Raw genomic sequence first — 56,378 nt, 5'->3', positions numbered from 1 at the left:
ATTTCTACACCCAGGTCATGGGCATGACGCTGCTGCGGCAGTCCGAGAACCCGTCGCAGAACTACTCGCTCGCGTTCGTCGGCTATGGCCGCAACCCCGAGCACGCCGAGCTCGAGCTGACCTACAACCACGGCGTGTCGCAATACGAGCTCGGCAGCGCCTACGGCCACATCGCGATCGGCGTGCCCGATGTCGCGGCGGCCTGCGAAAAGATCCGCCACGGCGGCGGCAACGTGACGCGCGAGCCCGGCCCGGTCAAGGGCGGCACGACCGTGATCGCCTTCATCACCGACCCCGACGGCTACAAGATCGAGCTGATCGAACGCCCCGGCCAATAAGAACCCACGGACCCCATCGACATGTTTGCCCAACTCGTCTCCGGTTCATTGAACCGCCGCGGCTTCCACTATGCGTGGGTGATCGCCGCGGTCACCTTTCTCGCGATGCTGACGACCTCGGCCGCGCTCGGCCTGCCGGGTGCGATGCTGCAGCCGCTGTCCAAGGAGTTCGGCTGGACGACCGACGAGCTCTCGTCGGTCTTCGCGGTGCGCTTCGCGCTGTTCGGCGTGCTCGGGCCGTTCGCGGCGGTGTTCATCGGGCGCTTCGGGTTGCGCCGCATCATGGTGACCGCCGCGGTGTTCATCGCAGTCGCGATGGCGCTCGCGACCACCGTGACGCAGCTGTGGCAGCTGTTCCTGCTGTGGGGGCTGGTGCTCGGCTGCGGTACCGGCCTCACGGCGCTGGTGCTCGGCGCGATGGTCGCGAACCGCTGGTTCACGTCGAACCGCGGCCTGGTCGTCGGGCTGTTCGCGGCGAGCACCGCGACCGGGCAGCTGATCTTCCTGCCGATCGCCGCGTGGATGATCGAGCACCTCGGCTGGCGCTACGCGGTGATCCCGGTGTTCGCGGCCTGCGTCGTCGTGGCGCTGCTCGCGACGCTGTTGATGCGCGACCACCCGGGCGACATCGGCCTGCGCGCGTTCGGCGAGCCCGACGGCACGCCACCCGAGAAGCCGCCGGCGCGCACGACGACGCTGAACTTCCTCGGCCCGTTTCAGACGCTGGTCGAGGCCTCGCGCAACCGCACATTCTGGATCCTCGCCGGCACCTTCTTCATCTGCGGCCTGAGCACCAACGGCCTGCTGCAGACGCACTTCATCTCGCTGTGCGGCGACAACGGCATGACGGCCGTGCCGGCCGCCTCGGTGCTGGCGATGATGGGCGCGTTCGACCTGGTCGGCACGACGCTGTCGGGCTACCTCTCGGACCGCTACGACAACCGCAAGCTGCTGTTCTGGTACTACGGCCTGCGCGGGCTGTCGCTGTTCTGGTTGCCGTTCTCGACCTTCACGTTCTACGGCCTGTCGGTGTTCGCGATGTTCTACGGCCTCGACTGGATCGCGACCGTGCCGCCGACCGTCAAGCTCGCGGCGCAGGAGTTCGGCAAGGAGCGCGCCGGCATGATCTTCGGCTGGGTCTTCGCCGCGCACCAGCTCGGCGCCGCGGTCGCCGCCTACGGTGCGGGGCTGACGCGCACGCTGCTGCTGACCTACAACCCGGCGCTGTTCGCGGCCGGCGCGGCGTGCCTGGTCGCGGCGGTATCGGTGCTGATGATCCGGCTGCAGGTGCGCAGCGCACCGAAGCCGGCTGTCGCCGCGGCCTGACGTCTGCCCCTCTCCCCCCGGGGAAGAGAGGAGTCAATCAGCGGCGCAGGGCGCTGGCCTCGCGGGCGAGCGTCGTGATGCGCGCCCAGTCCTTGCCCGCGACCGCGTCGCTCGGCGTCAGCCACGAGCCGCCGCAGACCTTGACGGTCGGCAGCGCGAGGAACTCCGGCGCGCTCGCCAGCGTGATGCCGCCGGTCGGGCAGAACACGACATCGGTGAACGGCCCGGCGAGTGCCTTCAGCATGTTGATGCCGCCGGCCTGCATGGCTGGAAAGAACTTCAGGAAGAAGTAGCCGTCGGCGTTCGCCTGCATCACTTCGCTGCCGGTCGCGGTGCCGGGCAGCAGCGGCAGGCCGATCTCGCGGCAGGCGTTGCCGATCGTGCTCGTGTAGCCGGGGCTGACCGCAAACGTGCAGCCTGCATCCTTCGCGGCCTGCGCATCGGCGGCGCTGCGCACGGTGCCGGCGCCGAGGATCGCATCCGGCACCGCGCGTGCGATCGCCTCCATGCACTGCAGCGCGATCGGCGTGCGCAAGGTCACCTCGAGCACCCGCACGCCGCCGTCGACCAGCGCCTGCGCGAGCGGCACCGCGTCGTCGAGGCGGTTGATGACGATGACCGGGATCACCGGGCCGTGGTCGACGAGCTCGAGCGTGTTCTTCATGGTGCGATGTTCCGAAGGAGTTACAGCCACGAGCAGGCACCCTGCTCGGCCGAGAGAACGTTGCGCCGCATGCCGGCGAAGAGTTCACGGCCGAGACCGTGGCCGTTGACCTGTGCCTGCGCATCGGGCAGCACGGCCTGTTCGCGCGCGGCCCAGGTCGGCTCGTCGACCAAAGCAGCGAGCGTGCCCGCGACCGCGTCGAGCCGCACGATGTCGCCGTCGCGCAGCTTGCCGAGCGGCCCGCCGTGCATGACTTCGGGGCTGACGTGGATCGCCGCCGGCACCTTGCCCGATGCGCCGCTCATGCGGCCATCGGTGACCAGCGCGACCTTGAAGCCGCGGCCCTGCAGCACGCCCAGCGGCGGCGTCAGCTTGTGCAGCTCGGGCATGCCGCAGGCGGCCGGCCCCTGGAAGCGCACGACCGCGACGAAATCGCGCTCCAGCTCGCCGGCCTTGAACGCCGCGAGCAGCTGCTCCTGCGTGTCGAACAGGATCGCGGGCGCCTCGACGATGTGCCGGTCGGCCGGGACTGCCGAGACCTTGATCACCGCGCGGCCGAGGTTGCCGGTCAGCAGCTTCAGCCCGCCCTCGTCGCCGAACGGCGCGGCGGCGCCGCGCACGACCCGGTCGTCGATCGGCTCGGCCGGCAGATCGCGCCAGCGCAGCCGTTCGCCGTCATGCGCCGGCACCTGGCCGTACGCGCGCAGCCCGCCCGAAGCGACGGTGCTCACGTCGCCGTGCATCGTGCCGCTGTCCACCAGTTCGCGGATCACGAAGCCGGGGCCGCCGGCGGCCTGGAACTGGTTCACGTCCGCGACGCCGTTCGGGTAGACGCGTGCCAGCAGCGGCGTGACACGCGACAGGTCGGCGAAGTCGGTCCAGTCGATCGCGATGCCCGCGGCGCGCGCGACCGCGACCCAGTGGATCAGGTGGTTCGTCGAGCCGCCGGTCGCGAGCAGCGCGACCATGGCGTTCACGATCACGCGCTCGTCGACGAGCCGGCCGATCGGCATGAAGCGCTCGCCCTTTGCGATGCCCAGCAGCGTGTGCACCGCTTCGCGCGTCAGCGCTTCGCGCAGCGTCGCATGCGGGTGCACGAAGGCCGCGCCGGGCACGTGCAGTCCCATCGCCTCGAGCAGCATCTGGTTGCTGTTGGCGGTGCCGTAGAAGGTGCAGGTGCCGGCGCCGTGGTAGGCGGCCGACTCGGCCTGCAGCAGCTCGTCACGACCGACCAGACCCTGCGCGAACTGCTCGCGGACCTTGGACTTGTCGGTGTTCGACAGGCCCGAGCTCATCGGCCCGGCGGGCACGAAGACGCAGGGCAAGTGACCGAAGTGCAGCGCGCCGATCAGCAGCCCCGGGACGATCTTGTCGCACACGCCGAGCAGCAGCGCGGCGTCGAACACGTCGTGGGTCAGCGCGATCGCGGTGCCCATCGCGATCGTGTCGCGCGAGAACAGGCTCAGCTCCATGCCGGGCAGGCCCTGCGTGACGCCGTCGCACATCGCCGGCACGCCGCCGGCGACCTGTGCGGTCGCGCCGCACTTCGCGGCCTCGTCGCGGATCCAGGCCGGGAAGCGCTCGTACGGCTGGTGCGCCGAGAGCATGTCGTTGTACGAGGTGACGACGGCCAGGTTCGGCGCGCGCTCGGCGACGATGCGCAGCTTGTCCTGGCCCGGCAGCGCGGCGAAGGCATGCGCGACGTTCGCGCAGCCCATCCGGTCGGCGCCGCGCGGGCGCGCGACCGCGGCGTCGACGCGCGCCAGGTAGGCGGCGCGCGTGGTCGCGCTGCGCGCGCGGATGCGTTGGGTGACTTCGGCGACGGCAGGTTTCATGGGTGGGCTCCAGGTCGTAACCACTGAACTGATTTTCAGGTAACCAGGTTACACCGTCAAATCAATCCGCGCCGCGCGGGCATCCGATGGCGGCGGCAAGCGCCGTGCCCGTTCAGCGCAGGCGCATCTCCACGCGACGCGCCGCGCGCGCGTCGGCGCCGCCGGCGGTGGCGATCGGCTTGTCGAGCATCAAGCGATCCGGCGCGACGCCGTTCGCCTCGAGCGCATGCCGCACCGCCATCGCGCGCTGCTTCGCGAGTTCCGCGTTCGCCGCGGCGTCGCCGCCCGCGTCGTGGAAGCCCGAGATCAGCACCAGCGTGCCCGCCTGCGCGCGCGCCGCGTCGGCGACACGGGCCAGTTCGTCCGACGCCTCGACCGGCAGTGCGCTCGAGCCGAGCGCAAAGAAGACGCGGCCGTCGGGCGCATCGACGACGAGCGCGGTCGCCGCACTCGCGCCGCGGGCCTTCGCCGATTCGCCGAGAGCCTGGTGCGCGGCCAGCGCCAGGACACCGCCGACGACCAGCGCGACCACGCCAGCCAGCACCATCAGGGCGTAATTCTGACTTTCGTCGTTTTGATCACTCATCGAGATTCCTGCGCGAGAAATTTCATTCTAGAGTGGCGCCATGAGACACGCCCGGCCGCCCGAAGAGGCTCATTCCCGCTCGGCGGGACCGCGCGCAGCGCGCAGGGTGCACCGATGAGCTCACTCTATGCGGCCCTGCACCTGCGCGATCCGCAGCCGATGCTGGGCCACGCGATGCAGACCTGGGGCGGCCAGCAGGACCTCTGGATCTTCGGCTATGCGTCGCTGATCTGGCGCCCCGAGTTCGAGGCCGAGGAGCAGCGCCCGGCCGTCGTGCACGGCTGGCATCGCGCGCTCGAGATGCGCTCGCGCGTGAACCGCGGCACGCCGGAGTGCCCGGGGCTGGTGTTCGCGCTGGTGCCGGGCGGTTCGTGCCGCGGCATGGTCTACCGGATCAGCCAGCCGCGCGCCGCGGCCGAACTCGAGCGCCTCTGGGCGCGCGAGATGCCCACCGGCGTCTACGACCCGAAGTGGCTCAGCTGCCGCACCGCGCACGGCATCGTGCGCGGCCTGGCATTCACGCTGAGCCGCAGCAGCCCGGCACACACCGGCCCGCTGGCCGATGCGCAGATGGTCGAGGTATTGCGCCGCGCGGCCGGCCGCTTCGGCAGCACGCTCGACTACCTGCTCGAGACCGCGCGATCGCTGCGTGGTTGCGGCATCCGCGATCGCGATGTCGAGCGTCTCGTCGCGCTCGCACAGCAGCACGACCTCGCCTGATTCACGGCGCTACCAGCGCGGCGCGGGCGCCGCGGCCGTCGGTGCCGCGCGGCGCAGCTGATCGAGATCGGCGAGCGTGTCCACATCGACCAGCACGCCCGGATCGTCGACCTCGACGCCGATCGCCGGATAACGAGCGACCAGCCGCCGCGCGCCTTCGTCGCCGCTGAGTGCGCTGAGCTCGGAGTAAAGCTCGGCCGAGAAGCCGACCGGGTGCCCGCGCCGGCCGCGGTACTGTGCATAAGCGACCGCATGGTGCGCGAGCTGTCGCGCCACGGCCTGCAAGCTGACCGGCTGCACGCGCGGCATGTCGCCCGGCAGGATCAGCCACCCGGCGGCATCGGGCCGCGCGGCAACGCCGATGCTGATCGAGTGCCCCATGCCGAGGCCGGTCTGCCCCGGTGACCCGACCTCGGGCAACACGATCACATCGCGCGCGGCGACGCTGCGGCAGGCCACGTCGGCGAGCGCCTGGGTCGTCACGACGACGACCTGCAGATGGCTTGCGATCGCGTGCTGCAGCGTGCTGCCGAGCACCGTCAGACCGCCCAGGCTCTGCGTGAGCTTGTGCTCTGCGCCGAGAAACCTGGAGCCCTTGCCCGCTGCCAGCACGATCACTGCAGGCCGCCCAGCCATACGACACCCTCCCGTTGTTGTGGCCCCCTCGAGCCGCCGAGCAAGAATGGAAGGCGCAGCGCGTTTGAGATAGTGGTGCCTTTACCTAAGGCCTTCCCCGTACGCCGCTCGACGCAGGCAAGCGCCGCGCCACCTCGTCTTCCTATACTCGGCGCATGGACGACATCGCCAACCTCCGCAAGAGCTACGAGCGCGCCGAGCTCGACGAATCGGCCTCGCTGCCCGACCCGATCGCGCAGTTCGGCCTGTGGCTGCAGCAGGCGCTCGACGGCCAATTGCCCGAGCCGAATGCGATGACACTGGCGACCGTCGGCGCGAGCGGCCGACCCTCGACGCGCATCGTGTTGATCAAGGGTTTCGACGCGCGCGGCATCGTCTGGTACACGAACTACGAGAGCCGCAAGGGGCGCGAGCTGGCCGGCAATCCTTACGCCGCGTTGCAATTTCATTGGGTCGAAATGGAACGGGTCGTGCGGATCGAGGGCCGGGTCGAGAAGGCCTCGGCGGACGAATCGGACGCGTACTTCGCGTCGCGTCCGCTCGATTCGCGCATCGGCGCCTGGGCGTCGCCGCAGAGCCAGGTGATTGCGTCGCGCGCGGTGCTCGTCAGCAACGCCGCGAAGGTCGGCGCGCAGTACCTGATGCGACCGCCGCGGCCACCGCACTGGGGCGGCTACCGCCTCGTGCCCGACAGCTTCGAGTTCTGGCAGGGCCGCAAGTCGCGGCTGCACGACCGGCTGCGCTACCGGCTCGAGGGCGGCACCTGGGTGCGGGAGCGGCTCGCGCCTTGAGCCTCACGCCTCGAACAGCGGCCGCGGCGCGTCAGGCCGGTGCCACGCGCGCCGCGAAGGTCTTCTTGAACTTCTCGACCTTCGGCGCGACGACCATCGCGCAGTAACCCTGGTTCGGGTGGTTCGCAAAGTAGTGCTGGTGGTAGTCCTCGGCGCGCGCGTAGTTCTGCTCGGGCCGCAGCTCGGTGACAACGCGCCCCTGGTGCAGCGCGTCGACCTCGGCCAGCACCTCTCGCGCAACCGCTTCCTGGGCCGCATCGTGGACGTAGATGCCCGAGCGGTACTGCGTGCCGGTGTCGTTGCCCTGGCGATTCAGCGTCGTCGGATCATGGATCACGAAGAAGATCTCGAGCACCTCGCGCAGCGAGATCTGTGCCGGGTCGAAGCGCACGCGCACGACCTCGTTGTGGCCGGTCGTGCCGCTGCAGACCTGCTCGTAGCTCGGGTTCGGCACATGCCCGTTGCTGTAGCCCGATTCGACGCCGACGACGCCGCGCACGCGCTCGTAGACCGCCTCCAGGCACCAGAAGCAGCCACCGCCCAATGTGATCGTCTCGGTCGTCATCGATCTCTCCTGCAAACACGTTCGGTCGTCGCGATGCGACCGGTCTTACATAGCGACGCCGGATCGCGAATCAACGACCCCGCCCTCTTCCGCACGTCAGTTGGTCGACAGCGACAGCTGCACGCGCGGTGTCCAGCTCGCGTCTTCCTCGCCCGAGACGCGCAGCTTGGGCGCCGCGAGGAACAGCCGCTCGCTCGGCAGGCCCTTGGCCATCAGCGCATCGCGCACCGCGATGCCGCGCTGCAGCGCGAGCGCGCGCATCGCCTCCTCGGTGACCGGCGCGCGCGCCTTCAGCAGCGTCTCCATCTCGGGGTCGGGAACATCCTTCGCGAATCCGAGCACGTTGCGCGGCTTGTTCGGCAGCTCGGTGTCCTTGTAGACCTGCTTCAGCAGCCGCGCGCGCTCGTCGGCGGCGAGCGTGACCGGTGCGCTCGCCGGTGCGGCGGCGGGCACACCGGCGCGCAGGCCTTCGCGGCGCTGCTCGGCGACCAGGCGCGCCTCGAGCGTCGCGGCCTGGAACGCGTCGCGCTCGGAGCGCGGGTCGGCCGCGCCGGTGACGGTCATCTTCAGCGCCGGCCGATCGGTCAGCGCCTTCGCGACCTTGTCGATCGCGCCCGCGCCGGCCGCCGAGATCTGTGCGGTGCCGGGCCTGAACTCGACCAGGCTCAGGTCGTCGCCGCCGCCACCGCCGGCGAGCAGCGAGAACGGCGACGTGATCGCCTTCGTCAGCAGGTTGATGATGACCTTGAAGACGATGCCGCCGACGCTGAACTGCGGATCGTTGACGCTGCCGCTGACAGGCAGGTTGACGTCGATCACGCCGTTGCGGTCTTTCAGCAGCGCGACGGCGAGCAGCACCGGCAGCTTGGTCGCGTCTTTCGACTCGACCTTGTCGCCGAAGGTCAGCTGGTTCAGGATGACCTGGTTCGTCGCAAAGAGCTTGCCGTCGGCGTCGATCTTGTAGGCCACGTCCATCGACAGCTTGCCGCGCTCGATCGCGTAGCCCGCGTACTTGCCGGCGTACGGCGAGAACGGCGCCAGCTCGAGATCGGTCGCCTTGGCGCGCATGTCGAGCGCGAGCGGCTTGACGGTCGGGTTGATCTGCCCGCTGATCTCGAGCAGCGCGGTGCCGGCCGCGCGGCCGCGCAGCTCGAGCGTCGCCATCTCGCGGCTGCCCGAGCTGAACGCGCCGAGCTGGCCGTTCAGCTCGGTCAACGCGGCGCTGTAGTTCGGTCGCACGAAGTGGTCGCTGAAATCGACCTTGCCGTTGCTCAGCTTCGTCGCGCCGACCCTGATCTCGAGCGGCAGGCCGGGCTCGGCGGCGGCCGGCGCGCTCGCGGCCGACGCCGCAACAGCGGCCGGCGCGATCGGCGCCGAGGCCGCCGCGGACGGCGGCGCTGCGGTCACGTCCTGCAGGTTGAAGCGGCCCTGCTCGGTGATGACCAGGCGCGAATAGAAGTCGCTCAGCGCTGCCTCGCCGATCTCGACCTGCGGCCGCGCGCCGGGCTTCAGCGCCAGCTTCACGCCATTCAGCGCGAACGACTGCCAGCTCAGCAGCTCGTCGGTGTTCGCGCGGTTCGCCGCGGCGCCGACTTCGGGCAGCGTGGCGATGTGCACGTCGCCGAACAGCAGGTCGCCGTTCGCGGCCACGTCGAGGCCGGCCGGTAACTGGCGCAGGTTGACGCTGCCGTTGTAGCCGGCCTGCGCACGCAGCAGGCTCAGCTGGACCTGATCGGTGACGTAGGGCGCAAACAGCTGCGCCGGGAAACGCTCGATCCGCAGCTTGCCGTTCGCGAGCAGCGGTTGCACGCCGATGCGCCCCTTGTAATCGATCGCACCGGTCGGGCGCTGGCGCTCGCGCGTGACGCTGCCGACGCGCGCGCTGAGTTGCAGCTCGGCCGGCGGCGTCGCGCGCTCGCCGTGCCACTCGAGGTTCTGCAGCGCGACGCGCAGGCTGCTGAGCTCGACGCGCACCGGTTCGGTCGCGCCACGGTGCACGGTCGCGTCGCTGAGGCGGACCTGGCCGCCGTCGAGCAGCAAGTCCTTCAGCTGCACATGCCATGCGCCGGGAGCAGGTGCCGGCGCCGCAGCGTCGCGTGGCGCACCCGCGGCCGGCGCGCCGTCGGCAACCATCCAGCCCTGCACGTTGATGCGCCCAGCCTTGTCGCGCGCGAGCTGCACCGCCGGCTGCACGAGCCTGACGCTACCGAGCTGGACCGTGCGCGCGAGCACATCGACCTGCACGTCGGCAAGCGCGAGCTGCTTCAGCGCGACCGCATCCTGCCGCGCATGGCCGCTGCCCTCGCGCAGCCTGAGATCGTCGAGCGCGAGGCTCGCCAGCGTGAGCCGCAGGCGCGGCGCGTCGGCGGCCGCGGACCAGTCGAGCTGCGCCTGCGCCGCGAGCTGGCCCTCGACGTCGGGCACGAGCGTCTGCGCGAGGTAAGGCCCAAACGGGGCCAGCGAGACGCTCGCGAGCTTGAGCGCGAGCTTCGCATCGTGGTCGGTGACCGGGCCCTCGGCCGTGAACTCGGCCAGCGCCGGCCCACCCGCGGCCTGTGTGTGCAGCGCGCCCTTCAGCATCACCGGAATCGGCTGCGTGACCGGCCAGCGGACCTGCTTCGCGCTGAGGCCGAGGCCGTCGAGCTGCAAGCTCGCGACGGGCTTCACCGCGGCGTCGGTCCACAGCACGCGCGCGTCGGCAAGGTCGAGCGTGTCGACACTGACCTGCCATGCGGGTGGCGTGGCGGCTGCCGGTGAGGATGCGCCCGAGGACCCGGGCGCCGCCGCCGCGGGCTTCGCCTCGGTCGCGGGCTGCGCCAGTTGCAGCAGGTTGATCTTGCCCGCTGCATCGCGTGTCGCATGCAGCTGCAGGCCGTCGATGCGCAGCGCGTCGAACGCCAGGCGCCGCGCCAGTGGCTGCACGTCGCGCAGCGCGAGCTGCAGGCGCTGCCAGCCGAGCAGCGGCGCGCCGGCGGCATCGGTCAGCGCCAGGTCCTTCGCGCCGACCGTGCCCTTCAGCAGCATGCGCGGCGCGCCGCCCGGCGGCACCGTGAAGTTCAGGTTCAGATCGCCCGAGACGCTGCCGCGCGTCACGCGCACCGGCAGCGAGGCCGGCAGGTAGCCGAGGTAGGGCGCGAGGTCGAGATCGACCATCGCGAGCTTCAGGTCGCCGCTCTTGGTCTGGGCGAACGGCGTCGCCTGCGCGCCGCTGTCGAACGCGGTGCCATTGAGGCGGAACGCCAGGCGCGGCTCGACCTTGATCTGCACCTCGGCCGGCAGGTTTGAGATGAACGGCAACGCGAGCTGCAGCGCATCGACCTTGTGCACGCGGTTCACCGGGCGGTCGTCGAACCACAGCAGCGCATCGCGCAGCTGCACGTTGTAGAGCGCGAAGTGCGCCGGCTCGGCCGCGGGTTTCGCATCGGGCTTCGGCGTGAAGCGCGCGATCAGGTCGTCGACGTCGTAGTGGCCTTCGGCGGTGCGCTCGACGCGCAGCTGCAGCCCGTCGACATCGAGCGCCTCGACCACCGGCGCGAGCCGGAACAGCGACGAGATCGACAGGTTCGCGTGCAACTGCCTGACGCGCAACAGCGGCTCGGCCGCCGCGGGCAGGCCGGCGACCGCGAGATCGTTCAGCGTCAGGTCGAGACTCCACGGGTGAAAGCCGACCTGGCCGAGCGTCACCTGCCGGCCGAGCGCCTCGCTGGCGCGCAGCGGCAGCTGCCACTTCAGCAGCGGCGGAAGCGCCAGCCAGACGACGATCCACAGCAGCACCACCGCCCCCACGCCCCACGCCAATCGCCTGAGCCAAGCCACCATCGATCTCCTGCCGTTCATCGGAATGCGCTGTCGAGCCGCGATGCTGTCACATCGCGACGGGCGTCCTTCTCATGGCTCGCCATCCCAGTAGTCGAGGTCGTCGGCGGCACGGTGCATGCGGCCGAAGACCTGCGTCGTGCCGTCCTCCCGCGGGCCGGAGGCGGTCGCGAGGTACTTGCCCGAGTCGGGGTACTCGACGACCTCGGGGCTGTCCTTGGTGCTGATCGACAGGTACTTCAACGGCGCCGCCGACGTGTTGATGATCTGGTGCGGGTACTGCGGCCCCGGCGGGATGAACACCACGTCGCCGGCGCGCAGCGCGAGCCGCTCGCCGGCGACGCGCAGATGGCCCTCGCCTTCGAGCACGACGAAGGCCTCTTCCTGCGCGTAGTGAAAGTGATAGGGGCAGCTGCACTTGCCCGGCGCGACGGTGTCGACGCTGATGCCGAGCTTGGCCGCCACGGTGCCGGTGCCGAGCCGCGCGCACAGCGTGTCGTAGAGCGGCTCGCGCTGTTCGCGTTGTTTCGGGATCGTCTCGAAGTTGCGGATCAGTGCGGCGCGCAGCGCTTCGGCCTTCTCGGTCATCGCGGGTCCTCCGGAGTTGCAGAGCTGCCGCGATGATGCCTTCGTCGCGAGCAGGCCGCTGCTGCACAATCGCGCCCACCCTGATGCCGACCTGCAAGGCCCCGACTTGAACAGCCTCTTCACGATGCTCGGCATCGACAACTGGAAGCCGGTGCTGACCGCGCTGCTGCTGCCACCGGTGCCGTGGCTCGTGCTGCTGCTGATCGGCGCGCGGCTGCTGCCGTCGCGCCGCCGGCTGGGCTGGCTCGTGGTCCTTTCGAGCGTGGCGCTGCTGTGGATCAGCGCCTGCACCGGCAGCGCGCAGCTGCTGTCGCAGTACGTGCTGCGCCCGCCGGCGGCACTGAGCGCGGAGCGCATCAAGGCGCTGAAGGCCGCGTCGACGAAGACGCCGACCGCGGTCATCGTGCTCGGCGGCGGGCTCGAGCCGTTCGCGCCCGAGTACGGCATCTCCAACCTGTACAGCGTCTCGCTCGAGCGGCTGCGCTACGGCGTCTGGCTGAGCCGCGAGACCGGCCTTCCGCTGGGCTTCAGCGGCGGCGTCGGCTGGGCCCAGCCGGAGGCGAAACCCGAGGCGCAGGTCGCCGCGCTGGTCGCCGCGAACGACTTCGGCCGGCCGCTGAAGTGGATCGAGGACAACTCGCGCGACACGCGCGAGAACGCCACGCGCACGATCGCGCTGCTGCGCCCGGCCGGCATCAGGCACATCGTGCTCGTCACGAACGGCTGGCACATGCCGCGGGCGCTGCACGACTTCGAGCGGGCCGCCGCGGGCAGCGAGATCCGCATCGAAGCGGCGCCGATGGGTCTGGCGCGCGCGATCGAGATACCGGCGCTGCGCTGGATCCCATCGTCGAAGGGCACGACCGACGTGCGCAACATCGCGCGCGAGTTGCTCGGCCGGCTCGCTGGCGCCTGAGGGCCCTCAAGTCGCCCGCGGCGGGCTCATCGCGCCCAGGCTGTCCGACGGCCGGCGCAGCGCCGCATCGAACGGGTTGATCTGCGCCGACAACGCACGCGCCTCGCGCTGCAGCAGCTCGATCACGACCGGCAGTCGTTCGGCGTTCAGCCGGTTCGTCAGCGTGCCGACGCTGAGCGCCGCGACGACGCGGCCGTTGCGATCGAACACCGGCACCGCCGCGCCGGCCGACCCTTCGAGCAGGCCGGCGTTGATGTTCGAGTAGCCCTGCGCGCGCACCTTCGCGGCCTCGGTGCGCAGGAACACCTCGTCGAGCGAACCCATGTGGCGGATGCGCGGCACGTTGTAGCGCATCACCTCGTCCTGTTCGGCCGCCGGCAGGTGCGCGAGGATCGCCAGCGAGCCCTGCCCGACGCCGAGCGGCACGCGCCCGCCGATGTCGCCGGTGAAGGTGCGGATCGGGAACGGGCCTTCGCAGCGATCGAGGCACACCGCATCGAAGCCGCTGCGCACCAACAGGAACACGCTGTCGCCGAGCGATGCACCGAGACGCAGCAGCGCCGGCCGGCACAGCTCGCGAAACGCACCGTGGTCGCCCGCGCGCGCCGCGAGCGCGAAGAACTCGATCGCGAGCCGGTAGCGCTTGCTCTGCGCGCCCTGCTCGACCAGGCCTTCGGCGATCAGCTGCTGCAGCAGGCGGTGCGTGGTCGCCTGCGTCTGGCCGAGCTGCTGGCACAGCTCGCTGACGCGCAGGCCGGTCTCGGCGTGGCGGGCCAGCGCCTTGACGATCTCGACCGCGCGATGGAGGCTCGTGATCGCCTTGTCGTCGGCGGGTGTCTTTCGCTCTGCGGGTTTCATGTATCGAATCGTATTCCAATATTCCATTCAACGGAACCGGCACGGTTCTTGTTCTACGGATCGGGTAATCCTTGTTGACTTGCCCTTCCAGGCAACGCGACACTGATTCGCCCAAGGAGCCCGCCGATGTCGTTTCTGATCCTCGAAGGCGTCTCGAAGTACTACGGTGACTTCGGCGCGCTGATCGACATGAACCTCAGCGTCGAGCGCGGCGAGTTCATCTCGCTGCTCGGTCCTTCGGGCTGCGGCAAGACGACCACCCTGCAGGCGATCGCCGGGCTGACCCCCGTCACGCGCGGCCGCATGCGGCTCGACGGTCGCGACATCACGAACCTGCCGGTGAACCAGCGCGGCCTGGGGATCGTGTTCCAGAGCTATGCGCTGTTCCCGCACATGACGGTGGCCGAGAACGTCGGCTTCGGCCTCGAGATGCGCAAGATGCCGAAGCACGAGCGCGACACGCGGATCGCGCAGATGCTCAAGCTGGTGCATCTCGATGCGCTCAGCGCACGCTATCCGCGCGAGCTCTCCGGCGGCCAGCGTCAGCGCGTCGCGATCGCGCGTGCGCTGGTGATCGCACCCCCGGTGCTGCTGCTCGACGAGCCGCTGTCGAACCTCGACGCGAAGCTGCGCGAGGAGATGCAGTTCGAGTTGCGCCGCATCCAGCGCAAGGTCGGCACGACGACGATCATGGTCACGCACGACCAGGCCGAGGCGCTGTCGATCAGCGACCGCGTCGTCGTGATGGAGGCCGGCCGCGCAACGCAGATCGACGCGCCGTACCGCCTCTACGAACATCCGAAGACCGAGTTCATCTCGGGCTTCGTCGGCAAGACGAATCTGCTGCCGGGGCGCGTGGCGCGCGGGCCGACCGGTGCCGAGGTCGTGCTCGCGCAAGGGCAGCGCGTCGAGGTCGACGGCGAAGGGTTCGCCGATGGCGCGTCGGTGACGGTCTGCCTGCGGCCCGAGAAGTTGTTCTTCACCGCCGAAGCGGACGGCACCGTCGAAGCCCGCATCGAGGAGCGCTTCTTCCTCGGCAGCCAGTGGCTGTACCGCGTCAGCTCGCCGCTCGGCGAGCTCGAGGTCAGCTGTGCGAACGATGGCAGCGCGCCACTCGACGAGCACGCCGACGTGCATCTCGCCTGGGCCCGCGATGTCGCGCGCCTGGTGGCGCCGGCCGGCGCCGCTTCGAGCGACTCGCCGAAGGTTGCCGCATGAAGCGCTGGGCGCCCCACCTGCTGAGCCTGCCGTCGCTGGCGCTGTTCGGCCTGATGGTGCTGCTGCCGCTGGCGCTGACGATGCTGCTGTCGTTCCAGCACTACGACGCCGAGGTGGGCGTGAAAGGCGGCTTCACGCTCGCCGCCTACGTGCACGTGCTGACCGATTCGTACTACTACGAGATCTTCTTCCGCACCGGCTGGATCGCCGCGCTGACGACGCTGGTCTGCGTGCTCGTCGGCGCGCCCGAGGCCTACATCCTGAGCCGCATGGCAAGCCCGTGGCGCTCGATCTTCCTGCTCGTGATCCTCGCGCCGCTGCTGGTCTCGGTCGTCGTGCGCGCGTTCGGCTGGAGCCTGCTGCTCGGGCCGAACGGCATCGTCAACCAGGTGTTCGAGTGGCTCGGCATCGGCAGGGTCCGGATGCTGTACACGCCAAGCGCCGTCGTCGTCGCGCTGGTCCACGTGATGCTGCCGTTCATGGTGATCCCGGTCTGGACCTCGCTGCAGAAGCTCGACCCGATGGTCGAGAGCGCCGCGCTGTCGCTGAATGCGTCGCAGTGGACCGTGATGCGCCGCATCGTGCTGCCGCAGATCACGCCGGGCGTGCTGTCGGGCAGCCTGATCGTGTTCGGCCTCAGCGCGAGCGCGCTGGCGATCCCCGGGCTGCTCGGCGGGCGCCGCCTGAAGATGGTCGCGACCGTCATCTACGACGAGTACCTGCACGAGCTGAACTGGCCGCTCGGCGCCGCGATCGCGCTCGCGCTGCTCGCGATCAACCTCGCGGTCATGCTGAGCTACAACGCCGTTCTCGAGGGCGCGTACAAGAAGCGGATGGGCTGACCAACATGCGCAAGACCGGCCCTCTCGCCCTCGCCTTCCACACCGTCGTCACGGTGTTCATGCTCGCGCCGCTGGTGATCGTCTGTCTGGTCGCGTTCACGCCCGAGAACACGCTGTCGATCCCCTGGGGCGACTACTCGCTGCGCTGGTTCCGCGCGGTGTTCGAGCACGCCGACCTGATGCAGTCGTTCTGGAACAGCCTCGGCGTCGCGGGGGCCGCCGCGACGCTCGCGGTGCTGTTCGCGGTGCCGGCCGGCATCGCGATCGCGCGCCACGAGTTCGCCGGCCGCGGCGCGCTGAACGGGCTGCTGCTGTCGCCGCTGATCGTGCCGCACCTGGTGCTCGGCGTCGCGATGCTGCGGCTGTTCGCGCTGTTCGGCGCGCGTGGCTCGTCGCTGTGGCTGACGCTGGCGCACGTCGTCGTCATCACGCCGTATGCGCTGCGGCTCGTGATCGCATCGCTCGCCGGCCTCGACCGCAGCGCCGAGCAGGCCGCGCTGTCGCTCGGCGCGAGCCACGCGACGGTGTTCCGCCGCATCACGTTGCCGCTGATGCTGCCCGGCATCACCGGCGGCTGGATGCTGGCGTTCATCAACAGCTTCGACGAGGTCACGATGTCGATCTTCATCACCTCGCCACAGACGGTGACCCTGCCGGTGCGCATGTACATGATCGCGACCGAATCGATCGACCCGATGATGGCGGCCGTGTCGGCGCTGATGGTCGGCGTCACCGCGCTCGTGATGATCGTGCTCGATCGGCTGTATGGGCTCGACAAGATCCTGGTGGGGCAGCATTGAAGGCGCTCCTGCATCGGCTCGAACTCGCGCCGCGCGTGACGGTGGGCTTCGTGCTCGACGGCGCGCACCGCACCGCGCAGGAAGGCGACACCGTGTTGACCGCGATCCTGACGCAGGCCACGCAGCTGCGCGAGAGCGAATTCGGCGGCGCACCGCGCGCCGGCTTCTGCCTGATGGGCGCCTGCCAGGACTGCTGGGTCCAGACCGAAGACGGCCAGCGGTTGCGCGCCTGCAGCACGCTGATCGATGAAGGGATGCGGCTGTGCACGAAGCTGAAGTGAAACTCCGACGTTCGATGCGCCCGATGCAGTCGGTGCCCCGCCAGGTCCGCAGCGGCCAAGGCCATCGGGTGGCCGACTCCGCTCATGTCCCCCGTGTCGGGCTTCGCCCGCCCCTCCTCCTTGACTTTGCTGCGTCGGCCACCCGACGCCCTTGGCTGCACGCGTCGGCGACCTGCCGTCGAACACCAAGGACGATTGCCGAGCAGGCCGGTGGGGCGCTCTGCGCAGCGAAGTCAAGGAGGAGGTGGCGGCCGCAGGCCGGCGCCGGGGGACATGAGCGGAGCAGAGCGCCCCGCCGGCCTGCTCTCGCGCCGCCCTCCGCATGCAGGGTGCACCCGGCGGCGACCGCGAAATGACCACGAAGCAGTTCGTCATCGTCGGTGCCGGCCCCGCGGGCATGCGCGCGGCCGAGCAGCTGGTCGCGGCCGGTCAGCGTCCGATCGTGATCGACGAGGCGCAGCGTTTCGGCGGCCAGATCTACCGCCAGCCGCCGGCCGCATTCCGGCGCGCGCGCCGCGATCTGTATGGCTTCGAGGCGGGGCGCGCGAGCGCGGTGCTCGATCGCTTCGAGGCACTGCTGCCGCAGATCGACTATCGGCCGAACACGCTGGTCTGGCAGCTCGAGCCGACCGCGCTGCAGCTCTTGTGCGCCGGCCGCAGCGAAACCCTGCCGTACGACGCGCTGATCCTCGCGACCGGTGCGACCGACCGCGTGCTGCCCTTCCCCGGCTGGACGCTCCCCGGCGTCTACACGCTCGGCGCGGCGCAGATCGCGCTGAAGTTCCAGGCCTGCCTGATCGGCCCGCGCGTCGTGTTCGCCGGCACCGGGCCCTTGCTCTACCTGGTCGCGTGGCAGTACGCGAGCCACGGCGGGCAGGTCGCCGCGGTGCTCGATACCGCGCCGTTCGGCGCGAAGTTGAGAGCGCTGACCAAGATGCTGGCGCGGCCGTCGGTGGCCGCGAAGGGCGCGTACTTTCTCGCGCGGCTGCGCCTCGCCGGCGTGCCCGTTCACACCGGCGTCACGCTGCTGCAGGCCGATGGCGACGCGCGCGTCGAATCGCTGCGCTGGCGCGCGCGCGGCGCGATCCGCACGACCGCCTGCGATGCGATCGGCTTCGGCCACGGCCTGCGCGCCGAGACGCAGCTCGCCGACCTGGCGGGCTGCGCGTTCGCGTACCACCCGCTCGATCAGGCCTGGCTGCCGCAGCGCGATGCAGCGGGCCGCAGCAGCGTGCTAGGCGTCTACCTCGCCGGCGACGGCGCCGCGATCCTCGGTGCCGATGCGGCCGAGCTGTCGGGCGCACGCGCCGTGTTGGCCGCGCTCGAGGACTGCGTCCGACCCACGTCGACGGATCGGGCCGCGCAGCTCGAACGCGACAGTGCCAGCCATCGGCGCTTTCGCGCAGGCATGGAGACCGCGTTCGCGTTGCCGCAGCGCTGGGCCGCCGACGCACCGGATGCGCTGATCGTCTGCCGCTGCGAAGAGATCAGCGCCGGCGAGCTGCGCGCCTGCGTGAAGACGACCGGCACGCGCGAGATGAACCGGCTGAAGGCGCTCACGCGCATCGGCATGGGCCGCTGCCAGGGCCGCATGTGCGCGCCGGCCGCGGCACGGCTGCTCGCCGATGCGGCGGGCTGCGATCTGCAGGACGTGGGACGGCTGCGCGGCCAGGCGCCGGTCAAGCCGCTGCCGATCCACCTGATCCGCGACACGGTCGATTCGGGCGCCGTGTCGGTCGAGGAAGGCGATGACTGAGCGCCTCGCCCGCGACGTCGCGATCATCGGCGGCGGCATCGTCGGCAGTTCGGCCGCGCTGTTCCTGCGCCGGCTCGGCCTGTCGGTCGTGCTGCTCGAGCGCGGCCTGTGCGGCGCGGCCGCGAGCGGCGTCAACTACGGCGGCGTGCGCGTGCAGGGCCGGACTCTCTCGCAGCTGCCGCTGGCGCTGCGTGCGCGGCGCATCTGGGCGCGGCTGCCGGAATACATCGGCATCGACGGCGAGTACGTGCAGTCGGGTCATCTGAAGATCGCGCGCACCGAGGCCGACCTGGCACAGCTCGAGGCCTATCGAGATGCGGTCCGCGAGCACGGCCTCGATCTGCAGCTCAGCAGCGGCGCCGCGTTCCGCCGCACGCACCCGTGGCTCGGCGAGCAGGCGATCGGCGCGTCGTTCTGCGCCGCAGACGGCCACGCGAATCCGCGCCTCGTCTCGCCCGCGTTCGCACGCGCCGCGCAGGCCGCCGGCGCGCGCGTGATCGAGCACTGCGCGGTCACCGAGATCGCCCACACCGGCCACGGCTTCGTGGTCGGCGACGGCCGCACGGTCGAGGTCAAGTCGCCGTGGCTGCTGAACTGCGCCGGTGCCTGGGCGCTCGCGGTCGCGCAGCGCTTCGGCGACAGTGCGCCGCTCACGTCGATCCATCCCGGCATGGCCGTCACCGAAGCGGTGCCGCGCTTCATGGACGTGAACGTCGGCGTCTCCGGCGGCGGCATCTACGGGCGCCAGACCGCGCGCGGCAACTGCGTGATGGGCGGCAGCCGCGGCGCCGCGAACGGCGCGCTGTACGCGGTGCCGACCACCGCGTCGATCGGCGAACTGTGCCGGCGCATCGGCGAGCTGTTCCCGGCCCTCGCGCATGCGCACGTGATCCGCTTCTGGAGCGGCGTCGAAGGCTCGCTGCCGGACCACCAGCCGATCATTTCACCGAGCCGATCGATGCCGAACCTGATCCATGCGTTCGGCTTCTGCGGCGCCGGCTTCCAGACCGGCCCTGCCGTCGGCGAGCTGCTCGCCGAACTCGTCCACCGCGGGCGATCCACCGTCCCGATCGACGCTTTCGCGATCACCCGATTCACCACCGCCTTCACCACGACACCGCAAGGAGCGCACTGACCATGACCCAGCCCACATCCCACCTCGCCCGCCTCGCCGCCGCGTTGCTGCTCGCGGCAGGCGCAGCCCACGCGCAGGACAGCAAGACCCTCTACATCGGCATGAACGGCGGCGACATGGAGCGCTCGTACACCAAGTACGTGTTCCCGGCCTTCGAGAAGATCCACGGCGTGAAGGTCGTCGTCGTGCCGGGCACCTCGTCGGACATCCTCGCGAAGGTGCAGGCAAGCAAGGAGAAGCCGCCGGTCAACGTGATGTTCCTCGACGACGGCGTGATGGTGCGCGCGATCAAGATGGGCCTGTGCACCAAGCTCGCCGACTCGCCGGTGCTGAAGGACCTGTACCCGAGCGCGCGCATGAGCGGCGACATGGCGGCCGGCGTCAACGTCGGCATGACCGGCATCGCCTACAACAAGAAGATGTTCGACGAGAAGAAGTGGCCGGCACCGACCTCGTGGATGGACCTCGCCGACCCGAAGTTCAAGGGCAAGGTCGTGTTCCAGTCGATGCCCGCGAGCACCTTCGGGTTGCATGGCTTCCTGATGTTCAACCGCATCCAGGGCGGCAAGGACAACAACGTCGAGCCCGGCTTCACGAAGTGGGCGTCGACGATCGGCCCGAACGTGCTCGAGTACATCCCGAGCTCGGCCAAGCTCTCGGAGATGGTGCAGACCGGCGAGGCGGCGATCTTCCCGCTGACGCCGACGATGGTCGCGACCCAGAAGGCGCGCGGCGTGCCGATGGAATACGCGCAGCCCAAGGAAGGCTCGGTGCTGCTGATGGTCGCCGAGTGCGTGACCGCGAACAACAGCAACCCGGCAATGGCGCAGAAGCTCGCCGAGTTCCTGCTGACGCCGCAGGCGCAGGCGGCGGCGCTCGAGTTCGGCAACCAGATTCCGTCGAACCTGAAGACGCAGACCGCGAACGCGAACGCGCAGGCCACGGTCGATCGCTTCAAGGGCTACATGAAGACCGTGATCACGCTCGACTGGGACGCGATCAACGCCGCGCGTCCGGAGTGGAACGCGCGCTGGAACAAGACGGTCGAGCGCTGAAAATCAGCGCCGCCCGGGCGCCTGCCCGGGCGCGCGCGCGAAGCGCCGGTACAGCAGCGCGGCCGTGATGCCGAACACGATCTGGCCGATCAGCGTCGGCACGCCGCGCAGCTCCTCGAACCAGGGGAACGAGCGCGACAGCGCGTAGAAGTTGAACAGGTACAGCGCGACGCCGAACAGCGCGCCGAGCACGAGCATCCGCGTCAGATCGGCCCGCAGCCGCAGCGCGGTCGCGATGGCGCCGAGCACCATGCCGAAGACGACGCCCAGCGCATAGTGCGTCGCCAGCGCGACCGCGATCACCTCGACGCTGAACAGGTGGCCCGAGACGCGCGCGACGCCCTGCCCGAGCACGATCGCCGCGACCAGCTGCGAGTTGCGCCACGGACCGACATCGTTCGTCATCGCCGTCCACAGCAGCTCCAGCACCATCAGCACGGCGCCGGCGACGAAGCCGGCGACCGCGCCGGCGCGCCAATCGGTTTCACGAAGCGACCAACGACTCAGCTGCAGTGGATGTTCCATGCTCGACTCCTGGTTCACGCGTCACGGAAACGCCGGAATGTCGGGTTCGACCCCTTCGAGCCGAGCCTCGGGATGCAGCCTCTGCAGGCGCGCCTCGATTTCCTCGACGCGCGCACGCGGCACGTCGACCATCAGCAGGATGCGGCCGGCGCGCACGGCGGTCTCGAAGCGTTCGAGCCGATGGCTCGGCGTCGACGCGCCGATCATGCTCGCCGACCACGCGCCGATCAGCGCCCCGACGACCGCGAGCACCGCGACCATGCCCCACTGCGGCGAGCTGCCGACGACCGGGAAGAACCAGGCCGCCACGCCGCCGACGATCGCGCCGACGAGGCCACCGATCACGAGGCCGGATTCGGCCGCGCGGATCACGTCCGAGGTCTGCAGCACGTTGGCGGGGTTCAGGCCGGTGATGTCGGCGTCTTCGCGCGCGACGAAGTGCATGCGCTGCACCGCGATGCGCGCGAGCAGCAGGTCGTCCATCGTCCGGCGAGCGCTGTCCAGATCGGGCAGCAGCCAATAGATGCGTCTGCGCATGAACCTTCCGATCCCCGCGCCGCGGGGCGAGTTCCACGCCCAGACATTACACCCGCGCCGGGTGCGCTTCAAGGCGCGCCGCGGCCGCGCCGCTCAAGTGGTCAGATCGAGTAGCCCAGCAGCATCGCGACGCCCGGCTCCTTGTTCGGACGCACGAAGCTGTCGCGCGTGAACCGACCCATCTTGATCGTCAGCGCATCGGTCGTGAACCACTTCGCGTAGAGCGCGTTGATCTCGCCGCTCGCATAGAGCCGCGCGAGGCTGTGGTCGACGGCCGCGAGCAGCGCGGTGTCGCCCTTGCGCACCATCACCGCGTACGGCTCGACCGACAGCGCCAGGTTGCTCAGGTTCAGCGCATCCAGCGCCTTGTCGTTCGAGGCCAGGCCGAGCAGCAGCGAATCGTCTTGCGGGAACGCACGCACCTTGCCGTCCTTCAGCGCCTTGTAGGCCTCGACGTTGCTGCCGAAGGTCTGCAGCTGCGCCGACAGTTCGCCCGCCGCGAGCTGCGTGAAGAGCTTCTCCGACGTCGTGCCCTTGCTCAGCGCGATCGTCTGGCCGGCGAGATCCTTGATCGTGTCGACCTGCAGATCCTTGGCCGTCAGCACCCGCATCGCGGCGACGAAGAAGGTGTAGCTGAAGTCGACCTTTTCCTGGCGCGCCTTCGTGTTCGTCGTCGAGCCGCACTCGAGGTCGATCTCGCCGGCAACCAGCTTCGGGATGCGCTCGGGCCCGCTGACGAGCTTGTACTGAACCTTCAGGTCGGGGAGCTTCAGCTCGCGCTTGATCTCCTCGACCGCGTTCAGGCACAGGTCGACCGAATACCCGATCGACTGCTTCTGCGCATTCAGGAACGAGAACGGCCGCGCCGCCTCGCGAACACCCAGCACGATGGTCCGACTGCTGCGGATCTTGTTCATCGTGTCGCCGCCCGACTGAGCCGGTGCGGCCGTGCTGGCAAGGGCCAGCACGAGGAAGGAAAACACCCAACGAGGGTCCAGGATCATGCGTCCGACTCCGTGCGAAAGGAGGCGATTCTAGAGTTCGTCCTGAGGCCGCCGCGCGTTTTCGGGCCGGCTGCAACATCTCTTGCGGCACTGCGACACACTCTCGGTTTCAACCCACCCATCGGAGCCTTCATGCACCTTCACCTGACGCCCCGTACCGCCCGCTTGCGCCGCCCCCTGCTGGCGCGATCTGCCGCGGCACTGCTCGCGGCCGGACTGGCGGCCTGCGCGACCTCGAACCCGGCCGCTCCGGGCCCGCGCGCGCTGGCGCAGCTGCAGCCGAAGAGCGGCAGCGCGGTCGCCGGGACGATCTCGTTCAGCCCGCAGGGGCAGCAGGTGCGCGTCGTGGCGCGGGTCAGCGGCCTGACGCCGAACCAGGAGCACGGCTTCCACGTGCACGAGAAGGGCGACTGCTCCGCCGCCGACGCCACCAGCGCCGGCGGGCACTTCAACCCGACCGCACAGCCGCACGGCCCGCAAGGGATGCCGCACCACGGTGGCGACATGCCTTCGCTGAAGGCCGATGCGGACGGCAAGGTCGACACCAGCTTCCTGATCGACGGCGTCGCGCTCGGCACCGGCGGTGCCACCGACCTCGTGGGTCGCGCGGTGGTCGTGCATGCGAAGCCCGATGACTACACGACCCAGCCGACCGGCAACTCGGGCGGGCGCATCGCGTGCGGCGTCATCGAGGCGGGCGCGGCGCCGAAGTCGATGTAGCAGGCACCGCATGCGGGTCGAGTGCGGCGACGCTGGCCGCGTACTCGGCCAGCAGCGTGGCCTCGTTGGGGCGCAAGCGCAGCGCGCGCCGGAACGCCTCGATCGCCGCGGCGTGGCGGCCGAACGAAGCGTACGCGCGCGCCAGCGTGTGCCAGCCGTCGGCATCGCCGGGCTGCGCGTTCAGCCGCTCGGCGAGGCGGTCGACCAGCATGCCGACGCGCGACTCGGCCTGCGCCAGCGCGTCGTCGCCGCGGGCGAGGTACGGGGCCCCGGGCGCCGGCTTCGACGCGGCCACCGCCACCGCTTGCGAAGCGCCGAACTGGATGCAGCCCACGCCTGCCGCGACCAGCGTGAGCGCAGCGGCCCAGGCGCCGATCGGCGCCGATGCGAATGCTTGCAACGCGTGCTCCCGCAGTGGTGGTACCGCATGAATCGCAAGTCGCGGGCCGGCGCGTGCCGCGCGCGGGTCTGCACGGGCGGCTCGGTCGGCGGCAAGTCAGGTGCGGCGCGGCGCGGGGCCGGTGGCGTGCAACGTCTTGATACCGCCGCGCGGGTCCACGCGCCCGTATCCACTGTTGCGCTCGCTCACAAATGAATCACCTGAACGCACGCGCCGGCACGAACGGTCGGCCTCGGCCGAGAGACTGACAAATTCGGACGCTTCAGCCGCCGTACAGGCAACGGCTCACGACCGCCCGCAGCTGTGCCGGCTCGACCGGCTTCGCGACGTGGTCGCTCATGCCGGCATCGATACAGCGGCGGCGATCCTCCTCGAACGCGCTCGCCGTCATTGCGACGATCGGCAGCAGCGCATCCAGCACACGGATCTGCCGCGTCGCCTCGAGCCCGTCGAGCCGCGGCATGTGCAGATCCATCAGCACCATCGCGTAGCGGCCGCCGCGCACACCGGCGACCGCCGCCGCGCCGTCGTCGACGACATCGACCTCGAAGCCGAGCTCGCGCAGCAGCTGCGATGTCACGAGCTGGTTGACCGCGTCGTCGTCGGCGAGCAGCACGCGCGTGCCGGCCTGCGGCGCGATCCAGGCCGCGGCGCTCTCGGCGCGCCGTTCGAGCGCCTCGGCCGGGCCGACGCGCAACGGCAGATCGAGCCAGAACGTGCTGCCCTGCTGCACCTCGCTGACGACGCCGATCTGACCTTGCATCAGGCACGCCAGGTGCCGCGCGATCACCAGGCCGAGCCCGCTGCCGCCGTACTCGCGCGCGGTCGAGCTGGCGCCCTGCGCGAAGCGCTGGAACAGGCGCGCCTGCTGCTGCGCGGTCATGCCGATGCCGGAGTCCTGGACCTCGATGCGCAGCCGCGCACCCGCGCGCGACGCGCGCACGCGGATCGTGCCGTGGCTCGTGAACTTGATCGCGTTGGCGAGAAAGTTCAGCACGATCTGCTCGAGCCGCAGCACATCGCCGCGCAGGCAGTCGGGCAGCGCCGCATCGATGTCGAGTTCCAGCGCCAGGCCCTTCTCGGATGCGCGCTGCTGCAGCATGTCGATCGCGTGCGTGGCGACCTCGCGCAGCGAGAACGCGGTGTCCTCGAGCTCGAGCTGGCCGGCTTCGATCTTCGAGAGGTCGAGCACGTCGTTGACGATGCGCAGCAGGTGATCGCCCGACTGCTGCAGCTTCGTCACGTAGTCCAGCGGCCGGCCCGGCGCGAGCTCGGCACGCAGCAGCCGCGCGAGGCCGAGGATCGCGCCCATCGGCGTGCGGATCTCGTGGCTCATGTCGGCGAGGAAGCGGGTCTTCGCGTGATTCGCCGCGTCGGCGGCGTCGCGCGCGAGCGTCAGCGCGGCGTTGGCGCGCGCGAGCTCGTCGGTGCGCGCCGCGACCTGGGCCTCGAGCTCGTCGCGGTAGTGCGCGACGCGCGTCTCCTGCTCGTGCCGCGCGGTGACGTCGCGCGAGATCGCGAGCACGGTGTCGACCGCGTCGCCGGCGCCGTACTCGCGCGTCAGAACCACCTCGAAGGCGCGGCGGCCTGCCGGCACGTCGGCCTCGAACTCGATGTGCTGCTGGGCACCGAGGGCGAAGACCTGCTGCAACGCGGCACGGAACAGCTCCGCGAGTTCGGGCGGCGTCCCCAGCTCCGTGTGCGTGCGACCGATGAAGAATTCCGGCGCCTTGCCGCTGATTGCCTGCATCGGCGGGCTGACGTACAGGTGCCGGCCCTCGCGATCGAAGCGGACCACGACGTCCGGCAGGTTGTTGACGAGCGAGCGGTACGCGGCCTCGCTGCGCTGCAGCGCAGCCCGCTCGCGCGCGCCGAGCGCCTTCAGGTGCGCAGCTTCGAGCGCGAACGGCAGGCGTTGGCGATAGCCGTCGGACTTGGTCAGGTAGTCGGCCACGCCGAGCCGGATCGCGAGCTGCGCGATGCGTTCGTTGCCTTGCGCCGCGACCAGCACGACCGGCAGCTCGGGCCGCTGCAGCGCGGCCACCTGCTTCAGCAGCTCGATCACCGGCAGGCCTGGCAGACGGTCGTCGAGCAGCAGCACGTCGGGCGTCGGGCCGGGCGCGTCGGCACCGAGCCGCCGCAGCACCGCAGCGGCCGAGCCCGCGGGTTCGATCACGATGTGCGGCGCGCGCCGGTTCAGCTCGGCGCGCACCGTCTCGAACTCCGCGGTGTCGGCGTCGGCGTACAGCACTTGCAGCGGCGTCGCGCTGCGCGCGGTCTCGGAGCGAAAGCGCTCGAGCGCCGCATGCAGGGTGCGCGGCAGCACCGTCAGGTAGGCGTCGCGCTTCGTCACGTAGTCGTTCGCGCCGGCATGCAGCGCGCCGACGACGGTGTCTTCGTCGCCCGAGCCCGTCAGGATCACGACCGCCAGCATCAGCCCGTGGCTGCGCACGTGCGAGAGGATCTCCAGGCCGAGCCCGTCGGGCAGGTTCAGGTCGGTCAGCACGACGTCGTAGTGCGGCGCGTCGTCGCCGCCGAGCTCGAACTGATTCAGGCGCGCGAGCGCCAGCGCGACGGTCGAGACGATCTCGAGCCGGATCTCCGGCGCGCGGCGCCGGAAGGTGTCGCGCACCAGGGCCGCGCCGAGCGCGTAGTCCTCGACGTACAGGACATTCATCGGGGCATTCATCGCGGCAGCGGCGGCGGTCGGTTCAGCACCGCCCAGTAGAGTTCGATCTGCTCGGCCACCGCCAGGAACTTCTCGAAGTTCACAGGCTTGACGATGTACGAGTTGGCGCCGAGCGCGTAGGCGCTTTGCACGTCCTGGTGCTCGGCCGAGGTCGTCAGCATCACGACCGGGATCGTGCCGAAGCGCTCATGCGCGCGCAGCTGCCGCAGCACCTCGAGGCCGCCGACCTTCGGCAGGTTCACGTCGAGCAGGATCACCACCGGCGCCGGCGCGCCGCCCTCCCACTGCGCGATCAGTTCCAACGCTTCTTCGCCGTCGCGCGCGACCTGGACCGCGTTGGCCAGCTTGCGCCGGGCGAACGCACGCAGCGTGAGGTCGACATCCATCGGGTTGTCCTCGACCAGCAGGATCGGTCGCGTGTCGTCCATCGTCGTTCGCCTCCGTCAGTGCAAGGTGGCCGGGTTGGCCGCGAGTGAGGGCCTGCGGCGCCCGGCCCTTCGGGTGATCTCAGCAAACAGGCCCCAGTTCGAGGTGAAAGGTGCTGCCTTCGCCGAGCCGGCTGTCGGCCCAGACGCGCCCGCCCATGCGTTCCATCGCCTTGCGCACCAGCGCCAGGCCGATCCCGGTGCCGGGATAGTCCTCGGCGCGGTGCAGGCGCTGGAAGATCTCGAACATCTTGTCGTGGTAGCGCATGTCGAAGCCGGTGCCGTTGTCCTGCACCGTGAGCACGACCCGATCGTCGTGCAGCCGGCTGCGGATCTTCAGCGTCGGCGGCTGCGAGCGTGCCGAGAACTTGAGCGCGTTGTCGATCAGGTTGCGCAGTGCCATCTCGAGGCCCTCGCGGTCGGCATCGACGCCGACATCGTCGACCGCCACCTGCAGTTCGACGCCGGTCAGCTCGGCGGTGCGCCGCGCGATCAGGCCGTCGACGAACGCGCGCAGCGCGATGCGCGTCGGCGCCCAGGCGCGGCGCTCCTGCTGCGAGTACGCGAGCAGGTCGTCGATCAGCTCGTGCATCTGCGCGGTCGCGGTACGCACATCGGCGATGAACCTGCGGGCCTCCGCGTCGAGCTGATCGGCGTACTCGTCGAACAGCAGCCGGCTGTAGCCGTCGATGCCGCGCAGCGGCGCCTTCAGGTCGTGCGAGACCGAGTAGCAGAAGCCTTCGAGCTCGCGCGTCTTCGCCTGCAGCTCGTCCGTGCGCTGCGCGACGCGCTGCTCGAGTTCGGCGTTGAGCTGCTGCAGCTGCAGCTCGGCGGTCTTGCGCGCGGTGACGTCGGTCACGGTCAGGAACACGAGCGGGCTGCCCGAGTCGTCGTGCACCAGCGCACCCTCGTACGCGAAGACGCGCTCCCAGTCGCGGTCGAGGCGGCGCACGCGCAGCTCGCTGCGCTGCTCGAGCGCGCCGTCGACGAGGCGCGACATCGGCCACGCATCGAAGGGCAGCGTGCGGCCGTCGAGCGTGGAGAGCTCGAACAGCGCGCGATAGTCGTGCCGCGTCATGGCCGCCGCCTCCTCGGGCGCGAGCTCGAACATCTCGAGCGCGGCGCGGTTCCAGTGCACCTTCGCGGGTGCCAGGCCGTGAATCAGCAGCCCCGAACTGAGGTTCTCGACGACGCGCTCGAGCCGCTCCTGGCTCGCGCGCTGCGCCTGCTCGGCCGCGCGCCGGTTCGCCAGGCCCTTGTCGAGGAAGAACACGCCCGACATGAACGCCGTCAGCCCGAGCAGCGAGCCCACCGGCAGCAGCAGGAAGGTGCCGGCCGTCGCCTCGCGCAAATGCCGCTGGTGCCCGGCCAGGCGCTCGCCCTCGCGCTGCATCAACGGGCCGATCAGGTTCGTGATCTCGCGCGACAGCCCGAGCGCCTCGCCGGACGCGAACGCCGCGCGCGCGGCCTCGAGACCCTGCGCGCGGCGCAGTACGATCAGACCGTCGCCGTGGCCGAGGCGCCGTTCGACCGCGGCCTGCAGCGCGGCCACGGTCGCGACCGGCGGCGCCTCCTCGGCGGCGCGCGCGCTGCGCAGCGCGGCGAGCCGGTCGAGGATCGATGCCTTCAGGGTCGCGCGCGACGCCAGCAGCGCCTCATCGCCGGTCAGCAGGAAGGCGGTCTGCGCGCCCTCGAGCGTGCGCAGCTCGGTGCGGACCTGCTGCAGCTGGTTCAGCGTCTGCTGCACCTGCACGACGCGCGCCGCGGTGCGCCGCATGTCGAGCGCGAAGCCGGCCGCGAGCTCGGCGGCGCCGAGCATCAGCAGCATGCCGAGCGCGAACCCGGCGACTCCCGCACGCCCGAGCGCCCAGCGCGTGGACTGCAGGCGACGGGCGCGCAGCAGCGCCGCGACGCCGAGCATCAGGAACGCCGCCGCGGTCGCCACCGCCATCGTCGCCGCGCCGCCCCAGCGCAGCCCGAGCACCCGGTCGGCGAAATGCGTCGCGAGCGTCACGGCGCCGATCACCGTGACCGACGCGCCGAGCGCCGCGGCCAGCGGCAGCCACAAGCGCAGCCGTGCGGGCAGCACCGACAAGGCCAGCGCGACACCGACCGCGATGCAGCAGAACGCGGCCGTGGGCGACATGCGGCCCGGCCGGACGATGCGTTCGGGCACGGCCGGGTCGGGGAACAGCAACTCGTCGATGCCGAGGTTCAGCGCCAGCAGTTCCTCCGCCAGCGACAGCGCGCCGATCAGCGCGGCCACGACGGCCAGCGCGGCGATCAGCGGCCAGCGGCGGTGCGCTGCGCGTCCTGCGCCGAGCGCGGTCGCCAGGCCGCAGGCCCCCAACGCGATGGCCGTGTTCGCCTTCACGGTGACCTGGCCGGGCCAGGCCAGCTTCAGTGCGGCGATGTCGAGCATCCAGCCCATCAGCACCAGCGCGCCCAGCGCCACGGCGGCGAGGCCGAGGCCCCGTTCGAGCCGGGGCGGGTGCCGCCATGCGAGGGCCGCCGCGCCGGTCATGTCGCCCCGTGAGCCTCGCTGGCAAGAGACGGGCGCCGTCCGCTGCCGCCCAGGCGCCTGGACATGACGGGAATCGGGAACGGCCGGTGCATGCGTCGCAGATTGTTAACCAAGGTTAACGGCATTGCCGCACGTCTTCCGGCGTCTGTCAATTTCAATAGTTCACGCGGCCCCCCACGAATGTGGGAGCAGCAGATCGACCGATTTCGGGTCGAACAGCCGGCGGCGCGCGCTCAGGCGCCGCCTGACAGCGGCAAGGCGCCTTCGAGCACGCGCCACGCATCGCGCGCGGCCGTCAGGTCGAGCGCCTGAGCGTGACGCTCCAGCGCTGCAGCCAGTGCGCCGGCGTCGGTGTGGCCGAGCACGACGAGGGCCGACTGCAGGTCGTGCCCGAGACGCCGCAGGCGCGCCAGATCGCCGCTCGCGCAAGCCGCGCGCGCCGCGACTGCATCGACGGCAAACTGCTCGGCGCAGGCCGACGCGAACGCAGCGTAGATCGCCCTGTCGCCGCCGAAATGGGTGGCGATCGCCCGCTCGATGGCGGCGCTGGTGGGCCGCATCGGCGTCGATGCCATCGCGTGATCAGCGCAGCGGCGCCGCGGTGGCCGGCAGCCAGGCCGCGAGCAGGGCCGGCAGCTCGGCGACGAGGCGCGGCTTGTGGATCACCGGCACCTGCTCGAGCGCGAATGCATACGGCGCGCGCTGGCTTTCGTCGAGCGAGGTGATCACGATCAGCCGGCTGCGCGCGAACTGCGGGTGCGAGCGCAGGCTGGTGATCAGCGTCGCGCCGTCGATGCCGGGCAGCAGGATGTCGACGATCAGCACCTCGGGCTGGAGCTGGCCGTACAGCGCGAGCCCGGCGATGCCGTCGTCGGCGATGCTCAGCTCGGTGCCGGCGAAGTGCTGCTTCATCAGCAGCGACACGAGCTTCTGGAAGTGCACCGAGTCGTCGATCAGCAGCACGCGCGACGCGCCCGCCGTCGCATCGCGCGGCGGCGCCACGGCGGGCGGCACCGGGCCGCGCCCGGCGCGCCAGCGATCGACCGACGCGCGCGCGATGCGCCGGTGGCCGCCGGGCGTCTTCCAGGCATCGAGCTCGCCGCGATCGACCATCAGCTGCACCGAGCGCACCGACATGCCGAGCACGCGCGCGACCTCGATCGTCGTGAATTCGTCCGGAGAAGCGTCGGAGGCGGTGCTGGGTGTCATGACGTGAAATATCGCAGAAATATCGCAAAAAACAGCGTGTCCGACTCAGCGAAGTGCACGAAATGGCAGCGCGTCGATCCGCGCCGCGGTGGCCGCGCGCTCGGCGGCGGCCGGGTCACCGGTCAGCACCGGGATCGTCAATGCCAGCCCGTGCCGTTCGGCGTGCGCGGCGATGCGCCGGATCAGGTCGGCACTCAACACGTGCTCGGCGGCGAGCAGCACGACGCCGTCGCGCGAGCGCAGGTCGCGTGCCAGCCGCATGCCGGGCCGCAGCCGATCGACCGTCAGTTCGACAAACGCCGGCGGCGCGTCCGGCACCCGCGTGACCTCGGCGAAGGCGTCGACGACGGCCGGATCGAACTGCGTGCCGCGGCCGCGCAGCACGAGCATGCGCGCCTCCTCGGGCGACAGCTCGCTGCGCGCGAGGTGGCCGGATTGCAGGTCGTCGAAGGTGTCGGCGATCGCCAGGATCGCGGCGCCGCGCGGGATCGCGTCACCGGCCAGGCCTTCCGGGAAGCCCTGGCCGTCGTGGCGCTCGTGGTGCGAGCGCACCAGCGCGGCGACGCCCTGCATGTCGTCGAGTGCCAGCAGCGCCTGCTCGCCGAGCGCGGCGTGGCGCACGTAGAGCGCGCGGTCCTCGGCCGTCATGCGCGGCACCGGGCAGGCGAGCACGGCGTCGGACAGGCCGACCTGGCCGATGTCGTGCAGCAGCCCGGCAACGAAGATGTCCTGCGCCTCGGCAGCCGGCAGCTGCATCGCGTTCGCGATGCGGCGCGCCAGTTCGGCGACGCGCCGCGAATGGCCGGCCATCGCGCCGCCACGCAGCTCGACCAGGTTCGAGAACGCCTTGATCGTGTGCAGGTGATTGCGCGCGAGCCGCGCGTTCGCGTCGGTCAGTTGCGTGGTGCGCTCGGCCACCTGCCGTTCGAGGCCGGCGTTCAGCGCGACCAGCTCGGCGTGCTGCGCCGCGACGACCCGCTCGAGGCGGGCCTGCTCGCGCAGCAGCGCCTGGCGCGCGAAGGCCTCGCGCGCCGCGCCGAGCAGCTCCTGCTCGTGCCAGGGCTTGGTCAGGTAGCGGAAGATCTCGCCGCGGTTGATCGCGGCGATCGTCGCGGCGACGTCGGAGTGGCCGGTCAGCAGCACGCGCGTGATCGCCGGCCAGGTCTCGCGCACCTGTGCGAGCAGCTGCGCGCCGTCCATGCCCGGCATGCGCATGTCGGAGATCACGAGCTGCACCGGCTCGCGTGCGAGCAGCTGCAGCGCGTCGTCGGCACTCGGGGCGATCAGCACGCGGTAGCCGCTGCCCCGGAACACGCGCTGCAGCGCCGCGAGGATGTTGGGCTCGTCGTCGACGCACAGCAGCGTCCACGGCGCACCGTCGTCGATCGGCGCAGCGATCGTCGCGTCGGCCGGCGCGTCGATCTCGGCCGCGGGCAACGCAGCGGTGTCGGCGTTCATGGCTCGGCCGGCCGCACCGGCAAGGTCACGCGGAACGTCGTGCCGGCGCCGGGCTCGCTGCGCACGTCGAGCTGGCCGAGGTGCTTGCGCACGATGCCGTACGACAGCGACAACCCGAGGCCCGTGCCCTGCCCGACCGGCTTGGTCGTGAAGAACGGGTCGAAGATGCGGCCGAGGTCCTCCTTCGGGATACCGCAGCCGTTGTCGACCACCTCGACCCAGACCGTTGCCGCCGCTTCGTCGGTGCCGCTGCGGATCGTGATCGTGCCGCGCTCCGCGGTGATCGCGTGCGCCGCGTTGACGAGCAGGTTCATGAAGACCTGGTTCATCTCGGAAGGCAGGCACCAGACCTCGGGTAGCAGGCCGTATTCCTTGACGACCTCGGCCTTGTACTTGATCTCGTTGTTAACGATGTTCAGCGTCGAGTCGACGCCCTGGTGCAGGTTGGCCCAGCTCCATTCCTGGTGCGCGTCGACGCGCGAGAAGTCCTTCAGATCCTGGACGATCTTGCGCACCCGCGTGATGCCCTCCTTCGACTCGGCCATCAGCGTCGGGATGTCCTGCTTCAGGTAGTCGAGCTCGATCTGCCCGCGCAGCTCGCGCAGGCGCGCCGCGGTCGGCGTGCCGGCGAGCTCGGTCTCGGCCGCCTCGTACGCGCCGAGCATCTCGAACAGGTCGGCGATGTATCTTTCGAGCGTGCCGAAGTTCGAGAAGATGTAGCCGATCGGGTTGTTGATCTCGTGCGCGACACCGGCCGCGAGCTGACCGATCGACGCGAGCTTCTCGGATTGCACCAGCTTGTTCTGCGCCTCCGAGAACTTGCCGTTCAGCTCCTTCAGCGCCTGGTTCGCGAGCAGCAGTTCGTGCACCTGGTGCTCGGCCGTGAGAGTTGCGTCGTCGTTCATCGCCGTCCTTGTGGGTTCAGTTGAGCAGCGCCGCACACAGGCCATGCATCTGCAGTTCGGTCTCGGCCAGCAGTGGGGCCCAGCCCTCTTTCGACAGCCCGAGCGCCAGCCAGGCCTGTTGCGACTCGGCCGGCAGATCGTCCCAGTCGGCGCGGCCCGACTCGATCGCCTGGACGAGCCGGTCGGCCGCGCCCACGACGTGCGCGAGCTGGATGGCGCAGCCGCTCGGCGGCGGCGCGTGGTGCTGGCCGATCGCCTCGACGATGCAGGCCGGGAAGCGCCAGTGCTCGGTCACGATCGCGCCGACCGCGGCGTGGTCGGTGCCGAGCAGCCTGTGTTCGGCGGCGCTCGCATCGACGCCGCACTCGGCCGCGTACACCAGCGTGCACGCGAAGCGCGGCGCAAACGCGCTCGCGAGAACGAGCCGGCCGATGTCGTGCAGCAGCCCGGCCGTGAATGCCGCTTCGGCCTCGACCCCCGCCGCGCCGGCGACCAGCTTCGCGCCCGCCGCGACGCCGACCGCATGGCGCCAGAAGGCCTGGAAGTCGAAGCCCTCGCAGTCCGGCGGCGCGAAGCTGCCGCTCATCGCCGCGGCCGTCACGACCGCGCGCACCGTGCGCAGCCCGAGCACCGTGGTCGCGTCGGTCACCGAACTGACGTGGCGCGAGATGCCGTAGAACGACGAGTTGGCCAGGCGCAGCGTCTTGGCCGTCAGCGCCGGATCGAGCGCGATCTTGCTCACCAGCATCGCGGTCTCGATGTCCTCGCTGCCGAGCATGTCGAGCAGCTCGAGCACCGCAGCGGGCAGCGCCGGCAGGTCGCGCAGCAGCGATGCCATCTGCAAGGGTTCGCAGGCCGTCACCAACGCCTGGCTCGGCGCAGACTCAGGTCGGGAGAAGTCGTTGTTCATCACTCAGTGCACCTTCGGATTTGGGACCTGCGGCGCCAGCACCATCAGCTTGCCCTGCCGGTCCGGATCGCCGCCGATCGCGCGGCACGCGGCCTGGAAGCGCCGCCCGGCCAGGTCGACGCGAACATGCGCGCCGTCGCTGGCGCGCCAGACCTCCAGCAGTTCCTCGCTGAGCGCCTCGGTGGCGCTGCGCCCGAGCGGCGAGACGCCCGCGGCGAACAGCTCCTGCGCGTCGATGTTCAGGTACGCGACCATGCCCTCGACATCGAAGCCGATCACCGGCGCCGGCATCCCTTCGAGCAGGTCGCGCGCGCTCAGCAGCCGCGCCTCGTCGCGGCGGATCTGCTGCCGCTGCGCGTCCATCAGCCGCTCCATCCGTTCGTTGACGATCGCGAGCTCGCGGTTCGCCGATTGCAGCCGCTCGCCGAGCTCGCGGTTGTCGTCGGCCAGATGCTTGTGGCGGAACGCCTCGTGCACATGCGCGCGCAGGCGTTCGTCGTCCCAGGGCTTGGTCAGGAACTTGTAGACCGCGCCTTCGTTGATCGCGTCGGTGATCGACTGCAGCTCGGTGTAGCCCGACAGCGACATGCGCACCGTCTGCGGGTACAGCTCCTTCGCGCGGCGCAGGAATTCGACGCCGGTCATGCCGGGCATGCGCTGATCCGACAGGATCACGTCGACCTTGTTCTCGGCGAGCCGCTGCAGGCCTTGCGCGCCGCTGTTCGCGGTGATGATGTGGTAGCCGTCGCGGCGCAGCAGCCGGCGCAGCGAGGCAAGGATGTTCTCCTCGTCGTCGACCAGCAGCAGCGTGCGCTCGCGCGACTTGCGTTCGATCAGGTGATCGGGCAGGCGCTTGTCCTCGCGCAGCATCTCGGCGATCGCGTCTGCGGTCACGGGCCGGCTGAAGTAGTAGCCCTGGATCTGGTCGCAATGGCTCGCCACCAGCAGCGCGAGCTGGCTCTCGTTCTCGACGCCCTCGGCCATCACCTTCATGTTCAGGCCGTGCGCCATGTTGATCAGCGCGCGCGTGACCGAGACATCCTGCGTCGGCGCGGTCACGTCGTGCACGAACGAGCGGTCGATCTTCAGCACGTCGATCGGCAGCTTGCTCAGGTAGCCCAGGTTCGAATAGCCGGTGCCGAAATCGTCGAGCGCGATCTCGACGCCGATCGCCTTCAGCTGCGAGAGCGTGCGCGCGACGTGGTCGACCTGGTCGAGCAGCATGCTCTCGGTCACCTCGACGCCGAGGTGATGCGGGTCCAGGCCGGTCTCGTCGAGGATCATGCGGATGCGCTGCGCGATGTCGGCCTGCTGCAGCTGCTGCATCGACAGGTTGATGCCGACGCGCACCGGCGGCAGCCCCTGCGCCTGCCAGCGCATGCTGTCCTGGCACGCGGTGCGCACGACCCACTCGCCGATCGGGATGATCAACCCGGTCTTCTCCGCCAGCGGGATGAACTCGGCCGGCGAGATCTCGCCGCGCACCGCGTCCTTCCAGCGCGCGAGCGCCTCGAGCCCGACGATGCGGCCGGTGCGGAGATCGACCTGCGGCTGGTAGCACAGGTAGAGCTCGTTGCGTTCGATCGCGCGGCGCAGGCCGGCCTCGTTGGCGAGGCGCGCGCTGGCGCGTGCGTTCGCCTCGGGCGTGTAGAAGCAGATGCGATCGCTCTCGCGCTGGCGCGCCTGTTGCGCCGCGGCGCCGGCGCGGTCGAGCAGGTCGGCGGCGTTGTCGGCATCGGCGGGGCACAGCGCGACACCGATCGCGCAGGTCGCGAAGATCTCCGTGTCGTCGATGTGGAACGGGCCGGCCACGCCGTCGACGAGCGCGCGCGCCATCGACTGCGCGGCCGCCTCGCTCTCGCCGTCGGCATCGCACAGCAGCAGCGCGAACTCCCCCGAGCCCAGGTGCGCGGTCATCTCGGCGTGCGGCGCCAGATGGCACAGGCGCTGCGCGACCGCCTTCATCAGCCGGTCGCCGGCCGCATAGCCCAGGCTCTCGTGGGCGAGGCGGAACTGGTCGATCTCGATCACCATCAGGCCGATGCTGCGCTCTTCGCGCTGCGCCGCGAGCGTCGTCTCGAACAGGCGGTCGGTCAGCGCGTTGCGGTTCGGCAAGCCGGTCGCGCGGTCGACGTGCGCGAGCTCGTGCAGCGCTGCTTCAGCCTCGCACCGCGAGGTGATGTCCTGCAACGTCGCGTTCAGGCGCAGCGGCGTGCCGTCGTCGGCGAACTCGAGGCGGCCGCGGTGCAGCACCGTGCGGATCGCGCCGTCGCTGCGCACGATGCGGTGCTGGAACTCGAAGGCCTCGTCGGCCTGGACCGATTGGCGCATCGCCTGCACGAGCTGGCGCTCGTCGGCGGGGATGTGGTCGCCGAGCCAGCCGGCCGGCACGGCGCCCTCGATCGGCGCTTCACCGAGCAGGCGGAAAAGGCCGACCGACAGCGTCACCTCGCCGGTCACGAGGTTCGTTTCTTCGGAGCCGATCGCGGCGATCTCCTCGGCCTGGGCGAGCAGCTGCGCGCGCCGCTTCAGCTCGCTGTTCGAGCGCTTCAGCGAATGCGACATGCGGACCATGTTGGCGTGCAGCCGCGTGTCCATCGCCGAGACGATCAGGGTCAGCGCAAGCAGGATCAGCGAGGTCAGCACGACCAGCATCGCGAGCGCGCTGCCGGTCAGTTGGCCGGCACTCAGGCACACCGACCCGACCGGAAAGCCGGCGGCCGCCATCGCGGTGTAGTGCATGCCCGCGACCGCCAGCCCCATCGCGCCGGCGCTGGCGAGCTGGTAGCGCGTCTTCTGGTAGCGCCCGGCGATCCGGCGCACCCCGGCAAAGATCATCATCGCGGCCGCACTCGCACCGACCGCGATCAGCGCCGATGCGCCGACGAGCCAGAGATTCCAGACGATGCCCGGCGTCATGTCGAGCGCGGCCATCCCGGTGTAGTGCATCGCGCAGATGCCCAGGCCCATCGCGAGCGCGCCGGCAATCAGGCGCCGCGGCGTCAGGCGGGCGCTGCCCAGGTGCAATGCCAGTGCGCAGGCCGCGACCGCGGCGAGCCACGAGGCGATCGTCAGCAGCGGTGTGTAGCCGAGCGCGATCGGCAAGGTGTAGGCCAGCATGCCGACGAAGTGCATGGTCCAGATGCCCGTGCCCATCGCGATCGAGCCACCGATCCACAAGCCGTTCGCCAGCCGCCGGTCACCGCCGCGCACGCGCTTGACGAGGTCGAGCATCACGTAGGCCGACAGCATCGCGACGAGGACGGAGGCCACGACCAGACTCGGGTTGTAGCCAGCGCGGAGGTAGGTCATGGAAGCGTCGGACCCGGGAGTTGAATCACTTGAATCGTTTTCGGTCGCCAATTTGAGATCATTAATAGTAATTTCGCCGTTTAGAGCTCGATCAGCCGAATGAACACGGGTCTCTTCTTGCCTTTGACATCGCGGTGCTCCTCTCCCGATCGAGACGTGCGGCGTCGATCGGCAAATGACATATCTGATAGATATGCCTACAGATCGGCCGAATCCATCCGAAATGCCAGCGATGAGCGGCAGGACATCGGAAGGCGCCAGCCTCGGCTGGAGCGCGCAGGACGCGGGCGGCGGCTGGCGCGCCCGGCTCGCGGCCGCGTTCGGCTCGCTGAAGCTGCGCGTCACGCTCGGCACGGTCGGCGCGCTGGTGCTCGGCATCGGCCTGACCTCGGCGATCCTGCTGCACCAGGCCGAGCGCGACACGCTCGCCGCACAGCGCCATCGCGAACTCGCCGAGGCGGTGCGCGGTGCCGCCGCGCTGTCGCGCCATGTCATCGACCTGCAGCAGGCGCTGCAGGCGAGCGCCGCTCGTCTCGACCCCGAGACGCTGGCGGACGATGCCCGCCTCGCCGCGTTCATCGAATCGCAGCCGGTGCTGCGCGGGATGTTCGCGAACCTCTTCGCAGCCAAGGCCGACGGCACGCTGCGTCTGTACGCCGACGCGACAGGCCTGCGCCGCCCGGCGATGAACCTGAACGAGCGCGAGTACTTTCGCCGCACGGTCGCCGAGCAGCGCGCGATCGTCTCCAATCCGCTGCCCGGCCGCGTTTCCGGCGAGCCGGTCGTCGTGTTCACCTATCCGCTGCGCCTCGACGGGCGCGTCTACGGCGTGCTCGGCGGCGCGCTGCGCCTGACCGGCGGCGATCTGCTGGATGAATTCGCCAGCGGCGCCGAGGGCGCGAGTTCGCTGCTCGTCGTCAGCGATGCGCAGGGCCGTGTGCTCGCGCATCCGGATCGCAGACGATTGCTGCAGTCGCTGACGACCGAACCGCGCCTGGCGCAGGCCTTCGACGAATGGCGCCGCAGCGGCAGCGCGATCGAGCCGGCCGGGTTGCGCCTGGCGCAGGCCCACGAGCTGGTCAGTGCCGGTGGTGTGCCGGCAGCCGACTGGATGGTCTGGCGCGCGTCGCCGCAGGCCGAGCTGCTCGCGCCGCTGGAGGCCGCGCGGCGCCAGTCGCTGCTCTGGGCGGTCGGACTGATCGTCGTGCTCTCGGCAGCCACGCTGGCCTGGCTGTGGCGCTTGCTCCGGCCGCTGAGCGCGCTCGAAGTTCGCGCACGGCGCCTGTTCGACGCCGACCAGGATCCGGCCGCCGGCTGGCCGCAAGCCGGCGGCGAGTTCGGCCGCCTCGGACGCGTGCTGTGCCATGTCGGCGTCGAGCGCGCGAACCTCGAGGCGCGGGGCGCGCAGGTGCTGCAACGGCTCGGCTCGGTGATGCGGGCCGCGCCGGTCGGCATCTGCTTCACGCGGCAGCAGACCTTCGAGCTCGTCAGCGCCGAGTTCTGCCGCCTGTTCGGCCACGTCGAGGGCGCCTTCGTCGGCCAGCCGGCGCGGCTGATCTATCGCTCGGACGACGACTGCGCCGCGGTCGGCGCGCAGGTCGGCAAGGCCTTCGGCGCCGGGCAGGTGTATGTCGGCGAGTGGCAGCTCGAGCGCGTCGACGGCGCGCTGTTCTGGGCCCAGCTGCGCGCCGCGCCGGTGGACGCCGCCGACCCGATGGCCGGCACGATCTGGACCGTCAACGACATCGATGCGCAGGTCGCGGCGCGCACGCGGCTCGAGTGGTCGGCGTCACACGACGGCCTGACCGGCCTGGCGAACCGCAACGCGCTCGACGGCCGGCTCGCGCGCCTGTTCGACGCCTTGCCGCACTCGGTCCCGACCGCGCTGGTGATGATCGATCTCGATGCCTTCAAGCCGATCAACGACAGCGCGGGTCATGCCGCCGGCGACGCCGTGCTGCGCGCCGTGGCTCGGGCGATCAACGATTGCGTTCGCGTCAGCGACCTCGTGGTGCGCCTGGGCGGCGACGAGTTCGCGGTGCTGCTGGAGCGCTGCTCGGTGGATGTCGCGATGAGCGTCGCCGAGAAGGTTCGCGAGGCGATCGCTGCGATCGCGCTGCCCTGGCAGCATCAGACGCTGCGCGTCGGCGCGAGCCTCGGCGTGGCGCCGCTCGCCATCGACACCCCCGATGCGGCGACCTGGCTGGGCGAGGCCGACCGCGCGCTCTATCGCGCCAAGGCGCACGGCCGCGGCGTCGTCGTGCGCGCGGCGCCGGGAGCGCGAATTGCCGCAAGTCACGCGGTCGACGCGTAAATTTTTCCCACACGGGCGGCCGCAGAAGCGTGACAGCTGGTGACGCGCAGCGGCCCGCGGCTGGCACGGCGATTGCGCATTCGCGTTGCTCCTTGTCAGAAGATTTTCCGGAGGTGTTCCAGATGCTTCAGCGCAGCGTTGCGGCAGGCAGCGGCACGCTCGCGGCGATGGCCCCGGCGGCCATCACCGCACCACTGCTGCGCCGCAGCGGCACCGACGGTCTGGCGCGCGAATTCAACGACGCCTGGCTCAGCTACACCGGCCGGCCGCTCGACAGCCTGCTGCGCGACGGCTGGCTCGCCGACGTGCACCCCGACGACCGGGCGCGCAGCGCCGCGATCCACGCGGCGATGTCGCACCAGCGCCGCGCCTACACGCTCGACTTTCGCCTGCGCAGCGGCGATGGCGGCGGCTATCGCTGGATGATGGAGCACGCGACGCCGCGGCAGCGCGCCGACGGCAGCTTCGACGGCTACGCCCACCACTGCATGGACGTGCACGAGCGCACCACGCTGTCCGAGGAACTCGCCACGCGCACGCATGCGCTGCGCCTGACCGTGCGTCAGCACGGCCGGTTCGAGACCGCGCTCGCGCACGAGCTCGCGACGCTGCCGGCCGAACGCCTCCGGGCCCGGCTCGTGACGATGGCGCGCCTGGCCGATGGGCCCAGTGCGCTCGACCGGACGCGCTTCCGGCTCGCCGACTGGATCGACGCCGCGACCGATCCGTTGCGCCTGTCGCCGCGCGATCGCTTGCCGGCGCTGTCGATCCAGTTGCCGGCCGAGCCGATCGAGCTCGACGCCGACCGCCCGCTGCTGACGCAGGCACTCGCCGAGGTGCTGGCCGATGCGGCCGCGGCGCAGCCGAGCCCGCGCGTGATCGAGTTGCGCGCGGCGCGCACCGAATCGCGCGTGATGATCGACACGCCCGGCCGGGAAGACAGCAGTGCATCCGCGCTGCTGACCTGCGCGGTTCAGCTGCACGGTGGCGAGGTCCTGATGCTGTCCGACGACCTGCACTTGCGCCTGTGCCTGCCGTTCGTGCAGCGGCAGCGCTGAATCGGCGCCTCGCGATTCACCGCGGAGGCGCAGAGGACGCAGAGGAATCGCCGAGGAAATTCTGCACTTCGCTGCGCAGTTCGACGTCCTCTGCGTCTCGGCGCTGAAGCTCCCCAACCGGTTCGTCTTCAGGCATCGGCATCGGGAACGGCGACTTTTGCCGGTGCCACGCCATCACGCGTTCGACTGCTGGCGTGAGGCAGCGCGCCTGTGAGGGATCACGCAAAGGTGCTGACATGTTGGCCTCGCTGAACAGTGCGGCGGCTGTGGGCAATCAGCGTGCCTGCGCGACTGCCAAAACCCGGCACGGTCGTTGCATCGCGCTGCTTTTCCGCCGCGATGCGGCGACGCCCGGGAGCTTCGAAAAATGATGCCGACGACCCCTGCCTCAGCCCGGCTCGATCAGCGCTTCGACCAGCGCCAGACCCAGACCCTGACGCCGCGGCTGCAGTACGCGGTGCGCCTGCTGCAGCTCTCCGCGCTCGACTACGAGCAGGAGCTTCACGAGGTGATCGAGAAGAACCCGTTCCTCGAGATCGACGAATCCTCCCCATCCGCGACGACGGTCCCCGAGGCCGCACTGTCGCCGCCGACGCAGGCCGCGGAGTCCGAGTCCGGCGCGGCCGCCGACGGGGCCGGCGTGGGCGACGGCGATGGCGACGCCCGAGCGCTCTGGGAACAGGATCGCGAGCAGGACAGCTGGCTGCATTCGCCCGGCACGATGCGCGATGGCGCGAAGGAATCGCAGAGCAGCGCGCTCGACCTGATGGTCGCCGACGCCGACTTGCGCCAGCACCTGCACGGGCAGGCGAACCTGCTGCGGCTTTCGGCGCGCGACCATGCGCTGCTCTGTGCGGTCATCGAATCGCTCGACGACGACGGCTACCTGCGCCAGGCGCTCGAGGACATCGGCACCGTCGCCGATCTCGATCCGCGGCCCGACGCCTGCGAGCTCAACACCGCGCTGCGGCTGGTGCAATCGTTCGACCCGCCCGGCATCGGCGCGCGCAGCGTCGCCGAATGCCTGCTGCTGCAGATCGACCGGCTCGATGCGCCCCTGCGCGATGTCGGCCGGCGCATCGTCACCGAGCAGCTCGAGCGGCTCGCGCAGCGCGACATCCCCGGTCTCGCGCGCCTGCTCGGCCGGCCGGCCGACGAGGTCGAGGCGGCCTGCGCCGCGCTGCGCAGGCTCGACCCCCGCCCCGGCTGGCGCTTCGCACGCTCCGATGCGCAGTACGTGACGCCCGACGTGATCGCCCGCAAGCTGCGCGGCAGGTGGGTCGTGCAGTTGAACGCGGCGCTGGTGCCGCAGCTGCGGCTGAACCGCAGCTATGCCGAACTGTTCCAGCGCCACCGCGACGCCGGCCACGCGCAGCTCGGCCTGCATCTGCAGGAGGCGCGCTGGACGCTGCGCAATGTCGAGCAGCGCTTCTCGACGATCCTCTCGGTCTCGAAGGCGATCCTGCGGCGCCAGTATCCGTTCTTCGAGTACGGGCCGCTGGCGATGAAACCGCTCGCGCTGCGCGACATCGCGGAAGAGGTCGGCGTGCACGAGTCGACCGTCTGCCGCGTCACGAACAACAAATACATGGCAACGCCGAGCGGCCTGTTCGAGCTGAAGCACTTCTTCTCGCGCCCGATGCCGATGGCCAGCGGCGGTGCCTGCTCAGCCACCGCGATTCGCAGCGTCGTCAAGGAGCTGATCGACGCGGAGGATCCGCATGCGCCGATGTCCGATGTCGAGATTGCACGGCGCCTCGCGCGCCAGGGGCTGACCGTCGCGCGACGCACGGTGACGAAGTACCGCCAGGGTCTGAAGATCGCGCCGGCCGAGCGGCGGCGCCTGCACGCCGGCGCGTAGTCGGCTCAGCGCGGCTCGGCGAACCCCGAGTTCGCGGGGCCGGCATCGCGCTCGGCCGAGACCGGCACGGTCGAGTATTCCTTCAGGCGGTTGTAGAGCGTCTTCAGGCTCACGCCGAGCGCGGCGGCGGTGCGCTCCTTGTGGCGCCCGTAGTGCTCCAGCGTCGCCATCGTCACGAGGCGTTCGATCTCGGCCAGCGAGGTGCCGATCTCGACCGTGATCACCGGCGTGCCGTTGGTGGCCGGCGCCGGCGCGTCGGCGTTCGGCAGGCACTCGTCGGTGATCGTGCTGTCGGGCGCCATCACGTAGGCGCGATGGACGATGTTGCGCAGCTCGCGCACGTTGCCCGGCCAGCGATAGGCCACGAGCCGCGCCAGCGCCCCGGGCGAGAAGCGCTTGGCCTGGCCTTCGCGCCGGCCGATCTCGTCGAGAAAGTGGTTCGCGATCAGCTCGATGTCGCCGGCCCGTTCGCGCAGCGATGGCAGGTGGATCGGGAACACGTTCAGCCGGTACAGCAGGTCTTCGCGCAGCTTGCCCGCGGCGACCGCCTGGGTCAGGTCGGTGTTCGAGGCCGCGATGATGCGCACATCCGCCTCCTGGACCTGCACCGAGCCGACGCGCATGAACGTGCCCGTCTCGAGCACGCGCAGCAGCTTGACCTGCAGGTCGAGCGGCATCTCGGTGATCTCGTCGAGGAACAGCGTGCCGCCGCTGGCGCGCTCGAAGAAGCCCTGGTGCTGGCGCTCGGCGCCGGTGAAGCTGCCCTTCTCGTGACCGAAGATCTCGCTCTCGATCAGGGTCGGCGAGATCGCGCCGCAGTTGACGCCGAGGAACGGCCGACCGCGGCGCCGGCTCAGGTCGTGCACGGTGCGCGCGACCAGCTCCTTGCCGGTGCCGCTCTCGCCGGTCAGGAACACCGTGACGCCGGTGCCCGAGACGCGCAGGATCTGCTCATGCACGCGCCGCATCGGCGCCGCGCGGCCCCACAGCAGGCCGAAGTGACCTTCTTCGGCCAGCGCGCGCTGCATGTCCGCGGCATCGGCGTTCAGCGTCGACGGCCGGCGCAGGCGCGAGAGCACGCCGCGCAGCTGCTTGATGTTCAGCGGCTTGGTCAGGTAGTCGGCCGCGCCCATGCGCAGCGCCTGCACCGAGCTCTCGACGCTCGCGTGACCGGTGATCAGCACGACCTCGACATCGGGCATCTCCTTGGTCTGCTCGACCAGATCGAGACCATTGCCATCGGGCAGCATCAGATCGAGCAGCACGATGTCGGGCCGCTGCAGCGCCATGCGGCGCCGCGCCTGCTGCAGCGAGCCGGCCGTCGTGACCGAGAAACCCTCGGCTGCGATCAGCGCCGCCATCATCTCGGCAGCGTCTTGTTCGTCATCGACGACCAATGCATGGGGCACGAATCCCTCCGGCGGAATGCGCGAACGCATCCCCGATCAACAACTCTGGGGAAGACACCCTCGGACCCTCGCCGAGGGACTGAACGATTGTGAACCCGGTGCCACGGTTTCGCCACGTGTCATGGCCACGCGCGAGACGGCAAACTGACGCGTCGCAATGCAGGAATATTCCTACGTCCCCTGCGTCGGCGCGCGCGGAGCCGGCCGGAGCCCGGGCAGCCACTGCAGGGTCTCGAGCAGCTGCTCGATCGCGACCGGCTTCGAGAGGTGCGCGTCGAAGCCGGCATCGAGTGCACGCTGCACGTCCTGCGAGCGGCCGAAGCCGGTCAGCGCGATCGCCGGCGTGGCGCTGGCGGTGCGGTGCGCGCGCAGCCGCGTGACCAGCTCGTAGCCGTCCATTTCGGGCATCGCGACATCCGACAGCACGACATCGAAGGGCTCGGCGTCGAGGGCCGCCAACGCATCCGGCGCGCTCGCCGCGGCGGTCACGTCGGCGCCCTCGAGGCGCAGCAGCGCCGAGAACGATTCGAGCGCATCGGCGGTGTCGTCGACGACGAGGATGCGCAGGCCGTGCAACGCCGTGGCCGGGGCCGTGCTGCGCTGCTCGGCGCCCGCCAGGCCCGCGAGCGGCAGCCAGATGCTGAAGGCCGAGCCCTTGCCGATGCCGTCCGAGCGCACCGCGACGTGGCCGCCCTGCTCCTCGACCAGATGGCGCACCAGCGCCAGCCCGATGCCCATGCCGCCGTGCGTGCGCGTCGTGCTGCGGTCGGCCTGGCGGAACATGTCGAAGACCTGGTCGATGAAGTCGGGCGCGATGCCCTGGCCGTCGTCGATCACGTCGAGCCGGCCTTCGTCGCCCTCGCGCGACAGGCGCAGCGCGATGTGGCCGCCGACCGGCGTGAACTTCAGCGCATTGCTCATCAGGTTCCAGACGATCTGCTCGACGCGCACCGGATCGGCCTGCACCGACAGCTCAGACGGCCCGGCATCGACCTCGACGGTCAGCCGCTTCGCGCGCGCGTCTTCGCCGACCGCCTCGACGACACGCGCAACCACCGCCGACCACTGCACCGGCACCGCGCTGATCGTCAGCTTGCCGGTGCGCAGCCGCGACAGGTCGAGCAGGTCGTCGGTGATCTTCGCCTGGCTCAGCACCGCGCGCCGGATCACGTCGGCGGCGCGCGCGACGGCCGGCGCGCCGCGCGCCTCGGGCAGCCGCGACAGGAGTTCGGCGTTGACGTGGATCAGGTTCAGCGGGTGCTTCAGCTCGTGCGACATCACCGCGAGGAATTCGTCCTTCATCGCGATCGCGCGCTGCAGCTCGGCACGCACCTGGGTCTCCTTGACGAGCAGCGCGCCGAGCTGGATCTCGGCGCGCTTGCTGTCGGTCAGGTCGCGCGCGATCTTCGCGTAGCCGACCAGGCGGCCGCGCTCGAACATCGGCGTCATGATGCCGCTGCAGAAGAACGAGCCGCCGTCCTTGCGCACGTGCCAGCGTTCGTCGGTCGCGCGGCCCTCTTCGCGCGCGGTGCGCATCTCTTCCCGCGCGGCGCCGGCGGCGCGGTCCTGTGCGGTCGAGAGCAGATCGAGCGGCTGGCCGACGATCTCGCGATCCTCGAAGCCGAACAGGCGCCGCGCGCCCGCGTTCCACGAGGTGACGATGCCGTTGCCGTCGAGCGTGATGATCGCGAAGTCTTTCGTGCTCTCGACCAGCAGGCGCAGGTTCGCCTCGCCTTCGAGCATGCGTTCCTCGGTGCGGCGCGCGGCGCTGATGTCGACGAAGGTCAGCACCGCGCCGTCGATCATGTCCTGGCGCGTGCGGTACGGCAGCACGCGCACCAGGTAGGTCGTGCCGTCGGGGCCGTGCACCTCGCGCTCGACCGGGCGCAGCGTCTCGAAGGCATCGATCGCATCGGCCTCGAGGCGCGGGTAGTCGAGGCGGTGCGTGATGTGCAGCAGCGAGCGCCCGACATCGGTCTGGATCAGGTTGAACAGCTGCGACGCGCGCGGCGTGAAGCGCTTGATGCGCATCGACCCGTCGACGAAGATCGTCGCGATGTCGGTCGAGCTGATCAGGTTCAGCAGGTCGTCGTTGGCCAGGCTGGCCTCCTCGACCTTGGCCTTCAGCTCCTGGTTGACGGTGACGAGCTCCTCGTTCACCGACTGCAGCTCTTCCTTGCTGGTCTCGAGCTCTTCGGTGGTCGAGCGCAGCTCCTCGTTGATCGACTGCAGTTCTTCGTTCGAGGCGCGCAGCTCCTCGTTCGACGCCGCCGATTCGCCGAGGCTGCCGCGCAGCTCCTCGCGCGTGCGGGTGAGCTCCTCTTCGAGCATCGCGACGGTCGGGTCCTTCTTGCCGCGGCCGGCACCGGCGGGGCTCAGCGTCAGCTGGACCTCGTCGAAACTCACCAGCAAGTAGCGCGTGCCGTCGTTCTCGACCGGGCGCACGGTCATCGTGATCCAGGGGCTGCGGTTGTTCAGGCGCACGCGCACGCGGCGCGCCTCGACGCTCTTGCCCTCCTGCCAGGCGCGGAACAGTGCGGTGCGCAGTTCGACCGAGAGCTCAGGCCGCACGACATCGAGCAGGTTCTGCGACGGCATGCCGGGCGAGAAGCGCAGGAACGCGCTGGTCTCGGCGGTCGAGTGCAGCACGTTGTAGGCGCCGTCGACCAGCACGCTGGCCGGCACGTGCGCGACGCGCAATTGCTCGTGCAGCGTCGCGGTCGCGCCGGCCGGGCCGGCGGCCCGCGTCGCAGCCGCCGGCATCGGCAGGTGCAGCCGCACGTTCCACGGCATCGGCGGCACCAGGCGGCGCCCGCGCGGCACGGCTTCGGCACGGTAGATGCGGTGCTTCTTGTCGACTGCCGCGAACAGGCCCTCGGCGAGGTCGGTCGACTCGGCGCCGCCCAGGAACAGCAGCCCGCCGGGGCGCAGCGCGAAATGCAGGATCTGCAGCACCTGCGCCTGGACCGGGCGGTCGAGGTAGATCAGCAGGTTGCGGCAGCACACCAGGTCGAGGTTCGAGAACGGCGGGTCGCGCAGCAGGTTGTGGGTCGCGAACATGACCTTCTCGCGCAGCTCCTTGCGCACCCGCAGGTGCGCATGCTCGCGCTGGAAGAACTGCCGCAGGCGTTCCGGCGAGACATCGGCGGCGATCGTCTCGGGGTACAGGCCGGCCCGGGCGAGCGCGATCGCGCGCTCGTCGATGTCCGAGGCGAACACGTGGATGTCGGGCGCCGGGTCGCGCCGCGCGGCGCGCTCGCTCAGCAGCATCGCGACCGAGAACGCCTCTTCGCCGGTCGCGCAGCCGGCGACCCAGGCGCGCACGCGCTTCGCGCCGTCGTCGGGCGGGAACACGCTGGTGTCGAGCGCGCTGGCGAGCGCCTCGAAGGCCTCGGCGTCGCGGAAGAAGTTGGTGACGCTGATCAGCAGGTCGCGCAGCAGCCCCGGCGTCTCGTCGGGGTGTGTGTGCAGGAAGCGGCTGTACTCGGGCAGGTTCGGCACGCCGGTCACCTGCAGCCGGCGCTCGAGGCGGCGCAGCACGGTCGCGGGCTTGTAGTGCGTGAAGTCGTGGCCGGTGCGTTCGCGCAGCAGTTCCATCACGTGGGCGAGCGCCTGCTCGGCATCGCCCGCCGGCGTCGGCGTCGGCGTCGGCGTCGGCTCGACGCGCAGCGCGAGCTTGTCCGCCGCCGGCAGCTCGATGCGCTGCGCGTTGGCCCAGATCTGTGCGAGCTTGGGGCCGATCTCGGCCGCCGGCAGTTCGAAGTCGACCGCGCCGGCGGCGCTCGCGCTGGCCGGCATCGAACCGAATTCGGCGTCGCCCGACGCCTGCACGAGCGTGACGCCGCCGTGCTCCTTGATGCGGCGCAGCCCGAGCGCGCCGTCCGAACCCATGCCGGTCAGCACGATGCCGATCGCGCGCTCGCGATGCGCGTCGGCCAGGGTGCGGAAGAACTTGTCGATCGCCGCCGGCGGCCCGGCGCCGCGATCGAGCGGCGCGACGTGCAGGTGACCGTCCTCCATCCGCAGCTGCAGCTTCGGCGAGATCACGTAGACGCGGTTGCGCTCGATCGGCGTCGACTCCTGCACCTGCTGCACCGGCATCGGCGTGGTCTTCCCGATGATCTCGGCCAGGTTGCTCTCGTGGTCGGGCGACAGGTGCACGACGATCACGAAGGCCATGTCGGGCTGCGCGCCGATGCCCTCGAACAGACGTGTCAGCGCCGCGACCGCACCGGCCGATGCGCCGATGCCGACGACCGGAAAGTCGGTGCGTGGCGCTTGCGCGCGCTCGGGGGAAGGTTCCGCGCCGGTCGATGGCACAGCAGCACTCATCGCATTCGCATTCGGTCGGTTGCGCAGGCACATGGCTTGCCGATCCGATACTCTACTGCGCTACAGCGCCCGCTCGGTCGCGCCCGCTCGACCGAGCCTGCACTGCCGTGCCCCGACGACTGCCCCCCGTGTTCGCGAAAACGCCCATGCCGATCCCCGCCCCGGCCGCGATCCGGAGTCGCTGGCCGCGTGCATCGCTGCGCACCTACCTCGTCGCGGTGATGCTCGCGGCGACGGTGCCACTGGCGCTGCTGATGGCCTGGCAGATCATCGACGACGAGCACGACCAACGCGAGACGCTGCGCGCCAGCCTGCGCGGCCTCGCGAAGGCCGTCTCGGCCGGCATCGATCGCGAATTGCTCGCGACGGTCGATGCGCTCGAGGCGCTGGCGCGGCCGGCGGGCCGGCAAGGCGCCGATCTCGACGCGATCGAGCGCCGCCTGCGCGCCGGCGGGCCGTTGCCGCCGGCCTGGCAGCGTGTCGCGCTGCTCGCGGCCAATGGCTCGATGCGCTTCGAGGTCGAGGGTCGCGGCAACCGCCCGGCACCGACCGGCCCGGCCGAGCGCGACGCACTCGCGCAGGCCTGGCGCGCCGCGCCCGGCGACCGGCCGGTGCTGCTGAATCGGCTCGACGGCGAGCCGTCGGCACGCTCCACCTGGGTCGGCACGCCGCTCGCCACCTCCGATGGCGCGCGCTACCTGCTGGCCGCGCGCATCGGCCCCGACCATTGGCAGGCGCTGCTGCAGGACGCGTCGCTCGACACCGACCGCTTCGTGACCCTGTTCGACGCGCAGCACCGCATCATCGCGCGCACGCCGGCGCTGGAGCGCCTGGTCGGCACCGCGCTGGCGGCGCAGGACATCGCCGCGATGGCCGACGGCGCATCGGGCGTGCACCAGGCGCCGCTGCTCGACGGCGGCGCGAGCTACACCGCCTGGCAGCGGCTGCAGCACGGCGGCTGGGGCGTCGGGGTCGGCGCGTCGTCGGCGCGCTTCGATGCGGTGCAGCAGCGCGCGATGCTGGTCGGGTTCGGCACCGCGGCCGGCTGCCTGCTGCTCGGCGTCAGCGCGGCGCTGGCGGTGGCGCGCCACGTCGCGCGCCCGCTGCGCCGGCTGATCCGGCACCCGGCTGGCAGCCCTGCCGATGCCGGCGACGAGACGCCGATCGACGTCGCCGAGATCGCGCAGCTGCGCGATGCGCTCGCGCTGGCCGAGCGCGAACGCAGCGAGGCGGCCGCGCGGCTCGCGCGCAAGGTCGGCGAGGCCGAGGCCGCGAACCGCGCGAAGGACGAGCTGCTCGCGATGCTCGGCCACGAGTTGCGCAACCCGCTGAACGCGATCGTCACCGCGGTCGAGGTGCTGCGCCGCGCCGATCCCGGCAGCGAGCTCGCGGCAAGTGCGCGCGCCGTCGTCGCACGCCAGACGCGCAAGCTCGCGGCCATGGTCGACGAGCTGCTCGATGTCGGGCAGGTGATGGCCGACGAGGTCAGCCTGGCGCTGCAGCCGCTCGATCTCACCGAGCTCGTGCGCAGCGCGGTCGCCGGCGCGCAGGCCGGCGCGGCCGAGCGGCAGCAGCAGCTCGTCGCCGGCGAATTCGCAGCGCTGCGCGTGCGCGGCGATGCACGGCGCCTCGCCCAGGTGCTCGGCCACCTGCTCGACAACGCAATGAAGTACACGCCGGCCGGCGGCACGATCCGTGTCGAGCTGCTGCACGATGCCGACGATGCGCTGCTGCGCGTGCAGGACAGTGGCCCCGGCATCGAGCCGGACCTGCTGCCACGCATCTTCGAACCCTTCTCGCAAGGCGAACGCGGCCTCGACCGCCCGGCCGGCGGCCTGGGCATCGGCCTCGCGCTGGTCAAGCGCCTCGTCGAGCTGCACGGCGGCATGGTGCGCGCCGGCACGTCGGCACGCGGCAGCCGGTTCGAGGTGCGCCTGCCGGCGCTCGCTGCGCCGGTCGCCGCCGCTGCGGGTTGCCCGGCCCGCATCGGCGTGATCGACGACAACCCCGATGTGCTGACCAGCATGCGCTCGATGCTCGAACTCGCCGGCCACAGCGTGCGCACCGCGGCCGACGGCGACGCAGGCCTGGCGATGCTGCTCGCCGACGCGCCCGATGTCGCGATCGTCGACATCGGGCTGCCGGGCATCGACGGCTACGAGGTCGCACGGCGCAGCCGCGCCGGCGGCTACCGCGGGCGGCTGATCGCGTTGTCGGGCTACGGGCAGGCGCGCGACCTGCAACGCTCGGTGACCGAAGGTTTCGACGCGCATCTGGTCAAGCCGGTGAACCCCGAACAGCTGCTGCCTCTGCTCGGCGCGACCGCCTGAGATTCGCCGCCGCGGCACGCCGCTTGCCGGTGAATCCGCCGATGCGTTCCCTGATCGTCTTTTCCCACCTGCGCTGGGGTTTCGTGCACCGGCGACCGCAACACCTGATGGCGCGCCTGAGCCATGCCTACCGCGTGCTGTTCATCGAAGAGCCCGTGTTCGCCGCCGGCCCGGCGCGGCTCGAATGCAGCGCGCCCCTGCCCGGTATCGACGTGCTGGTGCCGCACACGCCGGTGCCGGCGGGCGGCTTTCACGACGACCAGTTGCCGGTGCTCGAGCCGCTGATCGCCGAGTTCCTGCGCGCGCGCGACATCGGCGACTGCATCGCATGGTTCGACACGCCGATGGCACTGCCGCTGCTCTCGGCATTGCGCCGCCCGCACGCGGTGGTCTACGACTGCATCGACGAGCTCGCGGCGCGCCCGAACGCGCCGCGCCAACTGCGGCAGCGCGAAACCGCGCTGCTGAAGATCGCAAACCTGGTGTTCACCGGCGGCCCGGCGCTGTATGCGGCCAAGCGCGGCCTGCATCCGCACGTGCACTGCCTGCCGGGCTCGGCCGACGCCGCGCACTTCGCGCCCGGGCAGCTCGCGCCCGACAGCCTCCACGCCGCCGAGGCCGAGCGTCTGCAGGGCCGGATCGCGCGCCCGCGCCTGGGCTTCTTCGGCGTGATCGACCAGCGCTTCGACGCCGCGCTGATCGCGCACCTGGCCGACGCCCGGCCCGACTGGCAGCTGCTGATGGCCGGCCCGGTCGCGCAGATCGACCCGGCGCAGCTGCCGCAGCGGCCGAACCTGCACTGGCTCGGGCGCCAGCCGTACGACCGCCTGCCCTACCTGCTCGCCGGCTGGGACCTGTGCCTGCTGCCGTTCGCGCAGAACGACGCGACGCGCTTCGTCAACCCGACCAAGACGCTCGAATACATGGCTGGCGAGAAGCCGATCGTCAGCACGCCGGTGCCCGACGTGCTCAGCCTGTACGGCGACACGGTGCGCATCGCGGCAACGCCGGCCGAGTTCGTCGCCGCGTGCGCGCAGGCGCTCGCCGAACGCGGCGCGCAGCGCAACCGGCGCATCGAGGGGATGCTCGCGACCGTCTACCGCTCGTCCTGGGATCGCATCGCCGAGACCGTGCGCCGGCTGCTGCAGGACGAGCTCGACAAGCTGCCCGCGCAGCCGTTGCCGCTGCAGGCCGGCGCGGTGGCGGCGCTCGACCTGGCGCTGACCACGCCGGCCGTCGAGCCGGCCGCGCGAGCGAGCACGGCCGGCGCGGGTTGAGCGCGCCGGACCGCCGCTTCGGGAACACCGCTTGCCTCATCGACCCCAAGGTCCGCGATGGCGAAAGCAACAGGGGAACTCGGCATGACGCAGCGGCTGTGCGCGCCACCATGAGGCTGTCACGCGCCCCGGATCGGCCCGAAGGCAGCGAACGGCTGCGGCGCGCCGTTTTCATCGACACCGACATCGCGACGCCGCACACCGGCTTGCTGCACTCGGCGAGCGACGCGGTGCCGGCGTTGTGCCGCCTGATCGATGCCGGCTACCTGGTCATCGTCGCCGGGCAGACCCCGGCCGCCGCGACGCAGGCGGTCGACGGTGCCGCGCTCGCGCCGTGGAGCGACGCGCTCGTCGCTGCGTTCGCCGCCGCCGACGTCTACCTCGCCGGCGTCTACGCCTGCCCGCACGGGTCGGGCGACGCGACGTGCCGCTGCCGCCGACCGTCGCCCGGATTGCTGCACGAAGCGGCGAAGGATCACGGCATCGACCTCGGCCGCTCGTGGCTCGTCGGCACCACGCTCGACGCGATCGAAAGCGGCTGGCGCGCCGGCTGCGGCTCGGTGCTCGCCGATGTCGGGCACGAGACGCAGTGGCGCTGGGCGCCGATCCGCGTGCCCGACTTCCGCGTGCGCAGGCTGCTCGCGGCCGCCGACGCGATCCTCGCCGCACCGTTGGGCCCGCGCTCGCACGTGCTGCCGCGCCGGCCGACGATCCGCCGTCCGGCCGAGGCCGCCGCGCGCGCGCGGCGGGTGGCATGACGCTGCTCGCGTCGGGCGACCGCGTCGCCGCATACCGTGACCCGCGTCGGCTCGAGCCCTCGAAGCCGCACCTGCTCGACGCGACGATGTTCTGGAACCCGAGCGGCGGCGTGCACCGCTACGTCGTCGCGAAGCGCCACTGGATCCGCAGCCACCCCGGCTGGCGCCACACGCTGGCGACGCCGCGGCCGGACGGCGACGCCGGCGATGCGCTCGCGGTCCCGTCGCTGCCGCTGCCCGGCAGCGCCGGCGCCTACCGGCTGCCGTGGCAGCGCGCCGCGGCGGCCCAGCTGCTGTGCCGCGCCGAGCCGGACCTGATCGAGGCCGGCGACCCGTACCGCCTGGCCTGGTCGGCGCTCGACGCGGCGCGCACGCTCGGCATCCCGGCCGTCGCGTTCTGCCATTCGAACCTCGAGCAGATGGCAGCGCTGGCCGCCGGGCCGCGCTGGTCGCGCGCCGCGCAGCGTGTCGCGCGCCGCTACGCGGCCCATCTGTACAACCAGTTCGACCTGGTGCTGGCGCCGAGCCAGGCGATGCTCGCGCACCTGCGTGACTGGGGCGTCGCGGCGGCGTTGCAGCAGCCGCTCGGCGTCGACACGCGCATCTTCTCGCCGTGGCGCCGCCGCGAGCGCTGGCACGAATTGCTCGGCCTGCCCGGCGACGCCCGGCTGCTCGTCTACGCCGGGCGCTTCGCGCCCGAGAAGAACCTCGGCACGCTGGTCGAAGCGACACGCCGTCTCGGCCCGCGCCACTGGCTGCTCGCGGTCGGCTCGGGCCCGGCGCCGCCGCAGGGCGAGCGCGTCATCGTGCTGCCGGCGCTGCGCAACGCCGGCGCGCTCGCGACCGTGCTCGCCGGTGCCGATCTGTTCGTGCACGCCGGCACGCAGGAGACCTTCGGCTTGTCGGTGCTCGAGGCGATGGCCTGTGGACTGCCGGTCGTCGCGCGCGCCGCCGAGGGGCTCGCGGAACTGGTCGATGGCTCGGTCGGTCACGGCGTCGCCGCGAGTACGCCGGCAGCATTTGCCGACGCGATTGCCGATGTGCTCGAGCGCGACGCCCAGCCGCTGCGCGAGGCCGCACGCCGGCGCGCGCTGGCACACGATTGGGAACAGGTGTTGCCGGCGCTGTGGACGCACTATCGCAAGTTGCTGCAGTCCTGCCCCGTGCGCAAGGTGCATGCATGAATCGCGGGCGCGCGCTGTGCGTCGTGCTCCACGATGTCGCGCCGCCGACCTGGCCGGCCTGCCGCTGGCTGCTCGACACGCTGGCGCAGGCCGGCAGCTTCCCGGTCACGCTGCTGGCCGTGCCGCAGTACCACGGCGCACCACGCAGCCGCGCCTTCGAGCGCTGGCTCGTCGAGCGCTCCGAGCGCGGCGACGAGATCGCGCTGCACGGCTTCGACCACGTCGACGGCGGCCGGCCGCGCGGCCTGATCGACCGTCTGCGGCGCCGCGTGCTGACGCGCGGCGAAGGCGAGTTCGCGGACCTGGATTTCGACACCGCGACGCAGCGTCTCGAGGCCGGGTGCGAGTGGCTGCGCGAGCTCGCGCTCGAACCGGCCGGCTTCGTCGCGCCGGCCTGGCTGCTCGGGTCCGAGGCCTGGCGTGCGTTGCGCCGGCAGCCGTTCGAGTACACCTGCACGCTGACCCACATCCATCGGCTCGATCCGGAACGACCGGCCGGGCCGACGCCGTCGCTCGCCTGCCAGAGCCAGGTCTTCAGCAGCGCGACGCCGTGGCGCCAGCGCATGTCGGTGGTGTGGAACGAGACGCTGGCCTGGCAGCAGCGCCATCAGCCGGTGGTGCGCCTCGAGCTGCACCCGGGCGACGACGTTCCGCAGGTGCGCGATTGCTGGCAGCGCCTGCTGCGCCGCCAGGCGGCGACGCGGCAGCTGACCCGGTTGCGCGACGTCGCGCGGGGGCTCAGAACAGCACCAGCACCGACGTCGCCATGAACCAGCCGAGCGCCGCGCCGACGACCACGTCGCTCGGGAAGTGCAGCCCGAGCACGACGCGCGACGCGGCGATCAGCGCGACGAAGGGCCACACGACCCACGCCAGGTGCGGGTAGTACGCGCACAGCAGCGTGCCGAAGGCCACCGCGTGCAGCGCGTGGCCGCTCGGGAAACTGTGTTCGTCGAGGCAGCGCGCGCAGGCGCGCACGCCCGGGCAAGCGACGAACGGCCGCGGCCGCGCGAAGTGCCGCTTCGTGATGCGGTAGATCGCCAGGTCGACCGCGCCGAGCAGCAGCATGCGCAGCGCGCACGCAGTGCCGGTCGGGCCGGCGATCCACGGCAGCGCGATCATCGTCGCGTACCACGCGATGCCGTCGCCGAGCCAGCTGATCGCCATCAGGAAGCGCCGCACCGACGCCTGCGCGGTCGCCCGGTGCATGACCTGCGCGAGCGATCGATCGCGTTCGACCCATCTATGCAGCGCAGGCGGCAGCCGGTCGGGTGCGTTCGGCGTCACGGGCGGCCTCCATCAACTGGCCCTCGAAGACTCGCAGCGCGCTGTCCCAGTCGTGCCCGGCGACGCTGCGCCGCGCCGCGACGCGCAGCGCCTCCAGCTCGCTCCGCCGGGTCGTCATCAGGCACACGGCGACGACGTAGGCCGCGTCGTTGCCGGGCGGCACGATGCGCCCGTTGACCCGGTCGGTGATGTGCTCGGCGGCCGCCGCGAGATCGAATGCGACGACCGGCAACCCCGAGGCCAGTGCCTCGAGCGTGACGTTGCCGAAGGTCTCCGACTGGCTCGGGAACAGGAAGATGTCGGCGCTCGCGTAGTGCGCGGCGAGTGCGTCGCCGGTCTGCTGGCCGGCGAAATGCACCTGCGGAAAGGCGCGCTCGAGCACGCGGCGTCGCGGCCCGTCGCCGACCACCACCATGCGCGCGCCCGGCTCGAGGCGCTGCGCGTTGCGGAACGCCTGCAGCGCGAGTTCGACGTTCTTCTCCGCGGCGAGCCGGCCCACGTGCAACAGCACCGGGCCGTTGCCGGCGCCCCAGCGGCGGCGCAGGCCGGGGTCGCGCCACGCCGGCGCGAAGCGCTCGAGGTCGACACCGCGGCCGACGAGCTCGACGCGCTCGAAGCCGGCGCGGATCAGCTCGCGCCGCGTCTGCAGCGTCGGCGCGAAGCTGCGGTCGGTGCGGTTGTGAAAGCGGCGCAGGTAGCCGCAGATCGCCGGCTCGAGCCAGCCCGCGCCGTAGTAGCGGCTGTACTGGTGGAAGTTGGTGCGAAAGTCCGAGGTCGTCGCCAGCCCGAGCCGCCGCGCCGCGCTGACCGCGGCCCAGCCGAGCGGGCCCTCGGTCGCGACATGCACCAATTGCGTATCGCGCTGCGCGAAGCGGCGCGCCAGCGGCAGCGCGCGTGCGACGCCGAAGCGCAGATCCGGGTACACCGGGATCGGCCAGCCGTTGCTGCGCCACTCGCCGTTCTTCGCCTCGCCCGGCTGCTCCCCGGGTTGCGCCGGACGGATCAGGTCGACCTGGTGGCCGCGGCCGCGCAGGTACGCGACCGTCCGCCCGACGGTCAGCGCGACGCCGTTGATTTCGGGAGGGTAGGTTTCTGTGACGAAGGCGATTCGCATGCGTGGGGGCTTTCGACCAGCATCGGCATTCCGCGTACCCGCCGCGCTGGCGCGAGGTCGGCGCCGGTGTCGGGCGCGTCGCCCGCGCGCGCCGACAGCGCCTGCGCGGC

47 protein-coding genes (1 of these 47 running past the window's edge) are annotated in these 56,378 nt (G+C 71.1%); 22 read left to right on the top strand and 25 right to left on the bottom strand.

Features of this window, described 5'->3' with window-relative positions:
- Positions 1-338, top strand: partial view of a lactoylglutathione lyase gene (gloA, locus tag AC1DTW_RS21440; RefSeq protein ID WP_477983415.1) — the 3' portion only. Its footprint begins 52 nt before the window's first position; the window shows 338 of its 390 coding nt (coding positions 53-390); its start codon lies off the left edge, out of view; its stop codon occupies positions 336-338.
- 21 nt (positions 339-359) lie between these two features.
- Positions 360-1,664: an MFS transporter gene (locus tag AC1DTW_RS21435; RefSeq protein ID WP_477983414.1), complete on the top strand. Its 1,305-nt coding sequence runs from the start codon at positions 360-362 to the stop codon at positions 1,662-1,664.
- 37 nt (positions 1,665-1,701) lie between these two features.
- Here the strand turns inward: AC1DTW_RS21435 and eda are convergent, their stop codons facing one another.
- The 3 genes from eda to AC1DTW_RS21420 form a co-directional block, all read right to left on the bottom strand.
- A complete protein-coding gene (eda, locus tag AC1DTW_RS21430; RefSeq protein ID WP_477983413.1) occupies positions 1,702-2,328 on the bottom strand; it encodes a bifunctional 4-hydroxy-2-oxoglutarate aldolase/2-dehydro-3-deoxy-phosphogluconate aldolase in 627 nt (208 codons plus the stop codon).
- Between the two features lie 20 nt (positions 2,329-2,348).
- Positions 2,349-4,163, bottom strand: coding sequence for a phosphogluconate dehydratase (edd, locus tag AC1DTW_RS21425; protein ID WP_477983412.1), 1,815 nt, complete (start codon positions 4,161-4,163; stop codon positions 2,349-2,351).
- A 112-nt stretch (positions 4,164-4,275) separates the two neighbouring features.
- A complete protein-coding gene (locus AC1DTW_RS21420) occupies positions 4,276-4,749 on the bottom strand; it encodes an OmpA family protein (protein WP_477983411.1) in 474 nt (157 codons plus the stop codon).
- 114 nt (positions 4,750-4,863) lie between these two features.
- On the opposite strand from AC1DTW_RS21420, the gene AC1DTW_RS21415 reads away from it, so the two are divergent.
- Positions 4,864-5,469 carry a gamma-glutamylcyclotransferase gene (locus AC1DTW_RS21415; RefSeq protein WP_477983410.1) on the top strand — a complete coding sequence of 202 codons (606 nt, stop codon included), beginning with the start codon at positions 4,864-4,866 and terminating at the stop codon, positions 5,467-5,469.
- A gap of 9 nt (positions 5,470-5,478) precedes the next feature.
- Here AC1DTW_RS21415 and AC1DTW_RS21410 read toward each other — a convergent pair whose 3' ends face one another.
- Positions 5,479-6,105, bottom strand: coding sequence for a nucleotidyltransferase family protein (locus tag AC1DTW_RS21410; protein WP_477983409.1), 627 nt, complete (start codon positions 6,103-6,105; stop codon positions 5,479-5,481).
- 155 nt (positions 6,106-6,260) lie between these two features.
- On the opposite strand from AC1DTW_RS21410, the gene pdxH reads away from it, so the two are divergent.
- Positions 6,261-6,896 (top strand): pyridoxamine 5'-phosphate oxidase, encoded by a 636-nt coding sequence (gene pdxH / locus AC1DTW_RS21405; protein WP_477983408.1) that lies wholly within the window; start codon positions 6,261-6,263, stop codon positions 6,894-6,896.
- A 31-nt stretch (positions 6,897-6,927) separates the two neighbouring features.
- On the opposite strand, the gene msrA is transcribed toward pdxH, so the two are convergent.
- From msrA to AC1DTW_RS21390, 3 genes are all read right to left on the bottom strand, one after another.
- Positions 6,928-7,461, bottom strand: coding sequence for a peptide-methionine (S)-S-oxide reductase MsrA (msrA, locus tag AC1DTW_RS21400; protein WP_477983407.1), 534 nt, complete (start codon positions 7,459-7,461; stop codon positions 6,928-6,930).
- 96 nt (positions 7,462-7,557) lie between these two features.
- On the bottom strand, positions 7,558-11,277 hold the full coding sequence (locus AC1DTW_RS21395; protein ID WP_477983406.1) for a DUF748 domain-containing protein: 3,720 nt from the start codon (positions 11,275-11,277) through the stop codon (positions 7,558-7,560).
- A gap of 72 nt (positions 11,278-11,349) precedes the next feature.
- Complete coding sequence (locus AC1DTW_RS21390; RefSeq protein ID WP_477983405.1) at positions 11,350-11,865, bottom strand: cupin domain-containing protein; 516 nt, start codon at positions 11,863-11,865, stop codon at positions 11,350-11,352.
- A 106-nt stretch (positions 11,866-11,971) separates the two neighbouring features.
- On the opposite strand from AC1DTW_RS21390, the gene AC1DTW_RS21385 reads away from it, so the two are divergent.
- Positions 11,972-12,781, top strand: coding sequence for a YdcF family protein (locus AC1DTW_RS21385; protein ID WP_477983404.1), 810 nt, complete (start codon positions 11,972-11,974; stop codon positions 12,779-12,781).
- A gap of 6 nt (positions 12,782-12,787) precedes the next feature.
- Here AC1DTW_RS21385 and AC1DTW_RS21380 read toward each other — a convergent pair whose 3' ends face one another.
- Positions 12,788-13,639 (bottom strand): IclR family transcriptional regulator, encoded by an 852-nt coding sequence (locus AC1DTW_RS21380; RefSeq protein WP_477983403.1) that lies wholly within the window; start codon positions 13,637-13,639, stop codon positions 12,788-12,790.
- A gap of 126 nt (positions 13,640-13,765) precedes the next feature.
- On the opposite strand from AC1DTW_RS21380, the gene AC1DTW_RS21375 reads away from it, so the two are divergent.
- The 7 genes from AC1DTW_RS21375 (at position 13,766) to AC1DTW_RS21345 (ending at position 20,726) form a co-directional block, all read left to right on the top strand.
- The gene (locus AC1DTW_RS21375; protein WP_477983402.1) at positions 13,766-14,857 is read left to right on the top strand and encodes an ABC transporter ATP-binding protein; all 1,092 of its coding nucleotides are present in this window, start codon (positions 13,766-13,768) and stop codon (positions 14,855-14,857) included.
- A complete protein-coding gene (locus AC1DTW_RS21370) occupies positions 14,854-15,699 on the top strand; it encodes an ABC transporter permease (protein WP_477983401.1) in 846 nt (281 codons plus the stop codon). Before AC1DTW_RS21375 ends, AC1DTW_RS21370 begins: the two co-directional genes overlap by 4 nt.
- 5 nt (positions 15,700-15,704) lie before the next feature.
- On the top strand, positions 15,705-16,499 hold the full coding sequence (locus AC1DTW_RS21365; RefSeq protein ID WP_477983400.1) for an ABC transporter permease: 795 nt from the start codon (positions 15,705-15,707) through the stop codon (positions 16,497-16,499).
- Positions 16,496-16,780: a (2Fe-2S)-binding protein gene (locus AC1DTW_RS21360; RefSeq protein ID WP_477983399.1), complete on the top strand. Its 285-nt coding sequence runs from the start codon at positions 16,496-16,498 to the stop codon at positions 16,778-16,780. Before AC1DTW_RS21365 ends, AC1DTW_RS21360 begins: the two co-directional genes overlap by 4 nt.
- A gap of 352 nt (positions 16,781-17,132) precedes the next feature.
- Positions 17,133-18,536: an FAD/NAD(P)-dependent oxidoreductase gene (locus tag AC1DTW_RS21355; RefSeq protein WP_477983398.1), complete on the top strand. Its 1,404-nt coding sequence runs from the start codon at positions 17,133-17,135 to the stop codon at positions 18,534-18,536.
- The gene (locus tag AC1DTW_RS21350) at positions 18,529-19,671 is read left to right on the top strand and encodes an NAD(P)/FAD-dependent oxidoreductase (RefSeq protein ID WP_477983397.1); all 1,143 of its coding nucleotides are present in this window, start codon (positions 18,529-18,531) and stop codon (positions 19,669-19,671) included. The genes AC1DTW_RS21355 and AC1DTW_RS21350 overlap by 8 nt, the downstream gene beginning before the upstream one ends.
- A 2-nt stretch (positions 19,672-19,673) precedes the next feature.
- Positions 19,674-20,726: an ABC transporter substrate-binding protein gene (locus AC1DTW_RS21345; protein ID WP_477983396.1), complete on the top strand. Its 1,053-nt coding sequence runs from the start codon at positions 19,674-19,676 to the stop codon at positions 20,724-20,726.
- 3 nt (positions 20,727-20,729) lie between these two features.
- Here the strand turns inward: AC1DTW_RS21345 and AC1DTW_RS21340 are convergent, their stop codons facing one another.
- The 3 genes from AC1DTW_RS21340 to AC1DTW_RS21330 all read right to left on the bottom strand — a co-directional run bounded on the left by AC1DTW_RS21340 (position 20,730) and on the right by AC1DTW_RS21330 (position 22,792).
- A complete protein-coding gene (locus tag AC1DTW_RS21340; protein ID WP_477983395.1) occupies positions 20,730-21,251 on the bottom strand; it encodes a hypothetical protein in 522 nt (173 codons plus the stop codon).
- A gap of 21 nt (positions 21,252-21,272) precedes the next feature.
- Positions 21,273-21,788, bottom strand: coding sequence for a DUF1269 domain-containing protein (locus tag AC1DTW_RS21335; RefSeq protein ID WP_477983394.1), 516 nt, complete (start codon positions 21,786-21,788; stop codon positions 21,273-21,275).
- Between the two features lie 101 nt (positions 21,789-21,889).
- Positions 21,890-22,792: an amino acid ABC transporter substrate-binding protein gene (locus tag AC1DTW_RS21330; RefSeq protein WP_477983393.1), complete on the bottom strand. Its 903-nt coding sequence runs from the start codon at positions 22,790-22,792 to the stop codon at positions 21,890-21,892.
- 132 nt (positions 22,793-22,924) lie between these two features.
- On the opposite strand from AC1DTW_RS21330, the gene AC1DTW_RS21325 reads away from it, so the two are divergent.
- The gene (locus AC1DTW_RS21325; protein WP_477983392.1) at positions 22,925-23,512 is read left to right on the top strand and encodes a superoxide dismutase family protein; all 588 of its coding nucleotides are present in this window, start codon (positions 22,925-22,927) and stop codon (positions 23,510-23,512) included.
- On the opposite strand, the gene AC1DTW_RS21320 is transcribed toward AC1DTW_RS21325, so the two are convergent.
- The 10 genes from AC1DTW_RS21320 to AC1DTW_RS21275 form a co-directional block, all read right to left on the bottom strand.
- Positions 23,478-23,912: a tetratricopeptide repeat protein gene (locus tag AC1DTW_RS21320; protein WP_477983391.1), complete on the bottom strand. Its 435-nt coding sequence runs from the start codon at positions 23,910-23,912 to the stop codon at positions 23,478-23,480. The two genes, AC1DTW_RS21325 and AC1DTW_RS21320, sit on opposite strands and share 35 nt — an antisense overlap.
- Positions 23,913-24,174: 262 nt before the next feature.
- The gene (locus AC1DTW_RS21315) at positions 24,175-26,589 is read right to left on the bottom strand and encodes a response regulator (RefSeq protein WP_477983390.1); all 2,415 of its coding nucleotides are present in this window, start codon (positions 26,587-26,589) and stop codon (positions 24,175-24,177) included.
- An 8-nt stretch (positions 26,590-26,597) separates the two neighbouring features.
- Positions 26,598-27,029, bottom strand: a complete 432-nt coding sequence (locus AC1DTW_RS21310) for a response regulator (RefSeq protein ID WP_477983389.1) — start codon at positions 27,027-27,029, stop codon at positions 26,598-26,600.
- Positions 27,030-27,108: 79 nt separating this feature from the next.
- A complete protein-coding gene (locus AC1DTW_RS21305) occupies positions 27,109-29,550 on the bottom strand; it encodes a sensor histidine kinase (protein WP_477983388.1) in 2,442 nt (813 codons plus the stop codon).
- Between the two features lie 233 nt (positions 29,551-29,783).
- The gene (locus AC1DTW_RS21300) at positions 29,784-30,125 is read right to left on the bottom strand and encodes a hypothetical protein (protein ID WP_477983387.1); all 342 of its coding nucleotides are present in this window, start codon (positions 30,123-30,125) and stop codon (positions 29,784-29,786) included.
- 7 nt (positions 30,126-30,132) lie between these two features.
- Positions 30,133-30,759, bottom strand: coding sequence for a response regulator (locus AC1DTW_RS21295; RefSeq protein ID WP_477983386.1), 627 nt, complete (start codon positions 30,757-30,759; stop codon positions 30,133-30,135).
- Positions 30,760-30,804: 45 nt separating this feature from the next.
- A complete protein-coding gene (nosR, locus tag AC1DTW_RS21290) occupies positions 30,805-32,217 on the bottom strand; it encodes a response regulator c-di-GMP phosphodiesterase, NosR family (protein ID WP_477983385.1) in 1,413 nt (470 codons plus the stop codon).
- Complete coding sequence (locus AC1DTW_RS21285) at positions 32,214-33,122, bottom strand: ATP-binding protein (protein WP_477983384.1); 909 nt, start codon at positions 33,120-33,122, stop codon at positions 32,214-32,216. Before AC1DTW_RS21285 ends, nosR begins: the two co-directional genes overlap by 4 nt.
- A 16-nt stretch (positions 33,123-33,138) precedes the next feature.
- Complete coding sequence (locus AC1DTW_RS21280) at positions 33,139-34,032, bottom strand: HDOD domain-containing protein (RefSeq protein WP_477983383.1); 894 nt, start codon at positions 34,030-34,032, stop codon at positions 33,139-33,141.
- A gap of 3 nt (positions 34,033-34,035) precedes the next feature.
- Entirely contained in the window at positions 34,036-37,344 is a 3,309-nt protein-coding gene (locus AC1DTW_RS21275; protein ID WP_477983382.1) for an EAL domain-containing protein, read from the bottom strand.
- Positions 37,345-37,576: 232 nt separating this feature from the next.
- On the opposite strand from AC1DTW_RS21275, the gene AC1DTW_RS21270 reads away from it, so the two are divergent.
- From AC1DTW_RS21270 to rpoN, 4 genes are all read left to right on the top strand, one after another.
- Positions 37,577-39,658, top strand: a complete 2,082-nt coding sequence (locus AC1DTW_RS21270; protein WP_477983381.1) for a diguanylate cyclase — start codon at positions 37,577-37,579, stop codon at positions 39,656-39,658.
- A gap of 122 nt (positions 39,659-39,780) precedes the next feature.
- Entirely contained in the window at positions 39,781-40,716 is a 936-nt protein-coding gene (locus AC1DTW_RS21265; RefSeq protein WP_477983442.1) for a PAS domain-containing protein, read from the top strand.
- A 236-nt stretch (positions 40,717-40,952) separates the two neighbouring features.
- Entirely contained in the window at positions 40,953-41,087 is a 135-nt protein-coding gene (locus tag AC1DTW_RS21260) for a hypothetical protein (protein WP_477983380.1), read from the top strand.
- Positions 41,084-42,577 carry an RNA polymerase factor sigma-54 gene (gene rpoN, locus AC1DTW_RS21255; RefSeq protein ID WP_477983379.1) on the top strand — a complete coding sequence of 498 codons (1,494 nt, stop codon included), beginning with the start codon at positions 41,084-41,086 and terminating at the stop codon, positions 42,575-42,577. Before AC1DTW_RS21260 ends, rpoN begins: the two co-directional genes overlap by 4 nt.
- A 5-nt stretch (positions 42,578-42,582) precedes the next feature.
- On the opposite strand, the gene AC1DTW_RS21250 is transcribed toward rpoN, so the two are convergent.
- Positions 42,583-43,986 (bottom strand): sigma-54-dependent transcriptional regulator, encoded by a 1,404-nt coding sequence (locus AC1DTW_RS21250; RefSeq protein WP_477983378.1) that lies wholly within the window; start codon positions 43,984-43,986, stop codon positions 42,583-42,585.
- Positions 43,987-44,157: 171 nt separating this feature from the next.
- Positions 44,158-48,318, bottom strand: a complete 4,161-nt coding sequence (locus AC1DTW_RS21245; protein WP_477983377.1) for a CheR family methyltransferase — start codon at positions 48,316-48,318, stop codon at positions 44,158-44,160.
- 146 nt (positions 48,319-48,464) lie between these two features.
- On the opposite strand from AC1DTW_RS21245, the gene AC1DTW_RS21240 reads away from it, so the two are divergent.
- The 5 genes from AC1DTW_RS21240 (at position 48,465) to AC1DTW_RS21220 (ending at position 54,637) form a co-directional block, all read left to right on the top strand.
- A complete protein-coding gene (locus tag AC1DTW_RS21240) occupies positions 48,465-50,648 on the top strand; it encodes a hybrid sensor histidine kinase/response regulator (RefSeq protein WP_477983376.1) in 2,184 nt (727 codons plus the stop codon).
- A gap of 41 nt (positions 50,649-50,689) precedes the next feature.
- Positions 50,690-51,925 carry a glycosyltransferase gene (locus AC1DTW_RS21235; protein ID WP_477983375.1) on the top strand — a complete coding sequence of 412 codons (1,236 nt, stop codon included), beginning with the start codon at positions 50,690-50,692 and terminating at the stop codon, positions 51,923-51,925.
- A 110-nt stretch (positions 51,926-52,035) separates the two neighbouring features.
- Positions 52,036-52,683 (top strand): hypothetical protein, encoded by a 648-nt coding sequence (locus AC1DTW_RS21230; RefSeq protein ID WP_477983374.1) that lies wholly within the window; start codon positions 52,036-52,038, stop codon positions 52,681-52,683.
- Positions 52,680-53,867 (top strand): glycosyltransferase, encoded by a 1,188-nt coding sequence (locus AC1DTW_RS21225; protein WP_477983373.1) that lies wholly within the window; start codon positions 52,680-52,682, stop codon positions 53,865-53,867. The genes AC1DTW_RS21230 and AC1DTW_RS21225 overlap by 4 nt, the downstream gene beginning before the upstream one ends.
- Positions 53,864-54,637, top strand: a complete 774-nt coding sequence (locus AC1DTW_RS21220) for a DUF2334 domain-containing protein (RefSeq protein ID WP_477983372.1) — start codon at positions 53,864-53,866, stop codon at positions 54,635-54,637. Before AC1DTW_RS21225 ends, AC1DTW_RS21220 begins: the two co-directional genes overlap by 4 nt.
- On the opposite strand, the gene AC1DTW_RS21215 is transcribed toward AC1DTW_RS21220, so the two are convergent.
- Entirely contained in the window at positions 54,606-55,154 is a 549-nt protein-coding gene (locus AC1DTW_RS21215; protein WP_477983371.1) for a phosphatase PAP2 family protein, read from the bottom strand. The two genes, AC1DTW_RS21220 and AC1DTW_RS21215, sit on opposite strands and share 32 nt — an antisense overlap.
- Positions 55,111-56,268: a glycosyltransferase family 4 protein gene (locus tag AC1DTW_RS21210; RefSeq protein WP_477983370.1), complete on the bottom strand. Its 1,158-nt coding sequence runs from the start codon at positions 56,266-56,268 to the stop codon at positions 55,111-55,113. Before AC1DTW_RS21210 ends, AC1DTW_RS21215 begins: the two co-directional genes overlap by 44 nt.
- Between the last annotated feature and the right edge of the window lie 110 nt (positions 56,269-56,378).

The organism is Rhizobacter sp. P5_A1, from assembly GCF_056400745.1.
This window is presented reverse-complemented; position numbering and strand designations above follow the sequence as displayed.

Excerpts from the sequence above, each read along its gene's own strand:
- AC1DTW_RS21435 (WP_477983414.1), top strand. The coding sequence starts at position 360 with ATGTTTGCCCAACTCGTCTCCGGTTCATTGAACCGCCGCGGCTTCCAC.
- eda (WP_477983413.1), bottom strand. The coding sequence starts at position 2,328 with ATGAAGAACACGCTCGAGCTCGTCGACCACGGCCCGGTGATCCCGGTC.
- edd (WP_477983412.1), bottom strand. The coding sequence starts at position 4,163 with ATGAAACCTGCCGTCGCCGAAGTCACCCAACGCATCCGCGCGCGCAGC.
- AC1DTW_RS21420 (WP_477983411.1), bottom strand. The coding sequence starts at position 4,749 with ATGAGTGATCAAAACGACGAAAGTCAGAATTACGCCCTGATGGTGCTG.
- AC1DTW_RS21415 (WP_477983410.1), top strand. The coding sequence starts at position 4,864 with ATGAGCTCACTCTATGCGGCCCTGCACCTGCGCGATCCGCAGCCGATG.
- AC1DTW_RS21410 (WP_477983409.1), bottom strand. The coding sequence starts at position 6,105 with ATGGCTGGGCGGCCTGCAGTGATCGTGCTGGCAGCGGGCAAGGGCTCC.
- pdxH (WP_477983408.1), top strand. The coding sequence starts at position 6,261 with ATGGACGACATCGCCAACCTCCGCAAGAGCTACGAGCGCGCCGAGCTC.
- msrA (WP_477983407.1), bottom strand. The coding sequence starts at position 7,461 with ATGACGACCGAGACGATCACATTGGGCGGTGGCTGCTTCTGGTGCCTG.
- AC1DTW_RS21390 (WP_477983405.1), bottom strand. The coding sequence starts at position 11,865 with ATGACCGAGAAGGCCGAAGCGCTGCGCGCCGCACTGATCCGCAACTTC.
- AC1DTW_RS21380 (WP_477983403.1), bottom strand. The coding sequence starts at position 13,639 with ATGAAACCCGCAGAGCGAAAGACACCCGCCGACGACAAGGCGATCACG.
- AC1DTW_RS21375 (WP_477983402.1), top strand. The coding sequence starts at position 13,766 with ATGTCGTTTCTGATCCTCGAAGGCGTCTCGAAGTACTACGGTGACTTC.
- AC1DTW_RS21370 (WP_477983401.1), top strand. The coding sequence starts at position 14,854 with ATGAAGCGCTGGGCGCCCCACCTGCTGAGCCTGCCGTCGCTGGCGCTG.
- AC1DTW_RS21365 (WP_477983400.1), top strand. The coding sequence starts at position 15,705 with ATGCGCAAGACCGGCCCTCTCGCCCTCGCCTTCCACACCGTCGTCACG.
- AC1DTW_RS21355 (WP_477983398.1), top strand. The coding sequence starts at position 17,133 with ATGACCACGAAGCAGTTCGTCATCGTCGGTGCCGGCCCCGCGGGCATG.
- AC1DTW_RS21350 (WP_477983397.1), top strand. The coding sequence starts at position 18,529 with ATGACTGAGCGCCTCGCCCGCGACGTCGCGATCATCGGCGGCGGCATC.
- AC1DTW_RS21345 (WP_477983396.1), top strand. The coding sequence starts at position 19,674 with ATGACCCAGCCCACATCCCACCTCGCCCGCCTCGCCGCCGCGTTGCTG.
- AC1DTW_RS21340 (WP_477983395.1), bottom strand. The coding sequence starts at position 21,251 with ATGGAACATCCACTGCAGCTGAGTCGTTGGTCGCTTCGTGAAACCGAT.
- AC1DTW_RS21335 (WP_477983394.1), bottom strand. The coding sequence starts at position 21,788 with ATGCGCAGACGCATCTATTGGCTGCTGCCCGATCTGGACAGCGCTCGC.
- AC1DTW_RS21330 (WP_477983393.1), bottom strand. The coding sequence starts at position 22,792 with ATGATCCTGGACCCTCGTTGGGTGTTTTCCTTCCTCGTGCTGGCCCTT.
- AC1DTW_RS21325 (WP_477983392.1), top strand. The coding sequence starts at position 22,925 with ATGCACCTTCACCTGACGCCCCGTACCGCCCGCTTGCGCCGCCCCCTG.
- AC1DTW_RS21315 (WP_477983390.1), bottom strand. The coding sequence starts at position 26,589 with ATGAATGTCCTGTACGTCGAGGACTACGCGCTCGGCGCGGCCCTGGTG.
- AC1DTW_RS21310 (WP_477983389.1), bottom strand. The coding sequence starts at position 27,029 with ATGGACGACACGCGACCGATCCTGCTGGTCGAGGACAACCCGATGGAT.
- AC1DTW_RS21305 (WP_477983388.1), bottom strand. The coding sequence starts at position 29,550 with ATGACCGGCGCGGCGGCCCTCGCATGGCGGCACCCGCCCCGGCTCGAA.
- AC1DTW_RS21300 (WP_477983387.1), bottom strand. The coding sequence starts at position 30,125 with ATGGCATCGACGCCGATGCGGCCCACCAGCGCCGCCATCGAGCGGGCG.
- AC1DTW_RS21295 (WP_477983386.1), bottom strand. The coding sequence starts at position 30,759 with ATGACACCCAGCACCGCCTCCGACGCTTCTCCGGACGAATTCACGACG.
- nosR (WP_477983385.1), bottom strand. The coding sequence starts at position 32,217 with ATGAACGCCGACACCGCTGCGTTGCCCGCGGCCGAGATCGACGCGCCG.
- AC1DTW_RS21285 (WP_477983384.1), bottom strand. The coding sequence starts at position 33,122 with ATGAACGACGACGCAACTCTCACGGCCGAGCACCAGGTGCACGAACTG.
- AC1DTW_RS21280 (WP_477983383.1), bottom strand. The coding sequence starts at position 34,032 with ATGAACAACGACTTCTCCCGACCTGAGTCTGCGCCGAGCCAGGCGTTG.
- AC1DTW_RS21275 (WP_477983382.1), bottom strand. The coding sequence starts at position 37,344 with ATGACCTACCTCCGCGCTGGCTACAACCCGAGTCTGGTCGTGGCCTCC.
- AC1DTW_RS21270 (WP_477983381.1), top strand. The coding sequence starts at position 37,577 with ATGAGCGGCAGGACATCGGAAGGCGCCAGCCTCGGCTGGAGCGCGCAG.
- AC1DTW_RS21265 (WP_477983442.1), top strand. The coding sequence starts at position 39,781 with ATGCTTCAGCGCAGCGTTGCGGCAGGCAGCGGCACGCTCGCGGCGATG.
- AC1DTW_RS21260 (WP_477983380.1), top strand. The coding sequence starts at position 40,953 with ATGTTGGCCTCGCTGAACAGTGCGGCGGCTGTGGGCAATCAGCGTGCC.
- rpoN (WP_477983379.1), top strand. The coding sequence starts at position 41,084 with ATGATGCCGACGACCCCTGCCTCAGCCCGGCTCGATCAGCGCTTCGAC.
- AC1DTW_RS21245 (WP_477983377.1), bottom strand. The coding sequence starts at position 48,318 with ATGAGTGCTGCTGTGCCATCGACCGGCGCGGAACCTTCCCCCGAGCGC.
- AC1DTW_RS21240 (WP_477983376.1), top strand. The coding sequence starts at position 48,465 with ATGCCGATCCCCGCCCCGGCCGCGATCCGGAGTCGCTGGCCGCGTGCA.
- AC1DTW_RS21235 (WP_477983375.1), top strand. The coding sequence starts at position 50,690 with ATGCGTTCCCTGATCGTCTTTTCCCACCTGCGCTGGGGTTTCGTGCAC.
- AC1DTW_RS21230 (WP_477983374.1), top strand. The coding sequence starts at position 52,036 with ATGAGGCTGTCACGCGCCCCGGATCGGCCCGAAGGCAGCGAACGGCTG.
- AC1DTW_RS21225 (WP_477983373.1), top strand. The coding sequence starts at position 52,680 with ATGACGCTGCTCGCGTCGGGCGACCGCGTCGCCGCATACCGTGACCCG.
- AC1DTW_RS21220 (WP_477983372.1), top strand. The coding sequence starts at position 53,864 with ATGAATCGCGGGCGCGCGCTGTGCGTCGTGCTCCACGATGTCGCGCCG.
- AC1DTW_RS21210 (WP_477983370.1), bottom strand. The coding sequence starts at position 56,268 with ATGCGAATCGCCTTCGTCACAGAAACCTACCCTCCCGAAATCAACGGC.